This window comes from Gemmiger sp. (genome assembly GCF_036306485.1).
Taxonomy (GTDB): domain Bacteria; phylum Bacillota; class Clostridia; order Oscillospirales; family Ruminococcaceae; genus Gemmiger.
In genome coordinates, this window is record NZ_JAXJZK010000005.1 from 1 (window position 1) to 42,849 (window position 42,849).

Genomic DNA, 42,849 nt, shown 5'->3' on the forward strand with positions numbered 1-42,849 from the left:
GACTATGTCGTTCCGCCCAAAATGTTCTTCTCCATGATTAAGAAACCGGCTGTGAGTATTCGTGCGAACAGAATGGAATTTAGTATGTCAGCGATCCGGCTGTTTGAGGGAGTACAGCACGTCCTTCCTATGCTCAGTGAGAATAAAAAGCGAATGGTTGTGGCCATCTGTGCGGAAGAAGAAATCTCTTCGATTGAATGGGCAAGACTAAAGAAAGATAAGTGGGTCAACCGTTCTATATCCTGCCCGGAATATGTCCAGAGCATTTATAAGATGATGAACTGGAACAAGGAGTGTCGGTACAAGATCTATGGACGGCTTGCCAATTCTGAGCGAGGGCTGGTTCTGGTATTTGATCTTGCATCCGCTGTTATGTTTGATCCGCTGCCGGAGGAGTACTTTGACAAGCACACCGGCAAAATGAAGAAACGCATTGTTAAATATTATCCTGATGAGATCCGCATGAAGTTGGGCAGGAGTTATTCGGATTATGAAGCCCTTCAGCAACGAAGCAGCTTCGAATCACTATCCGGATACATGGACACCAGCGGAGGCGCTGTTCCCGCTACGGTTTCTGAAGAGTTGGCTGCTTCCATCAGTATGCAGGAGCAGGAGAAGAAACGGGAGACTTTGTTTGGCACGATTATTGGAAATGGAGGTGACGATGATGTCCGAAACAACGAATGAGGATAGAATGTACCCAATCGAAATGACGCTGCAAGGCGCTCGCTGCTGTATCAGCATCGGCAAGGGCGTTATAAAAGCCTTGGGAAAGCCGAGCCATGTCTCAATTAAAATTTCAGATAGCCATGATTCTTTGAGCGTTTTCCCTTGTGATGAGGATGATGTGATGGCTTTCCGAGTTCCGCTGAAACTGTTCACCGATCACAGATGCGTCATGAGGATCAACAGCAAGCAATTTGTTCATGGAATCATGCGGACAAACCAGATGGACACTTCAAAGACATATGTTTTATCCGGCGAGTTTCTGGAAGAGAAGAATACAGCAGTATTCTCGTTAGTTGAGGGCGTCAGTCTTCGTACTCAAAAAGGGATGGCGCAGTCATGAACGATTTCGTCAGAGAGTTTTTTGAGGATCAGCCTGAATTACTCAGGCGATATGAACGCAACGAGGCACGATATATCTTGCAGCTTCCGAAGAACTACGATACAATTAGCATTGACTTTGGAATTGATAAGAATGAGATGAAGCGGCTGGTGATTGCCCTTGCCGAGCTTGATCTGACCATTGATGAATGGCTTTGCTTTAAGATGAAAGAGCTGATTCTGGCCGACAGACTATCCAAGGAAAACAGAGGCGAAGAATAAGGGATTATGCGCTACTATGTTATCTCCGATGTTCACGGATACTATACGCAGATGAAGTCTGCTTTGGAAAAGGCAGGCTTCTTTTCCGATACAACTCCTCATAAGTTAATCATGCTCGGAGATTTATTTGATCGAGGGCATGAGGCGAAACAGCTTCAGCAGTTCATATTGGAGCAGATGGAGCAAGACAAGATAATTCTCATTCGTGGAAACCATGAAGACCTATTTGTGGAGCTTGTGACCACGGATGCAGGGATGCCATATAGCTATCACAAATCAAACGGAACTTATGATACTGCACTCCAGTTAACGGGCTTTGATCCAGTGATGGCATCTATACGCCATTATGATTTTGCCGATGCAGCGAAAGACACACCGTTTTACAAAGAGATTATCCCAGCGATGCTTGATTACTTTGAGACGGAACACTATGTTTTCACGCATGGCTGGATACCAAGCATTCCGAACAGGGATAAAAGCTACAGCTATATTTCTTCTTGGAGAGAAGCAGACCGTGAGCAATGGAATCAAGCAAGATGGTTCAATGGCATGGATGCAGTACAGACCGCAGATGAGAATAAGACCATTGTTTGCGGACACTGGCATACTTCGTATGGCCATAGCAAATACGAACACAAGGGGACCGAGTTTGGAGAAGATGCGGACTTCTCTCCCTATTATGGTCCCGGAATTATTGCCATAGATGCCTGTACAGCGTTCAGTGGAAAGGTAAATTGTCTTGTGATAGAGGATTAACGGCGTGGCGTAGTACGGGATTGAACTTTGCATATCCGTTTATAACCACGCTTTAGACTGGCACAATATAAAGAGTGAATGTAAGCAGAGTATTGAAGTTTTTTTCTGGATTCCTTACGGGACGACCTGAAACCCATTGAAATTCTGAGATTCTACTGTTATAATATTAACTACAATCTTTCGGAGGTGCGAAAGGTTGGAGTTGCACCACATACACCACTTGGAGCACCACTATGGTGTATGCTTTCAGCAGGGAAATGTACAGAGTTATCACACACGGGAAAATGTGACCTGTAAGCAAAGCACAGTATTAACAGGGCTTCTACACAGCTATTCCATGTGAGGAATCTTATCCCGACGATGAAGCCCATCGATCAGTGATTCCGCCGCAGATATTTAAAAAATTTGAGGGTTCCCGCCATGGGAACCCTCCTTTTTGTTTGTCCGTTTGTGTGCAATGTACGGACAAGTGTACTGATAACATAAAAATCATGCTGATAATTTTTTTATTATTTGGCGCTTTTGTCAATATGCACAGACGGAAAAAGCGGCTATAATAAGAGCCAGAAAAAGCAGAGACGCTTCGGCAGCAAGATGCCGGCGTCCCTGCTTTTTCTGGTTTTAGGCTGGTTTTATTCCTCCGGTTTATTTAGGTACCGGTAAATTGTGGGGACCGAAACCAAAAGCTGCGCCGCGATTTCAGCAACGGCGCCCTTCATCATCAGAATGCCGCTCTCATTCAGCCGGTGCACGACGCGCACCTTCTCCTGGCGGGTCATCTTGGCCGGAGAAACACCGCTCTGCGCGATGATTTCCGCAATCCTGGCGTGCATCAGATCCGCCACCGGATTGTCCAGATGTTCCGCGTACTCACTTTGTGCGGGGGTGCACAGGTTGAACTGTTCGAGCAAAGCCTGCAAGGCAAACCCGGCCTCCTTGGCCAGGGAGAGATCCTTGTTGATGCAGAGCAGACCGATCAGACGATTTTCGTTTTTGATGTAATAGGTCGAGGACAGAAACTCGCCGGTTTTGCTCAGGCCCTTGTAGTTGGTCAGATATGGGTCGTGGGTGTAGGATTCCTTCTCCTGCAGTTCGAGGGCCAGATCGGTCATCGGTCCTCCGAGCTGACGCCCCGAGACCCCGTTGCTGATCGCGATGATGGAGTGTTGGGGGGTGGTTACGTCGTGAATGACGATTTCGCATCCCGGTCCGCAGACCTCAGCCAGAAAGGGCACAAAGTCCACAAAGACCTGCAATCGTTCCTGATCCGTCACACAAATTCCCTCTGTCTCTCTTGGATTTTCAGGGCGGAAGCCGCCGCTGAGTGATATTCAAAATCAGTATAGTGGTTTTTGGGCGTTTTTGCAACTGTCTTTTGGTCTGGCGTCTGCAGAAAATACGGTGATCCCCGCGGATCACCGGACAAATCTTCACATTATCGGGAGTGATCTCATATGGAAAAATCCGTTGTTTACACTTCGGCTGCACCGGCAGCTGTGGGACCGTATTCCCAGGCCATTGCGGCGGGGGACCTGATCTTTCTGTCGGGTCAGCTGCCGCTTGACCCCGAGACCGGGCGGTTCCCCAGCGAGGATGTGGCAGAACAGACCGCGCAGTCGCTGCAGAATATCCGGGCGGTGCTGGCCCAGGCCGGCCTGACCCTGGACGCCGTGGTCAAGACCACCGTCCTTCTGCAGGACATCGCGGACTTCGACGCCATGAACAAGGTGTACGCCAGCTTTTTCACCACGGATTGCCCGGCACGCTCGGCGTTTCAGGTCGCCGCGCTGCCCAAGGGCGCCAAGGTGGAAATCGAGGCCGTCGCGGTGCGCTGAGCCGCCCGACGACGGAAGGCCGTTTATCATAGGGAAGTGAAACAGGAGGTATTTCTCATGGAAGAAAAGGGGAAAAAACTTGGCCTGTGGAATATCATAGGTCTGGGACTTGGCGGCGCCATCGGAACCGGTATTTTCGTTCTGCTGGGTTCCGGCATCGCCTATACAGGACGCTCCATCATGCTGGTTGTGGCTGTGGGCTGCTTCTTCATGCTGCTGGCCTACTGGTACAACCTGGCAATGCCCAACATGTTTGTGCTCAAGGGCGGTGACTACAGCATGAAGGTCATGCTGTTCAACCCGCTGATGAGCGGCGTCAGTGCCTGGATGACCATCGTCGGTTCCTTCGCGATGGCCAGCTACGCGATCGCCATTGCGGATTATCTGGCCATCGTGCTGCCAGTGCTCAAAGCGTACCAGAGTCCGGTCGCTTTCATCATCATGACGCTCTTCTTTATCAGCACGATCCGCGGGTCCCGTTTCCTGACCTTGCTGGAAAACATCGTGACCATTGTTCTGGTGATTGCACTGGGCCTCTTCGTCGCCTTCGGCATTCCCCAGGTGGATGCCGCCGCCTTCTTCTCCAACGCTGACAACGGATTTTTCCATGGCGGTTTTTCCGGCTTCGTGGCCGCGATTGCGGTGATGGGCTGGGCCTGCCAGGGCACCACGATGGCCCCCATCTCGATGGCGGCCGTCACCAAGAACCCCAAGCGCACCATCCCGCTCGGCATTGTCATCATCACCATCCTGCTGGCTGTGATCTACGCCGGTATGGCTTATGTCGCCGGCGGCGTGCTGCCCTATGACCAGATCGCCGGCGCCAACATCAGCGTGACCGCCGAAGCCATCTTCCCCAACGGTCTGTACCTCTTCTTCGTCGTGGGCGGCGGCATCGGCGCCATCGCCAGCTCTCTGCTGGGCGGCCTGGGCATGTACCGCTACCCGCTGATGCAGATTGCTAACGACGGCTGGCTGCCTGCCTGCTTCAAGAAAACCACCAAGAGCGGTTATCCGTACCTGACCTACCTGGTATTCTACATTCTCAGTGTTTTCCCGATCGTCACCGGTATGAGCCTCGATGCGGCGGTCTCCCAGGTCATGATCCCCACCATGCTGATCAACATTTACATGAACCTGGCCAGCATCTCGCTGCCCAAGAAGTACCCCGAACAGTGGGCCAAGCGCAGCCTGCGGATTCCTCTCTGGTTCTACAATGTCTGCTGCGTGCTCGGTGCGTTCTGCGCCGGCGCGGTGGCCTACAACCTGTTTGTGGAACTGACCTTCCGTGATGCGGCTGTCACCGTCGTGATCGTCGCCGCCCTCGTCATCCTGTCGGTGCTGCGGATCAAGCAGGGCGCCGTCAAGGCCGAGGATCTGGCCGCCAAGCGCGCCGAAGTCATTGCCGAAGCCCTCGTGGATTCTCAGGAGGACGAGCAGGAACAGCCCGGCTATGCGTTCGCCGGTGTCGCGGGTCAACCCGTCAAACAATCTGTAAAGGAGTAACAGGTATGAAATACGATTTCACTTCCATCATGGACCGCCATGGCAAAGATGCCATCGCGGTGGACGGTCTGGGCACCATGCCCGGTTTCACTCCCAACGCCCCCAAGCTGGGATTTGACGCCATCCCGATGTGGGTGGCCGACATGAACTTCCCGACCGTGCCCACCATCCCCCAGGCGATCATCGAGCGTGCCCAGCACCCCGCCTACGGATATTTCAGCCCCACGCCGGACTACTTCCAGGAGATCATCCAGTGGCATGTCCGCCGCAACGGCGCAGACCCCAAGCTGCTGACCAAGGACTGCATCGGGTATGAGAACGGCGTTCTGGGCGGCGTGGTCTCGGCTCTGACCAGCTTTGCCGCCCCCGGCGATGCGGTGCTGCTGCACAGCCCCACCTATATCGGCTTTACGATGTCGGTGGAAAACAACGGCTACAAGATCGTCCACAGCCCGCTGGTCAAGGACGAAAACGGTGTCTGGCGGATGGACTACGAGGATATGGACGCCAAACTCAAGGCCAACAACATCCATGTGGCGATCTTCTGTTCCCCCCACAACCCCTGCGGCCGTGTCTGGGAGCGCTGGGAAATCGAGAAGGCGATGGAAGTCTACAAAGCCAATGACTGCCTGGTCATCTCGGATGAAATCTGGTCCGACATCATCCTCAACGGCCACAAGCACATCCCCACCCAGCTGGTCAGCGAGGACGCCCGCAACCGCACCGTTGCGGTGTACGCACCCAGCAAGACCTTCAACCTGGCCGGCCTCGTGGGCAGCTACCATATCATCTACAACAAGTACCTGCGGGACCGTGTCGTTGCCAAGAGCAGCAAGCCGCATTACAACGACATGAACGTCCTGTCCATGCACGCCCTGATCGGCGCCTACAAGCCGGAAGGCTATGAATGGGTGGACGAGCTGTGCGAGACGCTGAGCGGCAACATCAACTTTGCCTGCGACTACATCCGGGATCACTTTGACGGGGTGGAAGTCAGCAAGCCGGAAGGCACCTACATGCTCTTCCTGGACTGCACCAAGTGGTGCGAGGCCCACGGCGTCGGCATTGAGGAACTGGAGCACATGGGCTGGGATGTCGGCGTTGCCTGGCAGGATGGCCGGATGTTCCACGGCCCCTGCGCGATCCGGATGAACCTGGCCCTGCCGCTCTCCCGGGTGAAGGAAGCCTTTGAACGGCTGGACAAGTACGTTTTCAACCGTGACCCCGACATGAAAGAGCCGGAACAGCAGGTGCTGGCCGTGGGGGACACGATGCCGGACTTCACCTACCGCACCCCCTTCGCCGAGGGTGAGACGCTGACCGCAGCGCTGCACAAGGCCAAAAAGACCGCGCTGCTGTTCCTGCGCTACTACGGCTGTACGCTGTGTCAGTACGACATCCAGCAGCTGGCCGCCCACTATGCTGAGCTGACCGCCAATGGCGGCCAGGTGCTGGTGGTGCTGCAGTCCGACCCCGCCGTGGTGGCCGGACAGCTGCAGCCCGACACGCTGCCCTTTGAGATCATCTGCGATCCCAAGGCCGAGCTGTACATCCGGTTCGCGGTCCAGCCCGCCGAGTCGCTGCAGGCGATGGCCGATGAAAAGACGATGGCCAAGATTGCCAAGGCGACCGAGGCCGGTCTGAAGCATGGCAAGTACGAGGGCTGGGAACTCCAGCTGCCCGCCGCCTTCGTCATGGATGCCGACGGCAAGCTGACCTATGCACACTACGGCAAGAGCGCCGGCGACATCCCCGACGTCGAAGAACTCAAACAACTCCTCTCCTGATCCGTTTACGGATCGATCTCTCACACTCCAAAAGCAGAACAGGCGCCCCGCTTAAGGCGGAGCGCCTGTTCTGCTTTTTACAGTTTGTACTGTTTGCGGTACTGGGAGGGCGTCATGCCGTAATCCTTCTTGAAGAGCTTGACAAAATAGTTGGAGTCGTCAATCCCGATTTTCTCGCTCACCTTCTGGATGGAAAGGTTGGTGGTCAGCAGCAGCCGCCGGGCCTGCCGGGTCCGGATTCTGCGCAGATAGTCGGTGGGGGTCTGGCCGGTCTCGCGGTGGAAGGTGCTGGTCAGGTAATTCGGTGAGACATGGAACTCCTCGGCCAGCTGTGCCACCGTGATGCCCTCGTCATACTCGTGTTCCATATAATAGATCACACTGGAAATCAGGTGACTGTATCCCTGTTCGTTGTGGGCCTTGACCTCCTCGCAGAAGGCGATGACCATTTTTTCCTTCTCGGCATAGATCTGGTCAATCGTTTTGGCCTTTTTGGTGGCGATGGTGTTGGCCCGGGACAGCATGTCGATCGAGAGGGTGGGCAGTCCGGTGCGGACCGCCGCAATCCGCACCATCGTGCGCACAATAGCTGCCGCAATGCGCTCATTCTCCAGCGTGGTGCCCAGCTTCTTGAAGGACTGGAACCCCCGCTGCAGGTGCTGGAGCTGGACAAGGGCGCTCTCGGAATCGCCGGTCTGGATGCTGTGCATGAACTGCTGCTCCGCCGAATAGTGTTCGCAGATGAACTGGGAATACTGCTGCCGGATCGTGGTTTCGTCGGATTTGACATACCCCTCCGACACCGAGGCATAGTCGATGGTATGGAAGTGGTACTCCCGGTCGCTGATCAGCTTGATCAGCGAGGTGGTGATGTGGAACACGCTGCTGAAATTCATCAGCGGGAACCGGTCCCGGTAGGACAGCAGACTGTCATACAGGCCGGCCGACAGGGTCAGCTTTTTGAGCAGCTGCATACAGTCCCCGCGGGAAAAGATATGCGTGCAGAACGGGCCGAGCAGCACCGATTGCCCGTCCCAGCAAAAGATGATAAAATCAATCTGAAACTGATCCTGAATATAGACGACGTCACCTTCCTGCATGGAATCCGAGAGTTTGCGCAGATCCTCCGCGCGGAAGAATTGCTGGACAGGGTGCAGCATGTTCTCCCGGCAGAACCGTTCGTAGTCTTCGGCGGTGGACAGCGCCTGGACAGTCAGTCCGAAGATGCTCTCGATCAGCTCTCTGGCGACAGGGAAAGCATTCTCCATAATTTTTCTCCTGCAAAGTGAAATCCTTCTATTTAAGACAATATCATTCTATCATATCGGGCGGGAAAATGATAGTATCTTAACAAAGATGCTGGCAAATGGAAACATTGCATGCAAAAGGAGAATGAAAAATGGAAAAGGAGAAAACAAAATTCGGCATCAAAGACCAGGTGGGGTATGTGTTCGGCGACCTCGCCGGCAGCATGGTCAATCTGTACATTGATATGTACATTCTGACCTTCTGTACCTACGTCCTCGGCATTGATGCAAGATGGATGGCAGGTCTGTTCCTGTTCGCCAAGATCTGGGATGCCATCAATGACCCGCTGATCGGTTCACTGCCCGACCGGTTCATGATTGGCAAATCCGGCAACCGCTTCAAGCCCTATATCAAGATTGCCATGTTCCCGCTGGCACTCTCGGTGCTGATGTGCTTTGCCAATGTGTCCAGCTGGCCTTCCTTCATGAAACACGCCTGGGTGGCCGTTGCCTACATCATCTACGGCATGAGCTACACCGGCACCTCGATGCCGTACGGCGCCATGGCGTCTGCCATCACCCGCAACCCGCAGGAGCGCACCAAGCTGTCCCGTGCCAGAAGCCTGGGCGGCACCGCCGTCGGCGTTCTGTTCCTGCCCCTTGTCCCCATGGTGATCTGGAACGAAGACCAGTCCGCGAAACCCGAAGGCTTCTTCATGATGGCGGTCATCTCCTGCGTGGCCTGCCTGGTGTTCTACACGATCCTGCTGGCCTGCACGACGGAGCGGTACCAGACCGTTTCCAAGACCCCGTCCCAGAACGGCGGCGAAAACTACAAGTTCTTTGACGTTCTGCGCAATGCCGTGTGCAACCGTCCGCTGATCGGCGTCATGATCGCTTCGCTGGGCAACTCCATCGCCTCCGCGTCGATGGGCTCCATGTCCAGCTACCTCTACAAGGAATACTACCATGCTCCGCGTATGATGGCCCTGACTTCCCCGCTGAGCATTCCGATCCTGCTGATCTGCTTCCCGCTGATCCCGAAACTGGCCCAGAAATTCGGCAAGCGCACCGTCATCCTGCTGAGCGTTGTCTACAACTTCGTCTTCTCGATGTGCCTGTTCCTCTTCCCGATCAGCAACCCCTACGTCTACATGATTCTGTCCACCGTGGCCAACGCCGGCCAGACCGCCTTCATGATGCTGATCTGGTCCTTCGTCACCGACTGCATCGACTATCAGGAATACAAGACCAACCAGCGTGCGGACGGCACCCTCTACTCCATCTACACCTTCAGCCGTAAGATTGCGGCTTCTGTCACCCACAGCGGCGCAACCTACCTGCTGGCGCTGGTCGGCTTTGTCTCCGGCGCCCAGATGCAGGCTGCCGGTGTCGGCGAGGGCATCCGCAACATTGCCACCGTCATGCCGGCCATTGCCTGTGTCGTGGAAGTGCTGGGCATCGGCCTGATCTACAACCTGAACAAGAACAAGACCGAGCAGGTCTATCAGGAACTGCAGCGCCGCTATGCGGAGGAGACCAAGTGATGGACTGGAACGAAAAGATTCTCCGGACAAACTGCGGACTTCTGCGCGGTCTGCAGGCCGAGGGCCAGGAAAAATACCTCGGCATCCGCTATGCGACGGCGGGCCGGTGGGAATACCCCACCGAGGTGACCGGCTGGGAGGGCGTCTATGACGCCACCCATTACGGGGATGCCTGCATGCAGCTGCGGGCCCTGCGCGAGGAGGACAAGAACGCCTTCTATTATAAGGAATTCCGGCAGGGCGAAACCTACCATTACAGCGAAGACTGCTTCTATCTGAACATCTGGAAACCCGCAGACTGCGTCAAGGCGCCGGTGATCTTCTATATTCACGGCGGCGCCTTCCAGGGCGGCTGCGGCCACGAAAAGCACTTTGACGGCAAGAAGTATGCCGAGCGCGGCATCATCTTTGTGACCTGCAATTACCGTCTGGGACCCTTCGGGTTCTGCGCAATGCCGGAACTGGCCGAGCGGGACGGATTTACCGGAAACTACGGTCTGTTCGATCAGCTGACGGCGTTCCACTGGGTCCGCCACAACATCGAGTGCTTTGGCGGCGACCCGGACAACATCACCCTGATGGGCCAGTCTGCCGGCGCCATGAGCATTCAGCAGCTCTGCGCCTCGCCGCTGGCCAGGGACGAGATCGCCAAGGTCATCATGACGAGCGGCGGCGGCATCAGCGATGCCTTCGGCACCTATATCCCCGCCGAGCAGGCCTATCCGTTCTGGAAGGACGTGACCTCCCGGCTGGGCGGCGGTCTGGACGACTGGTGCAAGGCGGATGCCCGCACCCTGCTGACCACGATGATGGAAACCGCACGCCAGTATGAAAATGCCATCCAGTACTTCTCTCCGGTGCTGGACGGCCGGCTGATCTGCTGCGATGCCCAGTCGGTGCTCCGCGACGGCAGACAGGCGAAGGTGCCCTACCTCATGGGCACCACCAAGGACGATATGCAGCCCGATGTCCTGGCCAGAATGGCGCGGGAATGGACGGTCCTGCAGTCCGAGCAGGGGAAGTGCCCGTCCTACTGCTTCTGGTTCGGCAGAAATCTGCCGGGAGACGATCAGGGCGCCTGGCACTCCAGCGAACTGTGGTACACCATCGGAATGCTGGAAAACAGCTGGCGCCCCATGACCGAGTGGGACCATGCCATTTCGGACCGGTTCCTCTCGTACTTTTCCAATTTTGCCGCAACGGGTGATCCCAACGGCGGCACTCTGCCGGTCTGGCAGCCGACGACCACGATGGACGATCCGATCATGGTGATTGATGACCGGAAATTCGAGATGGAGCGTCATCCGCTGCAGCCGATTTCGTAACAACAGGACATGGCGGCGCCGGTATCCGGCTCTGCCGTGAAGGAGGATACCGAATGCAAGACATCTGTTTGGGATGGAAGTTCAAAAAACTGCCCGAGAGGGATATCCTTACCATGACATCGGTGGAGGAGATTGAGGACAGCGGATGGGAGACCGTGGACCTGCCGCATACCTGGTACCGGGACGGCGGCGCCTACAAGGGCACGGTGATCTACCGCAAGTGCCTGACCATCGGGGCGGACAGCACCAGGCGGGTGTTCCTGCGGTTCGGTGCGGCGGACCGGCTGTGCAAGGTCTTCGTCAACGGTCAGTATGTTGGCCAGCACGAGGGCGGCTATGCCGCGTTTGCCTTTGAGATCACAAAATTCTGCCGGTGGGGGGAGGAGAACGAGATCTCCGTCCTGCTGGACAACCGCAGCTTTGACCGGATTTCTCCGCTGGCCGGCGATTTCACGGTGTTCGGCGGCCTGTACCGGGCGGTGTCTCTCTGCATCACCGGCAAGAGCTGCTTTGACCGGACCTTCTTCGGCACCGAGGGCGTGATTCTCAAGGCGTCGGTGTCGGACGGCACCGGCAAAATCGCCATCGAGACCCATACCCTTGACTGCGACAATGCCCGGATCACCTACCTGGTCCGGGATGCGGCGGGCAGCACCGTGCTGGAACAGACCGGTCCGCTGCAGAGCCGCACCGAACTGACCATCCCGCACCCCGCCCTGTGGAACGGCAAAAAGGCGCCGGCCCTCTACACGCTGCAGGCGACGCTGCTGGTGGACGGCACCCCCTGCGATGAAACGCAACTCCGCTTCGGTTTCCGGACGGTGGCAGCCGACCCGCAGCACGGCTTCTTCCTCAACGGCGAACACCTCAAACTCCACGGTGTGGCCAAGCACCAGGATTTCGACGGCGTCTTCTGCGCCACCGGGGAGGAGCATCAGCGGCAGGACCTGCAGACCATTCTCGAGATCGGCGCCAACGCCGTGCGCCTGTCCCACTATCAGCATCCGCAGCGGATGTATGATCTGTGTGACGAGGCCGGCCTGGTGGTCTGGGCGGAAATTCCGATGCTCAAGTTCCTGGACAGCAAGGAACTGTTCGACAATGCCGTCCAGCAGATGAAGGAACTGATCTATCAGAACCTGCATCACCCCTCCATCTGCTTCTGGGGCATCCAGAACGAGATCGCCATGTTCGGCGAGAGCGAGCCCATGTATGACCGGATGCAGGAACTTGGCGAGATGGTCCGCCGGATGGACGAGACCCGCCTGAGTGCCTGCGCCAACCTGTTCTGCGTCAAGAATGACAGCAAGCTCAACACCCATACCCAGGTTGTCGGCTACAACATCTATTTCGGCTGGTATTACGGCCAGATGGAGGACAATGCCGCGTTTGTCGATCAGTTCCATCAGGATAACCCCGACATTCCGCTGGGCATCACCGAGTACGGTGTGGACTGCAACCTGGCATACCATTCCTATGAGCCGAAGGTCAGGGACTACTCCGAGGAGTTCCAGGCCCTGTACCATGAGACGGTGTATCCGATCTTCCGGCAGCGGGACTATCTGTGGGGCAGCTTTGTCTGGAATCTGTTCGATTTCAGCAGCGAGATCCGCAACGAGGGCGGCGTCCGCTACAAGAACTGCAAGGGACTTGTCACCTATGACCGCAAGACCCGCAAGGATGCCTTCTATTATTACAAGGCCCAGTGGTCCGACGAACCCTTTGTGAAGATCGCCGAAAGCCGCTTTGTCAACCGCGAACGCAAGCAGATCACCGTCAAGGTCTACTCCAACCAGCCCGCCGTCACCCTGACCGTCAACGGGACGACCCGCACGCTGACCTCGGATACCGGCGTCTTCCGGTTTGAAGAGGTGGCACTGCAGCCCGGGGAAAACCGGGTCATCGCCCAGGCCGGCGCACTGTCCGACGAGGCGGTTTTCCGCGGCGTCGAGCAGAAGGACACGAGCTATGTGTATGTCGACCAGAACCCCGGCATCAATGTGAAGAACTGGTTCGTCGATGCGGTGGAGGAAGAAAAGATGTTCCCGACCGGCATGTTCTCCATCCGGGATGCCAGCGGCACGATCGTGGACTGTGAGGAAGCCATCGCCGCCGTGGAGAAGTTCTCCAAGAAGCTCGCGGACCAGATGAAGGAACGCCGCGGCATGATGCCGCTCGAGCGGATTCTCAACTACATGAAGGATGAGTTCTCCGAGGAGGACTGCAAGCGCCTCAATGCGGCGCTGACGAAAGTCAAAAAACCGTAAGTTCCCCCAGCACCCCCTTCCGCCCGGACAGTCAGCGTCCCGGCGGAAGGGCAGGGGAGTTGTTTCCGAAATCCCCCGATCAGGAATTCCTGCCGGTATTCCTGGAGCCGGGACCGCCTGCGCGGTCCCGGCTTTTTTGTGTGAACAGAACGCAGAGGAAAGTATTTCCATCTTGTGTGAAAATGTTGTGAAATGTCGACCTGCATGCTATAATGAGGCCAAAATTCACCAGAGGAGGTACACGATGAAAGACCAACATTCCGCGCTGCCGGCTGCGCTGCGGTGGAGTGCGGCGCTGCTGCTCGTGCTGGCGGCGCTGCTGTTCCGCCCGACGGCTGCACACGCCGAGGAATACCCCGATGTCATGCTCGGGGCGTTCTGGACCAGCGATGCCGACGTCAGCGATCTGCTTTACTTATCGGTGGACGGCAAGAACTTCTACAAACTCACGACCGCCTACCAGGATGCCACCCCCGACGACCCCAATTCCCTGTGGATGGATGTCCCGGTCAGCTGGAAGGTCGGCACCCTGCATGACCCGGGCCTGATGTACCGCAACGGCTATTTCTGGATGAACACCAGTTACAGCCAGACCGATACCTCCGACCCCAATCACTGGAAGCTGACCTACATCCCGATGATCGGCTACTCCAAGGATCTGGTCAACTGGAGCTATGCCAACAGCGGCAGCGACACCAATGTGCCGGTGCCCGACACCCCGCCGGGAATGGAACAGCTCAAGGCGCACGGCGCCACCGGCTTTGATGTCGGCGCGCCGGATATGCTGCAGGAGGATGACGGCAGTGTCTGGATCATCACCTGCTTCGGCTACTTTGCGATGTTCCACGGCGATGATCCCCAGAACGACATCATGCGCCCCTACCTCGTCAAGGTGCGCAGCATTGACCCCGGCATCGAGAACCCCGTCAATGACCCCACCAAGCCGCCCGCCAATGTGGTGTATGAGCCGGCCAAACCGATCAACCTGCCCATCGACTGTGACAACCTGATCGACGGCTCGCTGTACAAGGAGGACGGGAAATACTACCTGATCATCAAGAAGGACGGCATCACCAACATGCTGTGGCGCATTGATGATCTGAACAACTGCAGCGACCCCAACGCCTGGACGCTGATCTGCGACAATGTCCAGACCGGCTTCGAGGGCCCGAGCCTGACCAAGTTCGGCGACCGCTACTATGTCTTTATGGACAAGCTGCGCGGCTGGCCGGATTCCTCCGACCAGGACACCGGCATCTGGGTCTGCGCCTCCGATACGCAGTACGATGCGGGCTGGAACCCCGCCCACAGCGAGGACAAGGACATGATGCTCTGGGGCCAGCCCTACAAGATCCGCGCCGTCGATGAGTACGGCAACGAGATCACGACACGGCACGGTGCGGTCATCACGGTGACCGACCCCCAGGCCAAGAAGCTCATCTGGGATCTCTACCGTTCCAAATACCGCAGTGATCCGGTCTGCGAGAGCTTCCCGACGCTCAACGGCTGGGTGCGCAAGAGCTTTACCGAGTATGTCTGGTACGAGAACGGGTTCCGCCAGGGCCTGACCGGCCGCGGCAAGGAGATCTATGACCCCGCCTCCGATGCCTGGTACTGGCTGGACGCCGTGCAGAACGGTGCCCGGGCGGTCTCCAAGGACGTGTACCAGGAGTCCGAGGGCGGCGCCTGGGCGGACCGTGCCGACGGTACCGGCAAATGGGTGCGCTACGACTGGCAGGGCCACATGGTCAAGGGCTGGAACGGCAGCTACTACTTTGACCCGATCTACGGCACAATGGCCAAGGGCTATGCCACCATCGACGGCAGCGAATTCTATTTCAACACCGCGACGGGCGTCAAGGAACGGGATTTGGGCAGCGTGCCCTCCTTCGGCTGGAAGACCATCGACGGCGGTGACTACTGGTACGAAAACGGTATCCGTCAGGGGTACAGCCTGGATACCAGCTACCGCGGCAAGGAAATCTATGACCCCTCCTCGGACGGCTGGTACTGGCTGGACAATGTGGACGGCGGCAAGAAAGCGGTCTCCAAGGATGTCTACCAGGAGACCAAGGCCGGCGACTGGGCGGACCGCCCGGACGGCACCGGCAAGTGGGTGCGCTACGACGCCAACGGCCGGATGATCAAGGGCTGGAGCGCCGACGGACTGTATTACTTCGATCCGTTCTACGGCACGATGGCCAAGGGAACCGTGACCATCGACGGCCAGACCTGTACGTTTGATTCCGCTACCGGACGCCGGATTGCCTGATCCGCCGCCCGGGACCAAGCTCCCGACCCCCGGCGGGCCGGGAGCTTTGCTTTCCCGCGGATTGCACAGACGAAAAAGAATTTACAAGTCAGATTTTGTGAAAATCTTGTGGAAATTTATGCCGTATGCTATAATAAAACCAGTTTGCGCCGGCCCTCTGCCTGTTTTGCAGGGCAGAACCCCCGCTCCGGGCGCGCTGCGCCGGCGCAGAAACGTTATAACCAAGCGGTCCTGACCGCAAAGAAGGAGGAAATGTCCGATTATGCAGAAAAAGCAGATCACAGCCCTTGTGCTGGCCATGGCCATGGCGGCTGCCACAGCCCTGCCGGTCCTGGCCGAAGAGCCTGCGGCCGATGCCGCCGATGTCAACGCTGCTGCGGCGCTCTCTGCGGAGGCCACGCCGGAGCCGGAACAGACGCCGGCCGCGGACCCGACCGCAGAACCCACCGCCGAACCGACGGCTGAGCCCACGGCGGAACCGACCGCTGCGCCCACCGCCGAACCCACGGCGGAGCCGACCGCGGAACCCACCGCCAAGCCGACCGCCGAGCCGACGGCAGAACCCACCGCCGCTCCCACCGAGGAGCCGCAGGAGGTCCAGAATGCCGAGACCTTCGACGCGACCCCCCAGTACGGCTGGTACTACGAGAACGGCAACGCCTACTGGTACGAGAACGGTGTCCGGCAGGGCACAACGGGCCGCGGCAAGGAAATCTATGATCCCTCTTCCAACGCCTGGTACTGGCTGGACGCGATCTACAACGGTGCCAAGGCCGTCAACAAGGAAGTGTACATGGATTCCAACGGCGGCAAGTGGGTCCGCTACGACGAGCAGGGGCATATGATCAAGGGTTGGTACACCGTCCCGGGCACCTCCCAGACCTACTACTATGACATGATCACCGGCGCCATGCAGAAGGGCAACGTCCGTACCCAGACGATGAACGCCTACGGTCAGCTCGTTGCCGATGCCTACGGCTGGTTTGACGAATGGACCGGCGTCGGCATCAACCTGCAGTGGCGCAGCATCAACGGCGGCGATTACTGGTACGAGAACGGCCGCCGTCAGGGCTTCGAGCCCTCCCAGCCCAACTACCGCGGCAAGGAGATCTACGATCCCAACTCCAACGCCTGGTACTGGCTGGACAACAACGCCGAAGGCAAGAAGGCCGTCAACAAGGACGTCTATCAGGAGTCCAAGAGCGATGACGCCGGCAACATCGGCAAGTGGGTGCGCTACGACGCCCAGGGCCATATGATCAAGGGCTGGAACATCAAGGACGGCAACAAGTACTTCTTTGATTATACCTACGGCACGATGGCCAAGGGCAAGAAGTACATCGTGGACAACGGTGTGGGCAGCTGGTATTACTTCGATACCAACACCGGCATCATGTTCAAGGGCCTGTTCAACGACAACGGCAACCTGTACTACTACGACAAGGACACCGGCAAGATGCTCCACGGCTGGGGCAGCAATGCCGAGGGCAAGACCATCCATGCCGATGACTACTCCGGCATCCTGGACCGCAATGTCAGCAAGTACATCGGCGGTGCCTACTGCACCTTCGATTCCAACGGCGTGCTGGTCTCCGTCGAGGAGGACACCACCCGCTTCCGTGAGATCCGCCGCAGCAACTACTATGCCGACGGTTCCCTGATGAACACGACGGTCATCTACTACGACAGCTACGGCCGCATCACGGGCGGCAACCGCAAGGATGCTGCCGGCAATGTCCAGGTCACCGATACCTACAAGTACGAGGATCAGGGCATGATCACCAGCCACCTGCATCAGGAGCTGGATTCCAACTACACCTTCGAGTACCGTTACAGCTACAAGAACAGCAACTTCAACCGCATTGAGCTGTATCTGCGCGGCGCCAGCCAGCCGGTTGCCTACCTGCAGGCCCAGAAGTGGGACAGCAAGGGCAACGTCACGACCTTCTGGGAGTACCGTGCTTCGGACAACAAGGTTCTGTCCGTTGTGAACCTGTCCTACGGCAGCTTCAAGAACTGCCCCACCAAGATGACGGTCACCAACAGCAGCGGCAAGATCATCCGCACCGATACCTGGACCTATGACGGCAACGGCAAGGTCACCAGCTGGAAGGGCACCCGCAGCGAATACCGTGATCTGGACATCTTCTGCATGGGCGTTCCGTTCTTTGACCGCCACTGCGAGAAGTTCCGCTTTGAGGATCAGGTCGGCAGCGCCGAGATGACCTTCAAGTATGAGGAAGTCACCGAGTACAAGCGCAACGGCCGCCGGCAGTACTACTCGCTGTTCGATGATCCCATCGTCAGCGACGACAACCGCCGCGAAACCACCACCTACACCGATGGCGGTTCCAAGCGTTACTCCTCCGTGATCGAGTATCAGCGTTTCTGAGGATTCTATCCTTACCCCGGCAGGGCATCCCCCCGCCGGGGCTTTTTTTCGCCGTTTTCACCGCCAGGGTGCCGCGATGGCCGCCGATGCGGCAATTTCCCCTTGTCATATCCGCGAAGGTTCGCTATAATATTTCCATTGCTGTTTCTTAACAGCGGCTTATTACAAAGGGAGGAACTGTATTGTGAATCGTGAATCATTCGGTTCCCGGCTGGGATTCCTGCTTGTCAGTGCAGGATGTGCCATCGGAATCGGCAATGTCTGGCGCTTTCCCACGGTGGCAGGCCAGAACGGCGGCGGCGTTTTTGTGCTGTTCTATCTGCTGTTCCTGGTGCTGATGGGAGCACCGGTCCTGACCATGGAGCTTGCGGTCGGCCGCGCCGGACACGGCAGCGCCGCCACGGCCTACAAGGCCCTGGAACCCAAGGGAAGCAAATGGCATCTGCACGGCTGGATCTGCCTGCTGGGCTGCTGCGCACTGATGATGTACTACACCACCGTCAGCGGCTGGATGCTGGATTACTTTTTCAAGTTTGCGGCGGGCACCTTCTCGGGCCTCGGCTCGGAGGAAGTGGCCGGAATCTTCAACGGCATGCTGGCCAATCCCTGGGAGCAGGGCGGCTGGATGGCCATTACCGTCCTGGTGGGCTTTATGATCTGCAGCCGCGGCCTGCAGAACGGCCTGGAGCGCATCGACAAGGTCATGATGTGCGCCCTGATCATCCTGATCGTCGTGCTGGTGGTCCGCAGCGTCACGCTGCCCGGCGCGGCGGAGGGCCTGTCCTTCTATCTGCTGCCCGACTGGGACCGCGCCATGGAAGTCGGCCTGGGCTCGGTGATTGTGGCGGCCATGAACCAGTCCTTCTTCACGCTCAGCCTCGGCATCGGCGCCATGGAAATCTTCGGCAGCTATATGAGCCGCAAGTACACCCTGTCCGGTGAGGCGCTGCGCATCTGCGCGCTGGATACCTTCGTGGCCCTCTGCGCCGGCCTGATCATCTTCCCGGCCTGCTTCTCCTTCGGCATCAGTCCGGACAGCGGCCCCAGCCTGATCTTCATCACGCTGCCCAACGTCTTTGCGGGCATGGCGGGCGGCCGGCTGTGGGGCGCGCTCTTCTTCCTCTTCATGACCTTCGCCAGCTTCTCGACGGTGATTGCGGTGTTCGAGAACATCCTGGCCTGCATGATGGAAAACTTCGGCATGACCCGCCGTCGCGCGTCCATCATCGGCACCGTTGTGATCCTGCTGGCCAGCATTCCCTGCGTGCTGGGCTTCAACATCTGGTCGGCCATCCAGCCGCTCGGCGCCGGGTCCACGGTCCTGGACGGCGAGGACTTCCTGGTCAGCAACCTGCTGCTGCCCATCGGCAGTCTGATCTATCTGCTGTTCTGTGTGACCCGCTGGGGCTGGGGCTTTGACAAGTACTTTGCCGAGGCCAACACCGGCGAGGGCCTCAAGCTGCCCCGTCATCTCCGGTTCTATCTGACCTTCCTGCTGCCCATCTTCATTGTGGTGATCCTGGTTCAGGGTCTGCTCTGATCGCAGCGGATTCCCGCCCTCTGCAAACCGCCTAAAAACCGGCTATGCGGGGGCGGGATTTTTTACTCCGAAAATTGTTAAGAATGTGTCAATTCCCCCTTGCGCAATCCGGCCTTTGTGCGTATAATAAAAGCAAGGCATCGGGAGTTTCGGCTCCGCGACGCAAAGACCAAAACGAAGTATCAAATACCGAGAGGAGTTTTTTACCATGGGTTTGGGCAAAAAGACGATTGATGATGAAAATTACGCCGGCAAGCGCGTGCTGGTCCGCTGCGACTTCAACGTTCCGATGAAGGACGGTGTGATCACCAACGACAACCGCATCAACGCGGCACTGCCGACCATCAAGAAACTGATCGCCGATGGCGCCAAGGTTATCCTGTGCAGCCACCTGGGCAAGCCGAAGAACGGCCCCGAGGCCAAGTTCAGCCTGGCACCCGTGGCGGTCCGCCTGAGCGAGAAGCTGGGCCAGACCGTTGTGTTCGCCGATGACGACACCGTCGTGGGCGACAACGCCAAGGCCGCCGTCGCCGCCATGAACAACGGCGATGTGGTGCTGCTCCAGAACACCCGTTTCCGCAAGGAAGAGACCAAGAACATCGACACCTTCAGCGAAGAGCTGGCTTCTCTGGCGGACGCTTATGTGGACGACGCCTTCGGCTCCTGCCATCGTGCGCACTGCTCCACCGCCGGCGTCACCAAGTACGTCAAGGACACCGCTGTCGGCTACCTGATGGAGAAGGAAATCAAGTACCTCGGCAACGCTGTCAACGACCCCGTCCGTCCCTTCACCGCCATCCTGGGCGGCGCCAAGGTCGCGGACAAGCTCAACGTTATCTCCAACCTGCTCGAGAAGGTTGACACCCTCATCATCGGCGGCGGCATGGCCTACACCTTCCTGAAGGCGCAGGGCTATGAGATCGGCACCAGCCTGTGCGACGACAGCAAGCTGGACTACTGCAAGGAAATGATGGAGAAGGCCAAGGCCAACGGCGTCAAGCTGCTGCTGCCTGTGGATACCGCCTGCGTGTCCGCCTTCCCTGACCCGATCGACGCTCCCGTTGAGACCGAGATCGTTCCCGTTACCGCAATTCCGGCCGACAAGGAAGGCTGCGACATCGGTCCCGAGACCATGAAGCTGTTCGCCGACGCCGTCAAGGCTTCCAAGACGGTTGTCTGGAACGGACCCATGGGCGTCTTTGAGAACCCGACGCTGGCTGCCGGCACCCTGGCGGTTGCCAAGGCCATGGCCGAGAGCGGCGCTACCACCGTGATCGGCGGCGGCGACTCCGCGGCTGCTGTCCAGCAGATGGGCCTGGGCGACAAGATGACCCACATCTCCACCGGCGGCGGCGCTTCCCTGGAGTACCTGGAAGGCAAGGAGCTGCCCGGCATCGCCGTCATCCAGAACGCCTGATCATTCCCAACCCGCAATCCAAAGCGCGGCGGCCAAGCCGCTGCGCTTTTTGAATGGGAAAACGCTGCGCGCCGGCCTCCGGACCGGGGCGCGGCGACCCATGCCGCCAAGTCCGCAGACGCGGGGCGGCACTATCTTGCAAAGGAGTTTTCTTCTATGGATAAACAGAATCGCAAAGCCATCATCGCCGGCAACTGGAAGATGAACAAGACCGCCACCGAGGCCGCCGAACTCATCGACGCCCTGATCCCCGCGGTCAAGGATGCCGGCTGCGAGGTCGTCATCTGCGTGCCTTTCACCGACCTGGTCACCGCCGTTGCCAAGACCAAGGGCACCAACATCCATGTCGGCGCCGAGAACGTCCACTTTGAAAAGTCCGGCGCCTTCACCGGTGAGATCTCTGCCGATATGCTCACCGATCTCGGCGTCGAGTACGTCGTGGTCGGCCACAGCGAGCGCCGTCAGTACTTTGCCGAGACCGACGAGACCGTCAACAAGCGTGCCCGTGCGGCCCTGGCCGGTGGCCTGAAGCCCATCATCTGTGTCGGCGAGAGCCTGGCGCAGCGTGAGCAGGGCGTCACCGAGGAGCTTGTCCGCATGCAGGTCAAGATCGCCCTCAACGGTGTGACCGCCGACGAGCTCAAGAACGTCGTCATCGCCTACGAGCCCATCTGGGCCATCGGCACCGGCAAGACCGCGACCGCCGATCAGGCCGAGGAAGTCTGCGCCGCCATCCGCAAGGTGGTCGGCGAGCTGTACGGTGAGGACGCCGCCAAGGCGCTGACCGTCCAGTACGGCGGCAGCATGAATGCCAAGAACGCTGAGGAACTGCTCAGCAAGCCCGACGTGGACGGCGGCCTGATCGGCGGTGCCTCCCTCAAGGCGGACCAGTTTGCCATCATCGTCGATGCCGCCACCAAGGGCTGAGCCTTTGCCGGCAACCAAAACACAAGGAGCAATCATTTATGGTGAAAAAACCTGTTCTTCTCTGCATCATGGACGGCTTCGGCTGGACGCCGGACCAGACCTTCGGCAACGCCGTGGCGGCCGCCAATACCCCGCATCTCGATGAGCTGATGAAGAAGTATCCCATGACCACCATCAGCGCTTCCGGCATGGCCGTCGGTCTGCCGGAGGGCCAGATGGGCAACTCGGAAGTCGGCCACACCAACATGGGCGCCGGCCGCATTGTCTACCAGCAGCTCACCCTCATCACCAAGTCCATCCAGACCGGTGAGATGCTCAAGAACCCCGTCCTCGTGCGCAACATGAAGGCGGCCATTGATGCCGGCAAGGCCATCCATCTGATGGGCCTCGTGGGCACCGGCGGCGTTCACAGCCATGCCGACCACTGGTTCGGCGTGCTGGACATGGCCAAGGCCATGGGCGCCGACAAGGTTTACCTGCACTGCATCATGGACGGCCGTGACACCGACCCCCATTCCGGCGAGGGCTTCCTGGCCGATCTGCAGAAGAAGCTGGACGAGCTGGGCATCGGCCAGATTGCCTCGGTCAGCGGCCGTTACTACGCGATGGACCGTGACAACAACTGGGACCGTGAGGAGAAGGCCTACGCCGCGTTCGTCTACGGCGAGGGCAACCATGCCGCCAACGCCCGCGAGGCCATCGAGGCTTCCTACGCGGCAGGCGTCACCGATGAGTTCGTGGTGCCCGTGGTCACCTGCGAGGGCGGCCGCGTCGAGGACGGCGATACCGTCATCTTCATGAACTTCCGCCCCGACCGTGCCCGTCAGATGACCCGCATCTTCTGCGACGACGACTTCAAGGGCTTTGAGCGCCGCGGCGGCCGCAAGCATGTCCACTATGTCTGCATGGCCGAGTACGACGCCACGATGCCCAACTGCGAGGTGGCCTATCCGCCCGTCGAGCTCAAGAACGTGCTGGGCGAGTACCTGTCCAAGAACGGCAAGACCCAGCTGCGCATCGCCGAGACCGAGAAGTATGCCCATGTGACCTTCTTCTTCAACGGCGGTGTCGAAGCTCCCTACGAGGGCGAGGACCGCAAGGTTATTCCCAGCCCGAAGGATGTCGCCACCTACGACCTCAAGCCGCAGATGAGCGCCCCCGAGGTTGCCGATGAGTGCAAGGCCCGCATCGAGAGCGGCAAGTATGATGTGATCATCCTCAACTTCGCCAACTGCGATATGGTCGGTCATACCGGCGTCTTTGATGCCGCCGTCAAGGCGGTTGAGGCCGTCGATGCCGCCGTCAATGAGGTGGTCACCGCGGTGCTTCAGGCGGGCGGCTGCGTCTTCCTGACCGCCGACCACGGCAACGCCGAGAAGATGAAGAACCCCGACGGCACGCCCTTCACCGCACACAGCACCAACGTCGTGCCCTTTGTCTGCATCGGCGTGGGCGATGTCAAGCTGCGCGAAGGCGGCTGCCTGGCGGACATTGCGCCCACCATGCTGCCCTATGTCGGTCTGCCGGTTCCTCCCGAGATGACCGGTAAGAGCCTGATCGTCGAGTAAAACCCAGAAAGATCTGCGGCCCTCCTTTTCCGTCCGGAAAGGGAGGGCCGCTTTTTCAAAAGGCCGCCGGAAGTTTGTTTGCGGGGAAGAGTGACAAGTGTTCTTTTTTGTGGTATAATAAAAAACACTTTTGTGCGCGGGGTGGGCCGCCGCACAGGCAGAGCGGGTATTGTGAGCAGACAGTGGAGTGAGAAAGAGTGGACCTGAAGAGCTTTTATAAGAACAAGTTCGGCATCCGATCCGGGGAAATCCTGGAGATCCTTGCCGATGTCTCCGAAGTACATACGGTCCGCAAGGGACAGAAGATCACCCGGCGCGGGGATCAGCAGAAAAATGTGATCCTTCTCTACCGCGGAATCACGCGCGGCTACATCACCGGCCCGGAAGGGGAGGAGGTCACAACCTGCATCGCCATGGAAAGCGGCGATGTGCTGATGACCTCGATGGACCTCAAGGAGCCGGCCACCTGCGACCTCGACGCGCTGGAGGAGTGCGTCCTTGTGGAGCTGCCCATCAGCATCCTGGCCCAGCTGGTCACCACCTACCCGGAAGTGGCCGTCGCCTACAATGAGCAGATTGTCAAGTGGGGTAACTTCCACCTGACTTCCAAGACCGAACTCTGCCACGGCAATGCCACCCACCGGTACCGCTGGTTCTGCCAGACCTACCCGGGGCTCATCGAGCGGGTGAACAACCGCTACATTGCCTCCTTCCTGGGCATGACGCCGGTCACCCTCAGCCGTCTGCGCCACGGTGTGGCGACCAAAAAACGGGAGGAAGAATCGGTCGGCCCCTGACCCGATCCATAAGAAAAAACACCGGATTGCCTCTGCGCAATCCGGTGTTTTTTTGACAGTTGATGCGGGTTACATCAGCACGCCGGTCACTTCGTTGAAGTGGAACCAGTTGCCGTCCACCATGACCCAGCCTTTCGCCATGGCGCCGGTGATCCAGTCAAAGAAATAGGTACCGCTGGTGGTGTAGTTCCAGCCCTTGACCATCCGGCCGTTGCCGTCGTAGCGGACCCACTTGCCGCCGTTGGAATCCTGGAAGACATCGCGGCTGACCGCCTTGGCGCCCTGCTGCAGATTGTCCAGCCAGTACCAGGCATTGGTGCCGGGGTCAAAGATCTCCTTGCCGCGGTAGCCGGCGTTGGCGGGCTGCCAGCCCTGGCGGACCCAGTCCTCGTACCAGTACTGATTGCCGTCGATGGTCAGCCAGAAATTGCCGCCGGTCGCGCTCAGCAAATGCCCGTCGCTCGTGCTGAAATAGTAGGTGTTGCCGTTGATGAAGGTGCTGCCGTAGACCATCTTGCCGCTGGTCGTATCGTAAAAGACCTTCTGGCCGTTGTCCTTGGTCCAGGGGCCCTTGACCATCGCGCCGGTGATGGGCTCAAAGTAATACCAGGCGCCGTAGCGGTAATCCTCGCCCTTGACCATGTGGCCGTTCTCGTCGTAGCGGACCCACTTGCCGCCGTTGGATTCCTGATAGACATCCTTGTTCACGGCCATCGCGCCGCCCTGCACGGCATCCAGCCAGTACCAGGCGTCGGAGGCGGGGTCGTAGATCTCCTTGCCGCGGCCCGTGGTGCCCTGGCGGATGCTGTTCTCATACCAGTACTGCTTGTCGCCGATCCAGGCCCAGCCGGTGTAGTTGGCCGGCACGCTGGGGTCGGGCGTCGGGTCGGGGGAGACGGTGGAACCCGAGCCGGAGGGGAATTCGCCGTACCAGATGTCGGTGTCCACCCGGCCGTTGATGCCGTTCACAATGCCGGAATTGCTGTTCTGCCACATATCGACCCGGCCGCTGATGTTGCAGGAACCCGAGTAGTCGGCCACCCAGCGATACCAGGACGGATTGGAGAAGCGGGAATCCGTCAGATAATAGTTGAAGAAATTGCGGTAAGAATAGATACCGGTCCGGTAACCCGCGGCCTGCAGCATATCGCAGTAGGTCTGGGCGATGGAACCCAATGTATAGGCGTCCACCTTGGCGGTGGTGTTGTTGTCCTCCAGATCCAGGAAGATGGGCAGCGTCGGGTTGTGCCCGGCAATCAGGCTCAGGGTGTGGCGCGCCTCACTGGCCGCCATGTCGGTGTTGGTTGCGTAGGAATACAGGTACACGCCGTAGGGAATTCCCAGCCGTTCGCAGGAGCTGGCGTTGTATTCCCAGTAGGCATCGTCCTGTTTGTTTTCGCCGATCCCGTCATACTCGCTGCCGATCCCGCAGCGGATCATGACGAACTGCACGCCGGCATCCTTGACCTGCTGCCAGTCGATCAGCCCCTGATGATGGCTGACGTCGATGCCGTAGTAAGTCTTGCCGTTGTACAGCGGAGCGGGAATCTCGATCAGGTCTCCCCATTCGAGGGCGGGGGTGTCCTCATCGTAGATGGGAACGCCGTCACGGTAACGCCAGCTGTTCTCGACGGGGTTCTGCTGATCGACGGCGGCGGTCTCCGGTGTGGCGCCTTCCGCCTGCGCCGACAGGGACCCCGGCACGAAGGCCAGCAACAGAATCAGAAGAAGGGCTGTCAGCCCTCCGATCGGGCGGCTTTTGAACATCCCAGACAAAACAAGTTCCTCCTTTTCCAAGTGGTGATCATTCCTCTCCATGATACCATACCCGGCCCGGGAAGAAAAGGAGGGAAAGTGTAAAATTTGCGCCCGGACGGAGGAAAGCCCTCTTGCTATTGCCGGTAAAATCGAGTATGATACTTTTAGAGAGTGCCGCCGCAAGGACGGCCGGACTGTGTGAGAATGAAAAGGAGAATTCCGATGCGTTACTGCAAGAAGTGCACCATGCCGGATACCCGCCCCGGCATTACCTTTGACGAGGAGGGCGTCTGCAGCGCCTGCCGCCACTACGAAAACCGCAAGAATGTGGACTGGGATGCCCGCTTCAAGGAGTTTGAGGCGTTCTGCGACAAGTACCGCGGCATGAACGGCCCCGGCGGCTATGACTGCGCGGTGGCGGTCTCGGGCGGCAAGGACAGCCATTTCCAGGTCTGGATGCTCAAGGAAGTCATGCACATGAACCCCATCCTGTTCAGCGTGGAGGACAACTTCCCCATGACCCAGGCCGGCATCCACAACCTCAAGAATATCAGCGAGGAATTCGGCTGCACCATCATCAGCTGCAAACCCAACATCAAGGCCCAGAAGATCCTGATGCGCAAATTCTTTGAAAAGTACGGCAAGCCCACCTGGTATGTGGACCGCCTGATCTACACCTTCCCGCTGCACATGGCGGCCAAGTTCAACACCCCGATGCTCTGCTACGGTGAGAATGTCAGCTTTGAGTACGGCGGCTGCTCCGACCAGGAAACCTACTCCGCGATGGGCCAGATCGAGAACGGCGTCGCGGTGGGCTTCCCGATGGAGGAACTGGTGGGCGACGGCGTGACCGAGAACGACCTGGCCCTGACCCTGGCCCCCACGGCGGAGGAACGCGCCAAGCTGGACCCCTTCTATATGAGCTACTTTGTGCCCTGGAACAGCTACAAGAACTATCAGATCGCCAAGGCACACGGCTTCCATGACCTGACCCACGAGTGGGACCGCACCCATCACGCCGAGAACTTCGACCAGATTGATTCCCGCGCCTACCTCGTGCACTCCTGGCTCAAGTATCCCAAGTTCGGCCATGCCGCTGCGACGGACTACACCGCCCGGTATATCCGCTACGGCATGATGACCCGCGAGGAGGCCATTCCCATCATCAAGGCCCGCGACGGCAAGCTGGACCCTCTGTGCGTGCGTGATTTCTGCGAGTTCTGCGGCTACACCGAGAGCGAGTTCTGGTCCATCATGGACAAGTTCTACAACCGCGACCTCTTCACCAAGAACGAGTGCGGCGAGTGGGTGCTCAAGCATCCCATCTGGGAGGAAAATCAGTAAGATGGTCAAACATATCATTCTCTGGACGCTCCGGGATGACCTGTCCGAGGAGGAAAAGGCATCCGTCAAGGCCGGCATCAAGCAGGGCCTGGAGGGCCTGGCCGGCAAAATCCCCGGTCTGGTGTCCATCCGGGTGCAGACCGATCACCTGGCCAGCTCCACCACCGACCTGATGCTGGACTCCACCTTCACCGATGAGGCAGCCCTGCAGGGCTATTCCCGCCATCCCGCCCACCTCGAGGTGGCCAACGGCAAAGTCCGCCCCTACACCAAGCAGCGCGCCTGCCTGGACTTCGAGACGGAAGCATGATCCCGCAAGGCAGGCCGTCGGCCTGCCTTTTCTGCTGCCCGGCCGCCTTGGCGATATATCGCCCCTTCTTGCGGCCGGAAGTCCAAAAGCCCCCTTGCAAACCGTCCGGGGATGTGGTATAATCCCATCTGTAAACGGCAAGGACGCCGCACCGACAGGATACCTGTCGGTGCGGCGTCCTTCGTTTTACCGCTTGTTATCGTGAAAATGGAGTGAGAAATACCATGGAAAAACTGCCGAGATACGTCGACATCGACTATGCCAAGTACGCCCCCGACCTGCCGGAGGACCAGCGGGAAACCTACTACGGTCTGCCCCGGGAGGTGAAGTTCTGCAAGGAGTGCGTGATGAGCAATCAGAAGCCCAACTCCTGCTATGAATTTGAACACACGATCCATTCGATCAAAAAGACGATGGTCATTCAGCCGGACGGCGTCTGCGACGCCTGCCACGCCTGCCACAACAAGGCCAACGGTCATATTGACTGGGCCCTGCGCGAGAAGGAACTGCGGGAACTCTGCGACGAGTACCGCCGCAACGACGGCTCCTATGACTGCCTAGTCCCCGGCTCGGGCGGCAAGGACAGCTTCTATGCGGCCCATCTGCTCAAATACAAGTACGGGATGCACCCCCTCACGGTGACCTGGGCACCCCATCTCTATACGCCCTGGGGCTGGGACAATATGCAGGCCTGGATTCATGCCGGCTTTGACAACTATCTGTGCACCCCGAACGGCATGACCCATCGGCTGCTGACCCGTCTGGCCACCGAGAACCTTTTCCATCCGTTCCAGCCGTTCATTCTGGGCCAGAAACAGCTGGCGCCCAAGATGGCGGCCAAGTTCGGGATTCCGCTGGTCTTTTACGGCGAAAACGAGGCCGAATTCGGCAACCCCATCGCCGACAACAACTCCGCCCTGCGCGACGAGCACTTCTTTGCGGTCAATGACTATGACCACATCTTCCTGGGCGGCGTGAGCCTGCGGGAACTGGAGGAGGAGTACGGCATCGACAAGGCCGACCTGGCCATCTATCTGCCCAGCGAGACCTCCAACCTCGAAAAGAACCATGTCCAGGTGCGGTACCTCGGCTACTACGAGAAGTGGCATCCGCAGGGAGCCTACTACTATGCGGTCGAGCATGGCGGATTCCGTCCGGCCCCCGAGCGCACCCAGGGCACCTATTCCAAGTACAACTCCATCGACGACAAGATCGATGACTTCTTCTATTACACCACCTACATCAAGTACGGCATCGGCCGCACCACCTACGATGCCGCGCAGGAGATCCGCAACGGCGAGATCACGCTGGAGGAGGGCCGCGCACTCTGCAAGAAGTTCGACGGCGAATATCCCGACCGCTTCGAAAAGGAGATCTTCCGCTACCTCTCGATTGATCCCAAGCATTTCCCACGGGCCAGCCAGAAGTTTGAGCAGCCCCGGATGGACCGCGAATACTTCATGCACCTGGCCGACCGGTTCCGCAGCCCCCACCTCTGGAAGTGGGAGGACGGTATGTGGAAGCTCCGTCATACGCCCTACGAAGGGGACAGCGAAGTGCTCTGGGGCGATCCCCGCGGCACCCATCATGAAATGTGACGGAAGGTGATCCGATGACAGAGAAAAAGATCCGGCTCATCGCACGGCTGGATGTCAAGGACGAGAACCTCGTCAAGGGCATCCAGATGGAGGGGCTGCGCAAACTCGGAGACCCCAATCGCTTCGCCCGTGAATATTATGAACAGGGGATTGATGAGCTGCTCTACCTGGACACGGTGGCCAGCCTGTACAACCGCAACAACCTCTCGGAAATCGTGCGCCGCACGGTGCAGGAGGTGTATATTCCGGTCTGCGTGGGCGGCGGTCTGCGCAGCGTCGAGGATGTGCGGCTGGCACTCTCCACGGGTGCCGACAAGGTGGCCATCAACACGGCAGCCATCCATCGCCCCGAACTCATCACCGAGGTCGCCTCGGCGTTCGGCAGCCAGTGCATGGTGCTCTCCATCCAGGCCAAGCGCAGCCGCACCCATGCCGGCAGCTGGGAAGCCTACTACGACAACGGCCGGGCCCATTCCGGCCTGGACGTGGTGGAATGGGCGCGCCGGGGCGAGGCCCTGGGCGCCGGCGAGATCCTGCTCACCAGTGTGGACAGCGACGGCCTGATGAACGGCATGGATCTGGATCTGATCCGTGCGGTGCGGCAGGCCGTACAGCTGCCGCTGATCTGCTGCGGCGGTGTCGGCTGCGGCGATGATATTGTGGACGCCGCCCAGGCGGGCGCCGACGCCGTGGCCTGTGCGTCGGTGCTGCATTACGGCCGCGAGAGTGTTCCCGAACTCAAGGACGAGATCCGCAGCGGCGGTGTGGAGGTGCGCAGATGAAAATCACGGTAGTGGATTACGGCCTTTCCAACCTGCTCAGCGTCCGGCTGGCCCTCGAACACTGCGGCGCCGAGACCGAACTGGTCAACACGCCGGATCAGGTGCTGGCGGCCCGCGCCCTGGTTCTGCCGGGAGTGGGGGCGTTCCGGGACGGCATGGAAGGCCTTGAAAACCTCGGCCTCGTCGAGGCCCTGCGCACAGCGGCACAGCGGGGAACCCCGCTGCTCGGCATCTGCCTCGGGATGCAGATGCTGCTGACCGAATCGGAGGAATTCGGGCTGTACCGCGGCCTGGACCTGATTCCCGGCCGGGTGGAACGCCTGCCCGACACCGCGGTGGACGGTTCGCCCGAGCGGGTGCCCCACATCGGGTGGGAGGCACTGCAGCCCGCCGCGGGCCGGACGGATTTCGCCGGCACCATCCTCGAAAAGGTGCGCCCCGGTGAGGAGTGCTACTTCATCCATTCCTACGAGGCCAAGCCCGCCGACCCGGCATACCGGCTGGCGGACGCGGTCTACGGCGGACGGCCGGTCTGTGCCGCAGTCTGCCGCGGCAATGTCATCGGCACACAGTTTCATCCCGAAAAATCCGGCCCGGTGGGACTGCGGATTCTGCAGAGTTTCCTGACCATGGCAGGCAACTGACCCCATCGGACGGTGGAATTGTCAAAAATGCCGGAAAACGACGCAGCGGACACTGTGCATTTCTCCTTCCGCTGCGCTATCAGACTGCACCAAAAATCCATAAAAAGCACAAATTCGATTATTTATCTATTCCCAAGAGCGAAAGTTTGTTGTATAATGAACTTGTAACATGGTTAATTAAATGACGAACTTCGCGCAGAAGAGGTGCTCTATGAAAAAGTTGATTTTGGTCACCAGTCCTCCGGCCTGCGGCAAAACCTTTATTTCCAAGCAGCTGGCCAAGTCACTCGACCATGTGGTGTACCTGGATAAGGATACGCTGATTCCGTTGTCCAAGCAGATTTTCGCGGTGGCCCATCAGCCCTACGACCGGAGCAGCATTTTCTTTGAGAAGTATATCCGTGATCTGGAGTACCGCGTGGTTCTGGATCTGGCCATGGAGGCGCTGGAGTACGACGACATCGTTCTGATCAATGCGCCTTTCACCCGCGAGATCCGTGACCTGCCCTACATCAATACGCTGCGCGGCGAACTGAAAAAGAAGGGCGCCGAGCTGGTGGTGATCTGGGTGGATACCAAACCGGAAATCTGCCATCAGCGGATGATTGACCGTGCCAGTGACCGCGATATGTGGAAGCTCAACCACTGGGACGAGTACATCCTGGGCGTCAACTTTGAGGCGCCCACCAACCTGCGGCTGCCCGATCAGCCGGACTCTCTGCTGATCTTCCACAATTCCAGCCAGGAAGAGTTTGAGACGAGCATGAAAGAGATTGTTGCCCAGCTCGAAGCTGCGGTGGCCGATCGTCCCGAGCCCATCCGGACGCAGTATTGATGGCGGTTCCGACATTCCGAACATAGACGGCAAACCCATGCAGGGCCCTGTGCCCGGCATCCGGTTTGCCGTTTTTCTTTTTGTGCGGCAAAGGGTAAAAAAATTCGGTACCGCGCCGCAGCCGGAATCTGCAAAATAGCTTGTACTTTTGTCGGCCGATATGCTATAATCTACTCTGTATTCATGTGCAAACGGGAGGAATCGGGTATGGCAAGGGATCTTCTGGTGGGAAGCACGGGCTTTGTGGGCGGCAATCTCGCCGCCGCACATGGGTTTTCAGCCTGCTGCCACTCCACCGACATCGCCGGACAGTACGGCACCCGGCCTGACCTGTGCGTCTACGCGGGGGTGCCGGCGGCAATGTTCCTCGCCAATGCCGACCCGGCGGCGGATCTGGCCGTCATGGCGGCCGCGCGGGAAAACCTGCGCCGCATCGCCCCGCAGCGCCTGGTCCTGATCTCCTCCATCGCGGTCTATGCCGACAGCCGCGGCCGGGATGAAACCTCGCCCATGCCGCGCGACGGTCTGCCCGCCTACGGCGCCAACCGCCTGCAGCTCGAGGACTGGGTGCGGGAGGATTTCCCCGATGCGCTGATCGTCCGGCTTCCGGCACTGTACGGTCCGGGCCTGAAAAAGAACTTCCTGTTTGATCTGCACACCATCACCCCGGCCATGCTCCGCCCCGAACTCTACCGGGACCTCGCACGGCGCTCCGTGCTGGTGGAAAAGGGCTATTCCCCGGCAGACAACGGCTTCTATAAACTGAACGGCCGGGCAGATGCCGCGGCACTGCGGGACTTCTTTGCCCACAATGACTTCAACGCCCTCGCCTTTACCGATTCCCGCAGCCGGTACCAGTTCTACCCCCTGATGCGGCTGTGGCGCGACATCACGGCGGCCCTGGCGGCAGACCTGACGCTGCTCAACCTCACGACCCCGCCGGTCACGGCCAAGGCGGTCTATCAGGCGGTGACCGGCCACAGCGACTGGACCAACCTGCTGGACAAGCCGCCCTTTGACTATGACCTGCGCAGCTGCCACGCGGCGCTGCTGGGCGGCCGGGACGGGTATCTCTGCACCGAAGCGGAGGAACTTCAAGAGATCTGCGCCTTTATGCGCGGCTGGAAGGACGGAACATTATGAATCTTGCCATCTCCAACATTGCCTGGGACCGGGCGGATGACGAGGCAGTCTACACCGCCATGCAGCAGGCCGGCTTCACCGGTCTGGAAATCGCCCCGACCCGCATTTTCCCGCCCCAGGGCGACCCGTCGGACCCCGATACCTATGTCGGGCCCTACGACAATCTGAGCGCTGCCGCACTGTTCGGCGGTTATCTGCTCAACCGGTGGGGCTTCACGGTCCCGAGCATGCAGAGCATCTGGTACGGCCAGACCGGCAACATCTTCGAGCCTGCCGACACCGAGGCCCTGCTGGACTACACGGCGCAGGCCTTCCAGTTCGCCCATACGCTGAACTGCCCCAGCCTGGTGTTCGGCTGCCCGCGCAACCGCAGCTGCAACCCGCCCCATACGCCCGCCGAGGCCGATGCCTTCTTCGATCATGCCGGCTCGCTGGCCGAGCGGTACGGTGTGGTGCTGGCCATCGAGGCCAACCCGCCGGTCTACACCAACTATCTCAACGGCACCGCCGATGCCTTTGCCCTGGTCAAGCGCCTGCAGAACCCCGGCCTGGCCGTGAACCTCGACCTCTCGACGATCCTCAGCAACGGCGAGAAACTGCGGGACTTCGTGGAAGATATCGGCTATGTGAGCCATATACATATCAGTGAGCCCGATCTGGCTCCCATCCGCAAACGCCCCGAACACGCCGAACTGGCCATGCTGCTCAAAGCCGTGGGCTATCGCGGCTATGTCTCGGTGGAGATGCGCCGCACCACCCTGGACACGGTGCGCCGCACCCTTACCTATATTGCGGAGGTATTTGCATGAACACTGCAGAAATCCAGAATATTCCCGGCGTGCCGGATTACCGCTGCACCGCGTTTGCACCGCGCCGCAGCGACTACTGCCTGCTGATCCCCGTGATCAACGAAGGCTCCCGGATTCTCACCGAACTCGGCCGCGCCCAGAAGGCCGGCATCGACCGTCTGGTGGACATCGTCCCCTGTGACGGCGGTTCCACCGACGGCAGCATGAACCCCGACACGCTGCAGCTCTACGGCGTCAATACGCTGCTGGTCAAGACCGGCCCCGGCAAACAGGGGGCCCAGCTGCGCATGGGTCTGCATTTTGCGCTGGCGCTGGGATACCGCGGCGTGCTGACCATTGACGGCAACAACAAGGATTCCATCGAGGACGTTCCCGCCTTCCTGGCCAAACTGCAGGAGGGCTATGATTTCGTGCAGGGCAGCCGCTTCATCCGGGGCGGCCATGCCGTCAACACGCCGCCGCTGCGGTTCGCCGCCGTGCGGCTCATCCATGCGCCGATCATCAGCGCGGCGGCCCACCAGTGGTTTACCGACACCACCAACGCCTACCGCGCGTACAGCCGCGAGTACCTGACCCATCCCGAAGTCCGCCCCCTGCGGGACATCTTCATGGGATATGAGCTGCTGGCCTACCTGAGCATCCGGGCCACCCAGCTGGGCTTGCGTGCCTGCGAGGTCCCCGTGACCCGCGCGTACCCGGCCAGCGGCAAGACCCCGACCAAGATCAGCGGCTGGAAAGGCAACAGCGAACTGCTCAAGGTGCTGTTTGCCGCCGCGGCAGGCCGGTACAATCCCTGACGGCCCGCAACAACATGGAGGTCCAATGTGAACATGACTGTGGATAAAATCATCATCGGCGCCGGCCTGTACGGCCTGTACGCCGCGCGGATGTGCGGGGCAGCCGGCCAGCGCGTCCTGGTGCTGGAACGGGACCCCGGGCCCTTCATGCGGGCAACCTATATCAACCAGGCGCGCGTCCATATGGGGTATCACTACCCGCGCAGCTATTCCACGGCCATCAAGAGCGCCCACTATTTTGAGCGCTTCTGCCGCGACTACGGCTTCTGCCTGCATACCGAGTTTGATCAGATCTATGCCACCAGCGCCCATTTCAGCTGGACCAACGCCGCCGAGTTCCGCCGTTTCTGCGCGGCCGCTGGCATCCGCTGCGACGATGTCGCCCCCGAGCGGTATTTCAATCCCGGCATGTGCGACGGGGCCTTCCTGACCACCGAATATACCTACGACGCCCAGGTCCTCAAGCGCTGGTTCCTGACCGAACTGGAGAAACTTCCGAATGTATCCATTCTGTATTCCCATCGTCCCGACGCCATCCGGGCAATCGGGGACGTCTGGGAGGTCCGGGCAGGGGATGTGACCGCACAGGCACCGTTCCTGCTCAATGCGGCCTATGCGGGCGTCAATGACATTCATGCCATGCTGGGCCTGCCGCCCTTCAAGATCAAATATGAAAAGTGCGAGATCATCCTCTGCACCGTGGACGAGCGGCTGCGCGGCACCGGCATCACCGTGATGGACGGTCCCTTCTTCAGCCTGATGCCGTTCGGCCAGACCGGTCTGCACAGCCTGACCAGCGTGACCTTCACCCCCCACGAGACCAGCTACGATGCGGTGGCGACCTTCCCCTGCCAGAAGGAGAGCGGCGGCCGCTGCGCGCCGGGCAACCTGGACAACTGCAACGAGTGCCCGGCCAGACCCAAGAGCGCCTGGCCGTATATGAGCCAGCTGGCGCGCAAATATCTGAAGGAAGAGTACGGGTTTGCCTATCAGGGCAGCCTGTTCAGCATGAAACCCATCCTCAAAGCCAGCGAGATCGACGATTCCCGTCCCACCGTGGTGCGGGTGATGAACACCGAACCGATGCTGGTCAGCGTGCTTTCCGGCAAAATCAACACGGTGTATGACCTGGACGAGGTGCTGAAACAATGATCACAAACAAGGAAAAGAATTTTATCTCGGCCGTCGTGTACCTGCACAACGACGGGGAACGGGCCGTCGCCTTCTTTGAAAAACTCAACGGGGTCCTGGCCGATAACTTTGACCAGTACGAGCTGGTGGCGGTGGATGACGCCTGCACCGACTCGACGGTCTCCGACCTGCGCCGCTGGGCCGCCGGTCTCGAAAAGCCCCTCACCGTGCTGCACATGAGCCTGCATCAGGGGCTGGAACCCGCCATGAATGCCGGCCTCGATGCCGCCATCGGCGATTATGTCTATGAGTTCGACTCCACCCAGACGCCCTACCCGATAGAGTTCGTCATGCAGGCCTACCGGGAGGCCATGGGCGGCAGCGACATTGTCTCGGTCTGCCCCCGCACCACCCAGGGCAGCAGCCGGCTGTTCTACCGCATCTTCAACGCGAACAGCCGCTCGCTCTACCGTCTGCGGACCGACGCCTTCCGGCTGGTCAGCCGCCGCGCCGTCAACCGGGTGCACGCCTCGAGCGACAACCTGCCGTACCGCAAGGCGGCCTATGCGGCCAGCGGTCTGCGGATGACCGACCTGGAATTTGACGGCCGTCTGACCGACCGCAGCACCGGCCGGTTTGCCCTGGCCATGGACAGCCTGGCCCTGTACACCGATGCCGGCTATAAGTTCAGCGCCGGCATTGCGATCGCCATGATGTTCCTGGCCCTGGCGGAGCTGGCCTACACGCTGCTGATCTTCTGCACGGGCCATCCCATCGAGGGCTGGACGACCATGATGTTTGTGCTGACGCTAGGATTTGCCGGCCTCTTTGCCGTGCTGACCATCGTCATCAAATATCTGTCGCTCCTGGTGGACCTGATCTTCAAAAAACAGAAATACCTCATCGAGAGCATCGAAAAGATCCAAAAGTAACCGCTCTGCGGAACCGGAAAGGAGGGTCACCGCCATGCAGCCAAAACGCCAAGCCGCGCAGCGCCGCCTGCGGCTGTTTGCGGTGATTCTGTTCCTTGTCGTGATGGTCGCCAACCTGGGCCGCTACCTTGTGTTCGACGGGCTTTACCTCTGGGACGCCCGGCTTCGTTGGCAGGAGTGTGCCTATGTGCTGCGCGGCCTTGACCCCTTTGACGTGATGCACAGCCGGGTGCCCTCCCTGCCGGAGATCGGCTGGGTCGATGCCTCGCTGGGCGGTACGGTGCCCTGGGCCTACCTGCTGGGCAACTTCATCAATCCCGGCTTTTTGCCGTACAACGCCATGTGCGTCTACCTTCTGGCGCTGGATTTCCTCGCCCCGCTCGTGACGGCACTCTGTATGGAACGCTTCCTGCTGCGGAACCGGTATGTGTCGGACCGCTACACCGCGGTGCTGGCATCCCTGCTGGTCTTTGCGCCCAGCATGTGGGCCAATGCGGTGCTGTTCGGCAACCAGAGCGGCGTCGTCTGCTGCTGCGTCATGCTCTCCATGTGTGTGCTGGACCGCAACGAAAGCCTGGCCGGCCTGCTGCTCGCCGTGGCCATGTGCAAGCCGCAGGTGGCGTTCCCGTTCCTCTTTCCGCTGCTGTGCAAAAAGCGGTGGAAAGCCCTCACCGTCACCTCGGGCACCGTCCTCGGCGCCTGGCTGCTGGCGGCCATCCTGACCGAGAGCGGCCCGCTCTCGATGCTGTCCGACATCATGAACCAGGGGCTCAGCTACAGCACCTCCTACTATGGCCTCTTCAACTGGCTCATCCGGTTCGGCGTGTCCACCCGGACGGTGCTGATCCTCGATGTGCTGTCCGGTCTGATCATCCTGCTGGCCGCGGCGCGCTGGATGTTCCTGCACCACCTCGACAACGACTGGCTGACCTGGTACGCCGTCACGGCGGTGGTCTCGGTGCTGTGGTTCTACAAGCAGAACCATGACTACATCATCCTGGCCCTGCCGGCCATTGCCATTTTCTGTATGCGCCGGATTCCGCTGCCCGCCTGGGGCAGCATCCTGATCCTGCTCATCGACGTCATTGCCTTCGGCGTTCCCAAGGCCGCCGGCCTGCTGTTCGGCCTCTCCCACGACGCCGTCAGCCCCTGGGCCAAACTGGCCGAGACCCTTGCCATCACCGCGTCGCTGTGGTACGTCTTTGCGGCGGCCCGCGAACATGCCGCCTCGCCGGCCTGCGAGGACAACTGACCATCCCCACGGAAAGGAGGGGACCGATCCGCCATGCGATTCCGCTCTGTGTTCCCATCCGGCCGTCCGGCCCTCTCTGCCCGCGGCTTCTGGCTGTGGGTGACTGCGCTGACCGTTCTGCGCGCCCTCATCACCCATTTCCAGATGGCCTATACCTGGGTCGGCGGTGCGCCGCTCGACGATGAACTGATGTTCCGCGCCGCCAACGCCATCTCACAGGGGCAGTGGCTGGGCGGCTATGATTATCTGACCCTCTCCAAGAGCATGTTTTTCCCGGTCTGGCTGGCGCTGCTGCATCTGCTGCATGTGCCTTACCTGCTGGGCGGGGCACTGCTCTGGTGCGGAGCCTCGCTGCTCACCGCCTTTGCGGTCCGGCCGCTGTGGCGCCGCACCGCAGCCGGACAGGCCCGCTGCCTGACCCTTGCGCTCTATGGGCTGCTGGCGTTCCTGCCGTCCTCCTGGGCATCCTACACGCTGCGCGTCTACCGGGACAACATCTTCCCGGCGCTGTGCATGTTCTGCTTTGCGGGGCTGGTGGGGGCTGCTCTGCGCATCGTCTTTGACAAACCCCGCCCTGCGCCGCTCTGGCCCTGGCTGGCCGCCGCAGGGGTGGGCCTGGGCTGCGGTTTCCTCAACCGGGAGGATGCCGGGCTCTTTTTGCTGCCCTTTGCCGCCGCGGCCACCGTCATCATGCTGGTGCTGCTCATCCGTCGCCGCCGCTGGCTCTCCTGCCTCGGTCAGGCGCTCCCGTATGCGCTGCTGGCGGCGGGCGTGCTGATCTTCTGCGGACTGAATCTGCGCAGCTATGGCGTGTTTGCGCTGTCGGACTTCTCTTCCGGCGCGTTTGCCGATGCCATGGGCGCCATGACCCGCGTGGATACCCGGAGCACCGAACCGCTGCTCAGCGTCCCGGCGGATGCCCGCGCCGCCATGTATGAACAGGTCCCCGCGCTGCACCGGCTGGAAGGCTGGCTGGAGGAGGACCCCCAGATGCAGAACGATTTCCGTGACCCGACCTGCAACGATTACCGGGCGGGCAGCTTTTACTGGGCCATCCGCCGGGCGGCCCAGTTCGAGGGAATCTATGAGAGCGCCCAGACCGCCGAGGCGTACTGGTCCGAGGTGGCCGAGGCCGTCAATGCGGCCTGCGACGACGGGACCCTGCCCAGCCGCGGCGGACGGCGCAGCGGGACAAGCCAGCCTATCCGGGCACAGTATGTACTGCCCGCACTGGGCGAATCGGTCCGCAGCCTGGTCTGGGTGCTGACCTTCCAGGACTGCCCGGCCTATTACAGCAACCTGCGCTCCATCGGCACCGAGGAGGATTTTGCCCTCTGGTCGTCCTATCTGCACTGCGATTTCAACGGCGCCGCCGAGGCGGGGAAGGATACCCCCTATTACAGCCCGCTGCAGAAACTGGTCTACCGGCTGCTTGACCTGCTGCGGCTGGTCTACGCCGTGGGGCTGACCGCGCTGTTTGCCGTCGGCGTTGTGCGGTTCCTGGCCGCACTGCCGCGGTCGGTGCGGGGCGGGGAAGCCCGGTTCCTCCCGTGGCTGATTCTCTTCGGCCTGCTGGCCATCGCGGCGCTTCGCTGCGGCATGATCGCCTTTGTCGAGGTCTCCAGCTTTGGCATCGGCACCTCCACGATGTATCTTTCCACCGTCCACCCGCTGCTGCTGCTCTTCACCTTCTGTGTGTGGACCGGTATTCCGAAAAGGAGTTCTCAAGTATGACCGACCTGCTCATTGTCGGCGGCGGCGCTGCCGGCCTGATGGCCGCCGGAGCCGCCCTCGAAAAGGGCCTGTCCGTGACCGTTCTGGAACATAATCCGCAGGGCCCCGGCCAGAAAATTCTCATCACCGGCAAGGGCCGGTGCAATCTTACCAATGACTGTGACCCGCGCGAATTTCTCAACTATGTGCGGCACAATCCGCGGTTTCTCTATTCCTCGCTCTATGCGTTCCCGCCCGCCCGGACGATGGAACTGTTTGAAAGCCTCGGCGTACCGCTCAAGACCGAGCGGGGACGCCGCGTTTTTCCGCAGAGTGACCGCGCCGCCGACGTGCTGGCCGCGCTGCGCCAGTACGCCCGGGGTGCCGTGTTCGAGAAAGGAAACGCCGCCAGGCTGCTGCTCGCGGACGGCGTCTGCCGCGGCGTGCGCACATCGGACGGCCGGGAACTGTACGCAGCGGACGTGCTGCTGGCCACGGGCGGCAAGAGCTATCCCGGCACCGGCAGCGACGGTTCGGGCTATCGTCTGGCCCGCCAGGCAGGGCACACCATCGTCACGCCGCAGCCCAGCCTGTGCAGCCTGGTCAGCCCTGACCCCGCCTGCCGCCGCATGATGGGGCTGAGCCTGCGCAACGTCCGGCTGACGCTGCTCTGCGACGGCAAGCCGCTGTTCACCGAGCAGGGCGAGGCGCTGTTCACCCACTTCGGCATCTCGGGCCCGCTGGTGCTCTCGGCCTCCACCTACATCGAGGACCTGAGCCGCCATACCTATCTCTGCGAGTTCGATCTCAAACCCGCCCTGGATGAAAAGACGCTCTATGACCGGCTGACCCGCGATTTTGCGGCGCTGGGCGGTCACAGTGCCCAGGGGGCGCTGGAAAAGCTGCTGCCCCATTCGATGCGCCCCGTCGCGGTGGAAAAGTGGGGCGTGGACCCCGCGACCCGCGCCGCCCAGATCACCCGGGAAGAAAAACTCCGGCTGGTCACGCTGTGCAAGCACTGGCAGGTGCCGGTCAGCGCGCTGGGCGACCTGCAGCACGCCGTCATCACGGCCGGCGGCGTCGATACCCGCGAGGTGGACCCCCGCACGATGGAGAGCCGGCTGTGCCGGCACCTGCGGTTCGCCGGGGAAATTCTGGATGTGGATGCCCGCACGGGCGGGTATAACCTGCAGATTGCCTGGGCAACCGCTCAGGCTGCCGTCCGTCATCTGGACGGCAACGCTTGATGAGGAAAGGATGGATGAACGATGATTTCTGTTGCGATTGACGGGCCTTCCGGCGCCGGAAAATCCAGCATGGCCAAGCGCCTGGCTGCCGAGCTGGGCTATACCTATGTCGATACCGGCGCCATGTACCGGGCCATCGGCCTGTACGCGGTGCGCAGCGGCAAGGACCCCGCCGATGCGCCCGCCGTTGAGGCGCTTCTGCCGCAGATCCGGCTGGACCTGGGCATGGTGGACGGCACCCAGCATATCTATCTCAACGGGGAGGATGTCTCCGACGCCATCCGCACCGAGCAGATCAGCATGGCGGCCTCGGCGGTCGCGGCCAATCCCGCGGTGCGCGCCTTCCTGCTGCAGACCCAGCGGGACCTGGCGGCGAGCCGCAATGTCCTGATGGACGGGCGCGACATCGGCACCGTGGTGCTGCCCAATGCCACCGTCAAGATCTTCCTGACCGCCTCTGCGGAGGCCCGGGCCGACCGCCGCTTCCGGGAACAGCAGGCCAAGGGCGAACCGGTCCGCTATGAGGATGTCCTGGCCGATATCGAGCGCCGGGACTACCAGGACAGCCACCGTGCCGCCGCACCGCTGCGGCAGGCCGAGGATGCCATCCTGGTGGACACCAGCGACCTGGGCATCGAGGAGAGCTTCCGTCTGCTCAAAAAGACCATCCTGACCCACCTGTAATACGGAGCGCCGGCCTGCCGGGCGCTGCGAAAAATATGAAGTTAAAACGGGGATAAATTGTATGCTTCTCTATTGGATTCTGCTGCCGCTCGCGTGGCCGCTGCTGCACATCATCTGGCACATTCAGCTCATCGGGCGGGAAAACATTCCCAAGGGGCGCGCCCATGTCATTGCATCCAACCACCTGTCCGACCTGGACCCCGTGTACATCCTGGACTCGGTGTTCAGCTGGAAACGCTATACCATTCTGGCAAAGCAGGAACTGTTCCGCAATCCGCTGATCGGATGGTTCCTCGCCTGCCTGGGAGCCGTGCCCATTGACCGCGGCAAGGGCGATCTTGACACCGTCAACCTCGTCACCGAGGAATGCCACAACGGCACGCCGATCCTGATTTTCCCCGAAGGAACCCGCAGCAAGACCGGAGAACTGGGCAACCTCAAAAGCGGTGCCTTTGTCATCGCCGGCAATGCGGGGGCCGATATGGTGCCCTGCCGCATCATCTACGATACGCCGAATCACCGGATGCGCCCCTTCTGCCGGATCCGCATCTGCTTCGGCACGCCGATTCCCGCCGAGGAGATGGCGATCGCCGATCCCCGCCGCTCGGTGGCAAAACTGCGGGAACTGCGCTCCCGCCTGAAAAACGAACTGGAACGTCTGTACGAAGAAAACAACTTTGAGGTGCGGCCCTGACCGGGGCGGCGCCTGCAGTGAGGTATTGCCATGCAAATCCTTCTGGCCAAGACGGCCGGCTTCTGCTTCGGTGTGAACCGTGCCGTGAAACTGACCTACGACCTGCTCAGCCAGGGACACCGCATCGCCACGCTCGGCCCGCTGATCCACAATCCTCAGGTGGTCAGCGACCTTGAACACCGAGGCGCGCTGACCTGCGATACCGTCGACGAAGTGCCGGACGGGTACGAAGTCATCATCCGCAGCCACGGTGTGCCGCAGGCGGTCTATGACAAAATCTCAACACGGAGCCTGGCGTATCATGACGCCACCTGTCCGTTTGTAGCAAAAATCCATAAAATTGCCGTGGAGGCAGGCCGCAACGGCGCTTTTCTGCTGGTGGCAGGTGACAGGAAACATCCCGAAGTACAGGGAATTGTAGGCCATACAACGGGAGAAGTGAGAACGTTTGCCAACATTTCCGAGCTCGAGGAACTGCTGCCGCTGCTCAAGCAGCAAAAGTCCATTTACGTTGTTGCACAGACGACGTTTCATGTCCAGAGTTGGGAAACTTGTAAGGAATTTTTGAAAAAGCAGTGTACAAATTCCAAAATATTTGATACAATATGTAATGCAACGTGGGCGAGGCAACAGGAAGCGGAAGACCTCAGCCAAAAATGCGATC

The 42,849-nt window shown here is 60.0% G+C and carries 36 protein-coding genes and 1 pseudogene; 34 read left to right on the forward strand and 3 right to left on the reverse strand.

Annotated elements, in window-relative coordinates; genetic code table 11:
* The 4 genes from U0L91_RS00475 to U0L91_RS00490 form a co-directional block, all read left to right on the forward strand.
* The coding region (locus U0L91_RS00475) for a hypothetical protein (RefSeq protein ID WP_330043930.1) at positions 1 to 687 on the forward strand (687 nt) is incomplete at its 5' end.
* A 7-nt stretch (positions 688 to 694) separates the two neighbouring features.
* Entirely contained in the window at positions 695 to 1,069 is a 375-nt protein-coding gene (locus tag U0L91_RS00480; protein ID WP_330043932.1) for a hypothetical protein, read from the forward strand.
* Positions 1,066 to 1,329: a hypothetical protein gene (locus U0L91_RS00485; RefSeq protein ID WP_294614700.1), complete on the forward strand. Its 264-nt coding sequence runs from the start codon at positions 1,066 to 1,068 to the stop codon at positions 1,327 to 1,329. Before U0L91_RS00480 ends, U0L91_RS00485 begins: the two co-directional genes overlap by 4 nt.
* Positions 1,330 to 1,335: 6 nt before the next feature.
* A complete protein-coding gene (locus U0L91_RS00490) occupies positions 1,336 to 2,085 on the forward strand; it encodes a metallophosphoesterase (RefSeq protein WP_330043935.1) in 750 nt (249 codons plus the stop codon).
* Between the two features lie 632 nt (positions 2,086 to 2,717).
* On the opposite strand, the gene U0L91_RS00495 is transcribed toward U0L91_RS00490, so the two are convergent.
* Positions 2,718 to 3,359 carry a helix-turn-helix transcriptional regulator gene (locus tag U0L91_RS00495; RefSeq protein ID WP_330043937.1) on the reverse strand — a complete coding sequence of 214 codons (642 nt, stop codon included), beginning with the start codon at positions 3,357 to 3,359 and terminating at the stop codon, positions 2,718 to 2,720.
* A gap of 180 nt (positions 3,360 to 3,539) precedes the next feature.
* On the opposite strand from U0L91_RS00495, the gene U0L91_RS00500 reads away from it, so the two are divergent.
* From U0L91_RS00500 to U0L91_RS00510, 3 genes are read left to right on the forward strand one after another with little or no spacing between them, the layout of a single operon-like run.
* Positions 3,540 to 3,920: a RidA family protein gene (locus U0L91_RS00500; protein WP_330043939.1), complete on the forward strand. Its 381-nt coding sequence runs from the start codon at positions 3,540 to 3,542 to the stop codon at positions 3,918 to 3,920.
* 57 nt (positions 3,921 to 3,977) lie between these two features.
* The gene (locus U0L91_RS00505) at positions 3,978 to 5,426 is read left to right on the forward strand and encodes an APC family permease (protein WP_330043940.1); all 1,449 of its coding nucleotides are present in this window, start codon (positions 3,978 to 3,980) and stop codon (positions 5,424 to 5,426) included.
* Positions 5,427 to 5,431: 5 nt separating this feature from the next.
* Entirely contained in the window at positions 5,432 to 7,213 is a 1,782-nt protein-coding gene (locus U0L91_RS00510) for an aminotransferase class I/II-fold pyridoxal phosphate-dependent enzyme (RefSeq protein ID WP_481804509.1), read from the forward strand.
* A 77-nt stretch (positions 7,214 to 7,290) separates the two neighbouring features.
* Here the strand turns inward: U0L91_RS00510 and U0L91_RS00520 are convergent, their stop codons facing one another.
* Positions 7,291 to 8,481 (reverse strand): helix-turn-helix transcriptional regulator, encoded by a 1,191-nt coding sequence (locus tag U0L91_RS00520; protein ID WP_330043942.1) that lies wholly within the window; start codon positions 8,479 to 8,481, stop codon positions 7,291 to 7,293.
* A 131-nt stretch (positions 8,482 to 8,612) separates the two neighbouring features.
* Between U0L91_RS00520 and U0L91_RS00525 the strand changes: the two genes are divergently transcribed.
* The 10 genes from U0L91_RS00525 (at position 8,613) to U0L91_RS00570 (ending at position 24,512) form a co-directional block, all read left to right on the forward strand.
* On the forward strand, positions 8,613 to 10,007 hold the full coding sequence (locus tag U0L91_RS00525; RefSeq protein ID WP_330043944.1) for an MFS transporter: 1,395 nt from the start codon (positions 8,613 to 8,615) through the stop codon (positions 10,005 to 10,007).
* Positions 10,007 to 11,332, forward strand: coding sequence for a carboxylesterase/lipase family protein (locus U0L91_RS00530; RefSeq protein WP_330043946.1), 1,326 nt, complete (start codon positions 10,007 to 10,009; stop codon positions 11,330 to 11,332). The genes U0L91_RS00525 and U0L91_RS00530 overlap by 1 nt, the downstream gene beginning before the upstream one ends.
* Positions 11,333 to 11,385: 53 nt before the next feature.
* Positions 11,386 to 13,599 carry a glycoside hydrolase family 2 protein gene (locus U0L91_RS00535; RefSeq protein ID WP_330043948.1) on the forward strand — a complete coding sequence of 738 codons (2,214 nt, stop codon included), beginning with the start codon at positions 11,386 to 11,388 and terminating at the stop codon, positions 13,597 to 13,599.
* 244 nt (positions 13,600 to 13,843) lie between these two features.
* A complete protein-coding gene (locus U0L91_RS00540) occupies positions 13,844 to 15,871 on the forward strand; it encodes a hypothetical protein (protein ID WP_330043949.1) in 2,028 nt (675 codons plus the stop codon).
* A gap of 262 nt (positions 15,872 to 16,133) precedes the next feature.
* Positions 16,134 to 18,263 (forward strand): PT domain-containing protein, encoded by a 2,130-nt coding sequence (locus U0L91_RS00545; RefSeq protein WP_330043951.1) that lies wholly within the window; start codon positions 16,134 to 16,136, stop codon positions 18,261 to 18,263.
* Between the two features lie 184 nt (positions 18,264 to 18,447).
* On the forward strand, positions 18,448 to 19,803 hold the full coding sequence (locus tag U0L91_RS00550) for a sodium-dependent transporter (RefSeq protein ID WP_330043953.1): 1,356 nt from the start codon (positions 18,448 to 18,450) through the stop codon (positions 19,801 to 19,803).
* A 208-nt stretch (positions 19,804 to 20,011) separates the two neighbouring features.
* Entirely contained in the window at positions 20,012 to 21,220 is a 1,209-nt protein-coding gene (locus tag U0L91_RS00555) for a phosphoglycerate kinase (RefSeq protein ID WP_330043954.1), read from the forward strand.
* Between the two features lie 156 nt (positions 21,221 to 21,376).
* Positions 21,377 to 22,147 carry a triose-phosphate isomerase gene (tpiA, locus tag U0L91_RS00560; protein ID WP_330043955.1) on the forward strand — a complete coding sequence of 257 codons (771 nt, stop codon included), beginning with the start codon at positions 21,377 to 21,379 and terminating at the stop codon, positions 22,145 to 22,147.
* Positions 22,148 to 22,185: 38 nt separating this feature from the next.
* Positions 22,186 to 23,715: a 2,3-bisphosphoglycerate-independent phosphoglycerate mutase gene (gene gpmI / locus U0L91_RS00565; RefSeq protein WP_330043956.1), complete on the forward strand. Its 1,530-nt coding sequence runs from the start codon at positions 22,186 to 22,188 to the stop codon at positions 23,713 to 23,715.
* A 197-nt stretch (positions 23,716 to 23,912) separates the two neighbouring features.
* Positions 23,913 to 24,512 (forward strand): Crp/Fnr family transcriptional regulator, encoded by a 600-nt coding sequence (locus U0L91_RS00570; RefSeq protein ID WP_330043957.1) that lies wholly within the window; start codon positions 23,913 to 23,915, stop codon positions 24,510 to 24,512.
* 69 nt (positions 24,513 to 24,581) lie between these two features.
* Here U0L91_RS00570 and U0L91_RS00575 read toward each other — a convergent pair whose 3' ends face one another.
* A complete protein-coding gene (locus U0L91_RS00575) occupies positions 24,582 to 26,279 on the reverse strand; it encodes a GH25 family lysozyme (protein ID WP_330043994.1) in 1,698 nt (565 codons plus the stop codon).
* 213 nt (positions 26,280 to 26,492) lie between these two features.
* On the opposite strand from U0L91_RS00575, the gene U0L91_RS00580 reads away from it, so the two are divergent.
* The 17 genes and pseudogenes from U0L91_RS00580 to U0L91_RS00660 form a co-directional block, all read left to right on the forward strand.
* Positions 26,493 to 27,614, forward strand: a complete 1,122-nt coding sequence (locus U0L91_RS00580) for an N-acetyl sugar amidotransferase (protein WP_330043959.1) — start codon at positions 26,493 to 26,495, stop codon at positions 27,612 to 27,614.
* Between the two features lies 1 nt (position 27,615).
* A complete protein-coding gene (locus U0L91_RS00585; protein ID WP_330043960.1) occupies positions 27,616 to 27,924 on the forward strand; it encodes a Dabb family protein in 309 nt (102 codons plus the stop codon).
* Positions 27,925 to 28,148: 224 nt separating this feature from the next.
* Positions 28,149 to 29,522 carry an N-acetyl sugar amidotransferase gene (locus U0L91_RS00590; protein WP_330043962.1) on the forward strand — a complete coding sequence of 458 codons (1,374 nt, stop codon included), beginning with the start codon at positions 28,149 to 28,151 and terminating at the stop codon, positions 29,520 to 29,522.
* 14 nt (positions 29,523 to 29,536) lie between these two features.
* Positions 29,537 to 30,304, forward strand: coding sequence for an imidazole glycerol phosphate synthase subunit HisF (gene hisF / locus U0L91_RS00595; protein ID WP_330043964.1), 768 nt, complete (start codon positions 29,537 to 29,539; stop codon positions 30,302 to 30,304).
* Positions 30,301 to 30,948 carry an imidazole glycerol phosphate synthase subunit HisH gene (gene hisH / locus U0L91_RS00600; RefSeq protein WP_330043966.1) on the forward strand — a complete coding sequence of 216 codons (648 nt, stop codon included), beginning with the start codon at positions 30,301 to 30,303 and terminating at the stop codon, positions 30,946 to 30,948. Before hisF ends, hisH begins: the two co-directional genes overlap by 4 nt.
* Positions 30,949 to 31,159: 211 nt before the next feature.
* The gene (locus U0L91_RS00605) at positions 31,160 to 31,783 is read left to right on the forward strand and encodes a P-loop nucleotide/nucleoside kinase family protein (protein WP_330043968.1); all 624 of its coding nucleotides are present in this window, start codon (positions 31,160 to 31,162) and stop codon (positions 31,781 to 31,783) included.
* A 207-nt stretch (positions 31,784 to 31,990) separates the two neighbouring features.
* Positions 31,991 to 32,926: a sugar nucleotide-binding protein gene (locus tag U0L91_RS00610; protein ID WP_330043970.1), complete on the forward strand. Its 936-nt coding sequence runs from the start codon at positions 31,991 to 31,993 to the stop codon at positions 32,924 to 32,926.
* Positions 32,923 to 33,735 carry a sugar phosphate isomerase/epimerase family protein gene (locus U0L91_RS00615; RefSeq protein WP_330043972.1) on the forward strand — a complete coding sequence of 271 codons (813 nt, stop codon included), beginning with the start codon at positions 32,923 to 32,925 and terminating at the stop codon, positions 33,733 to 33,735. Before U0L91_RS00610 ends, U0L91_RS00615 begins: the two co-directional genes overlap by 4 nt.
* Positions 33,732 to 34,532 carry a glycosyltransferase family 2 protein gene (locus tag U0L91_RS00620; RefSeq protein ID WP_330043974.1) on the forward strand — a complete coding sequence of 267 codons (801 nt, stop codon included), beginning with the start codon at positions 33,732 to 33,734 and terminating at the stop codon, positions 34,530 to 34,532. The genes U0L91_RS00615 and U0L91_RS00620 overlap by 4 nt, the downstream gene beginning before the upstream one ends.
* A gap of 33 nt (positions 34,533 to 34,565) precedes the next feature.
* On the forward strand, positions 34,566 to 35,684 hold the full coding sequence (locus tag U0L91_RS00625; protein WP_330043976.1) for an FAD-dependent oxidoreductase: 1,119 nt from the start codon (positions 34,566 to 34,568) through the stop codon (positions 35,682 to 35,684).
* Positions 35,681 to 36,595: a glycosyltransferase gene (locus tag U0L91_RS00630; protein ID WP_330043978.1), complete on the forward strand. Its 915-nt coding sequence runs from the start codon at positions 35,681 to 35,683 to the stop codon at positions 36,593 to 36,595. Before U0L91_RS00625 ends, U0L91_RS00630 begins: the two co-directional genes overlap by 4 nt.
* 34 nt (positions 36,596 to 36,629) lie before the next feature.
* Entirely contained in the window at positions 36,630 to 37,847 is a 1,218-nt protein-coding gene (locus U0L91_RS00635; protein WP_330043980.1) for a glycosyltransferase family 87 protein, read from the forward strand.
* 33 nt (positions 37,848 to 37,880) lie between these two features.
* A complete protein-coding gene (locus U0L91_RS00640) occupies positions 37,881 to 39,581 on the forward strand; it encodes a hypothetical protein (RefSeq protein WP_330043982.1) in 1,701 nt (566 codons plus the stop codon).
* Positions 39,578 to 40,807, forward strand: coding sequence for a BaiN/RdsA family NAD(P)/FAD-dependent oxidoreductase (locus tag U0L91_RS00645; RefSeq protein ID WP_330043984.1), 1,230 nt, complete (start codon positions 39,578 to 39,580; stop codon positions 40,805 to 40,807). The genes U0L91_RS00640 and U0L91_RS00645 overlap by 4 nt, the downstream gene beginning before the upstream one ends.
* Before the next feature lie 21 nt (positions 40,808 to 40,828).
* Positions 40,829 to 41,491: a (d)CMP kinase gene (cmk, locus tag U0L91_RS00650; protein ID WP_330043986.1), complete on the forward strand. Its 663-nt coding sequence runs from the start codon at positions 40,829 to 40,831 to the stop codon at positions 41,489 to 41,491.
* A 61-nt stretch (positions 41,492 to 41,552) separates the two neighbouring features.
* Positions 41,553 to 42,185, forward strand: a complete 633-nt coding sequence (locus U0L91_RS00655) for a lysophospholipid acyltransferase family protein (RefSeq protein ID WP_330043988.1) — start codon at positions 41,553 to 41,555, stop codon at positions 42,183 to 42,185.
* A gap of 30 nt (positions 42,186 to 42,215) precedes the next feature.
* Positions 42,216 to 42,849 (forward strand): annotated as a pseudogene (locus U0L91_RS00660) (4-hydroxy-3-methylbut-2-enyl diphosphate reductase); the annotation flags it as partial.

Bases quoted from the DNA above. Each gene is read 5' to 3' on its own strand.
- U0L91_RS00480 (WP_330043932.1), top strand. From the start codon at position 695: ATGTACCCAATCGAAATGACGCTGCAAGGCGCTCGCTGCTGTATCAGC.
- U0L91_RS00485 (WP_294614700.1), top strand. From the start codon at position 1,066: ATGAACGATTTCGTCAGAGAGTTTTTTGAGGATCAGCCTGAATTACTC.
- U0L91_RS00490 (WP_330043935.1), top strand. From the start codon at position 1,336: ATGCGCTACTATGTTATCTCCGATGTTCACGGATACTATACGCAGATG.
- U0L91_RS00500 (WP_330043939.1), top strand. From the start codon at position 3,540: ATGGAAAAATCCGTTGTTTACACTTCGGCTGCACCGGCAGCTGTGGGA.
- U0L91_RS00505 (WP_330043940.1), top strand. From the start codon at position 3,978: ATGGAAGAAAAGGGGAAAAAACTTGGCCTGTGGAATATCATAGGTCTG.
- U0L91_RS00510 (WP_481804509.1), top strand. From the start codon at position 5,432: ATGAAATACGATTTCACTTCCATCATGGACCGCCATGGCAAAGATGCC.
- U0L91_RS00520 (WP_330043942.1), bottom strand. From the start codon at position 8,481: ATGGAGAATGCTTTCCCTGTCGCCAGAGAGCTGATCGAGAGCATCTTC.
- U0L91_RS00525 (WP_330043944.1), top strand. From the start codon at position 8,613: ATGGAAAAGGAGAAAACAAAATTCGGCATCAAAGACCAGGTGGGGTAT.
- U0L91_RS00530 (WP_330043946.1), top strand. From the start codon at position 10,007: ATGGACTGGAACGAAAAGATTCTCCGGACAAACTGCGGACTTCTGCGC.
- U0L91_RS00535 (WP_330043948.1), top strand. From the start codon at position 11,386: ATGCAAGACATCTGTTTGGGATGGAAGTTCAAAAAACTGCCCGAGAGG.
- U0L91_RS00540 (WP_330043949.1), top strand. From the start codon at position 13,844: ATGAAAGACCAACATTCCGCGCTGCCGGCTGCGCTGCGGTGGAGTGCG.
- U0L91_RS00545 (WP_330043951.1), top strand. From the start codon at position 16,134: ATGCAGAAAAAGCAGATCACAGCCCTTGTGCTGGCCATGGCCATGGCG.
- U0L91_RS00555 (WP_330043954.1), top strand. From the start codon at position 20,012: ATGGGTTTGGGCAAAAAGACGATTGATGATGAAAATTACGCCGGCAAG.
- tpiA (WP_330043955.1), top strand. From the start codon at position 21,377: ATGGATAAACAGAATCGCAAAGCCATCATCGCCGGCAACTGGAAGATG.
- gpmI (WP_330043956.1), top strand. From the start codon at position 22,186: ATGGTGAAAAAACCTGTTCTTCTCTGCATCATGGACGGCTTCGGCTGG.
- U0L91_RS00575 (WP_330043994.1), bottom strand. From the start codon at position 26,279: ATGTTCAAAAGCCGCCCGATCGGAGGGCTGACAGCCCTTCTTCTGATT.
- U0L91_RS00580 (WP_330043959.1), top strand. From the start codon at position 26,493: ATGCGTTACTGCAAGAAGTGCACCATGCCGGATACCCGCCCCGGCATT.
- U0L91_RS00585 (WP_330043960.1), top strand. From the start codon at position 27,616: ATGGTCAAACATATCATTCTCTGGACGCTCCGGGATGACCTGTCCGAG.
- U0L91_RS00590 (WP_330043962.1), top strand. From the start codon at position 28,149: ATGGAAAAACTGCCGAGATACGTCGACATCGACTATGCCAAGTACGCC.
- hisF (WP_330043964.1), top strand. From the start codon at position 29,537: ATGACAGAGAAAAAGATCCGGCTCATCGCACGGCTGGATGTCAAGGAC.
- hisH (WP_330043966.1), top strand. From the start codon at position 30,301: ATGAAAATCACGGTAGTGGATTACGGCCTTTCCAACCTGCTCAGCGTC.
- U0L91_RS00605 (WP_330043968.1), top strand. From the start codon at position 31,160: ATGAAAAAGTTGATTTTGGTCACCAGTCCTCCGGCCTGCGGCAAAACC.
- U0L91_RS00610 (WP_330043970.1), top strand. From the start codon at position 31,991: ATGGCAAGGGATCTTCTGGTGGGAAGCACGGGCTTTGTGGGCGGCAAT.
- U0L91_RS00615 (WP_330043972.1), top strand. From the start codon at position 32,923: ATGAATCTTGCCATCTCCAACATTGCCTGGGACCGGGCGGATGACGAG.
- U0L91_RS00620 (WP_330043974.1), top strand. From the start codon at position 33,732: ATGAACACTGCAGAAATCCAGAATATTCCCGGCGTGCCGGATTACCGC.
- U0L91_RS00625 (WP_330043976.1), top strand. From the start codon at position 34,566: ATGACTGTGGATAAAATCATCATCGGCGCCGGCCTGTACGGCCTGTAC.
- U0L91_RS00630 (WP_330043978.1), top strand. From the start codon at position 35,681: ATGATCACAAACAAGGAAAAGAATTTTATCTCGGCCGTCGTGTACCTG.
- U0L91_RS00635 (WP_330043980.1), top strand. From the start codon at position 36,630: ATGCAGCCAAAACGCCAAGCCGCGCAGCGCCGCCTGCGGCTGTTTGCG.
- U0L91_RS00640 (WP_330043982.1), top strand. From the start codon at position 37,881: ATGCGATTCCGCTCTGTGTTCCCATCCGGCCGTCCGGCCCTCTCTGCC.
- U0L91_RS00645 (WP_330043984.1), top strand. From the start codon at position 39,578: ATGACCGACCTGCTCATTGTCGGCGGCGGCGCTGCCGGCCTGATGGCC.
- cmk (WP_330043986.1), top strand. From the start codon at position 40,829: ATGATTTCTGTTGCGATTGACGGGCCTTCCGGCGCCGGAAAATCCAGC.
- U0L91_RS00655 (WP_330043988.1), top strand. From the start codon at position 41,553: ATGCTTCTCTATTGGATTCTGCTGCCGCTCGCGTGGCCGCTGCTGCAC.